Annotated in this window: 50 protein-coding genes (1 of these 50 running past the window's edge); 42 read left to right on the forward strand and 8 right to left on the reverse strand. The window is 68.6% G+C overall.

All coding sequences use genetic code 11. From position 1 onward, the window contains the following. The 7 genes from ACFOYY_RS33290 to hemL all read left to right on the forward strand — a co-directional run. Positions 1-26: the 3' end of a redox-sensing transcriptional repressor Rex gene (locus ACFOYY_RS33290; RefSeq protein WP_352010943.1), read on the forward strand. Its footprint begins 682 nt before the window's first position; 26 of the gene's 708 nt are visible here — the last part of the coding sequence; its start codon lies off the left edge, out of view; it ends in the stop codon at positions 24-26. 70 nt (positions 27-96) lie between these two features. Beyond that, entirely contained in the window at positions 97-1,416 is a 1,320-nt protein-coding gene (locus ACFOYY_RS33295) for a glutamyl-tRNA reductase (RefSeq protein WP_386195056.1), read from the forward strand. After that, the gene (gene hemC, locus ACFOYY_RS33300) at positions 1,413-2,333 is read left to right on the forward strand and encodes a hydroxymethylbilane synthase (protein ID WP_352010941.1); all 921 of its coding nucleotides are present in this window, start codon (positions 1,413-1,415) and stop codon (positions 2,331-2,333) included. The genes ACFOYY_RS33295 and hemC overlap by 4 nt, the downstream gene beginning before the upstream one ends. Beyond that, positions 2,330-3,910 carry a bifunctional uroporphyrinogen-III C-methyltransferase/uroporphyrinogen-III synthase gene (locus tag ACFOYY_RS33305; RefSeq protein ID WP_352010940.1) on the forward strand — a complete coding sequence of 527 codons (1,581 nt, stop codon included), beginning with the start codon at positions 2,330-2,332 and terminating at the stop codon, positions 3,908-3,910. The genes hemC and ACFOYY_RS33305 overlap by 4 nt, the downstream gene beginning before the upstream one ends. 141 nt (positions 3,911-4,051) lie before the next feature. Next, positions 4,052-5,038 carry a porphobilinogen synthase gene (gene hemB, locus ACFOYY_RS33310; RefSeq protein WP_362778029.1) on the forward strand — a complete coding sequence of 329 codons (987 nt, stop codon included), beginning with the start codon at positions 4,052-4,054 and terminating at the stop codon, positions 5,036-5,038. Positions 5,039-5,240: 202 nt separating this feature from the next. Then, positions 5,241-5,879 (forward strand): bifunctional DNA primase/polymerase, encoded by a 639-nt coding sequence (locus tag ACFOYY_RS33315; RefSeq protein ID WP_386195058.1) that lies wholly within the window; start codon positions 5,241-5,243, stop codon positions 5,877-5,879. 613 nt (positions 5,880-6,492) lie between these two features. After that, positions 6,493-7,833 (forward strand): glutamate-1-semialdehyde 2,1-aminomutase, encoded by a 1,341-nt coding sequence (gene hemL / locus ACFOYY_RS33320; protein ID WP_386195059.1) that lies wholly within the window; start codon positions 6,493-6,495, stop codon positions 7,831-7,833. Positions 7,834-8,198: 365 nt separating this feature from the next. Here hemL and ACFOYY_RS33325 read toward each other — a convergent pair whose 3' ends face one another. The 3 genes from ACFOYY_RS33325 to ACFOYY_RS33335 form a co-directional block, all read right to left on the reverse strand. Next, on the reverse strand, positions 8,199-8,792 hold the full coding sequence (locus tag ACFOYY_RS33325) for a Uma2 family endonuclease (RefSeq protein WP_386195061.1): 594 nt from the start codon (positions 8,790-8,792) through the stop codon (positions 8,199-8,201). Between the two features lie 461 nt (positions 8,793-9,253). After that, positions 9,254-10,033: a DsbA family protein gene (locus tag ACFOYY_RS33330; RefSeq protein ID WP_386195062.1), complete on the reverse strand. Its 780-nt coding sequence runs from the start codon at positions 10,031-10,033 to the stop codon at positions 9,254-9,256. Between the two features lie 30 nt (positions 10,034-10,063). Continuing rightward, a complete protein-coding gene (locus ACFOYY_RS33335) occupies positions 10,064-10,546 on the reverse strand; it encodes a vitamin K epoxide reductase family protein (protein WP_352010934.1) in 483 nt (160 codons plus the stop codon). A 518-nt stretch (positions 10,547-11,064) separates the two neighbouring features. Between ACFOYY_RS33335 and ACFOYY_RS33340 the strand changes: the two genes are divergently transcribed. The 7 genes from ACFOYY_RS33340 to ccsB all read left to right on the forward strand — a co-directional run bounded on the left by ACFOYY_RS33340 (position 11,065) and on the right by ccsB (position 17,314). Then, positions 11,065-11,349 (forward strand): hypothetical protein, encoded by a 285-nt coding sequence (locus ACFOYY_RS33340; RefSeq protein WP_362778038.1) that lies wholly within the window; start codon positions 11,065-11,067, stop codon positions 11,347-11,349. A 232-nt stretch (positions 11,350-11,581) separates the two neighbouring features. Next, a complete protein-coding gene (locus ACFOYY_RS33345) occupies positions 11,582-12,526 on the forward strand; it encodes a LysR family transcriptional regulator (RefSeq protein ID WP_352010932.1) in 945 nt (314 codons plus the stop codon). 219 nt (positions 12,527-12,745) lie between these two features. Beyond that, a complete protein-coding gene (locus ACFOYY_RS33350; protein WP_352010931.1) occupies positions 12,746-13,384 on the forward strand; it encodes a histidine phosphatase family protein in 639 nt (212 codons plus the stop codon). Between the two features lie 56 nt (positions 13,385-13,440). Beyond that, the gene (locus ACFOYY_RS33355; protein ID WP_352010930.1) at positions 13,441-14,022 is read left to right on the forward strand and encodes a TlpA family protein disulfide reductase; all 582 of its coding nucleotides are present in this window, start codon (positions 13,441-13,443) and stop codon (positions 14,020-14,022) included. After that, positions 14,012-14,758, forward strand: a complete 747-nt coding sequence (locus ACFOYY_RS33360) for a cytochrome c biogenesis CcdA family protein (RefSeq protein ID WP_352010929.1) — start codon at positions 14,012-14,014, stop codon at positions 14,756-14,758. Before ACFOYY_RS33355 ends, ACFOYY_RS33360 begins: the two co-directional genes overlap by 11 nt. Continuing rightward, the gene (resB, locus tag ACFOYY_RS33365) at positions 14,758-16,356 is read left to right on the forward strand and encodes a cytochrome c biogenesis protein ResB (RefSeq protein WP_352010928.1); all 1,599 of its coding nucleotides are present in this window, start codon (positions 14,758-14,760) and stop codon (positions 16,354-16,356) included. Before ACFOYY_RS33360 ends, resB begins: the two co-directional genes overlap by 1 nt. Next, positions 16,346-17,314: a c-type cytochrome biogenesis protein CcsB gene (ccsB, locus tag ACFOYY_RS33370; RefSeq protein ID WP_386195066.1), complete on the forward strand. Its 969-nt coding sequence runs from the start codon at positions 16,346-16,348 to the stop codon at positions 17,312-17,314. The genes resB and ccsB overlap by 11 nt, the downstream gene beginning before the upstream one ends. A gap of 69 nt (positions 17,315-17,383) precedes the next feature. Here the strand turns inward: ccsB and ACFOYY_RS33375 are convergent, their stop codons facing one another. Continuing rightward, complete coding sequence (locus ACFOYY_RS33375) at positions 17,384-17,686, reverse strand: PLDc N-terminal domain-containing protein (RefSeq protein WP_352010926.1); 303 nt, start codon at positions 17,684-17,686, stop codon at positions 17,384-17,386. Positions 17,687-17,800: 114 nt separating this feature from the next. On the opposite strand from ACFOYY_RS33375, the gene ACFOYY_RS33380 reads away from it, so the two are divergent. Continuing rightward, on the forward strand, positions 17,801-18,637 hold the full coding sequence (locus tag ACFOYY_RS33380) for a hypothetical protein (protein WP_352010925.1): 837 nt from the start codon (positions 17,801-17,803) through the stop codon (positions 18,635-18,637). Positions 18,638-18,647: 10 nt separating this feature from the next. After that, positions 18,648-18,887: a hypothetical protein gene (locus ACFOYY_RS33385; protein WP_352010924.1), complete on the forward strand. Its 240-nt coding sequence runs from the start codon at positions 18,648-18,650 to the stop codon at positions 18,885-18,887. Positions 18,888-19,020: 133 nt separating this feature from the next. Here the strand turns inward: ACFOYY_RS33385 and ACFOYY_RS33390 are convergent, their stop codons facing one another. Then, positions 19,021-19,260: a BldC family transcriptional regulator gene (locus tag ACFOYY_RS33390; RefSeq protein ID WP_184711992.1), complete on the reverse strand. Its 240-nt coding sequence runs from the start codon at positions 19,258-19,260 to the stop codon at positions 19,021-19,023. Between the two features lie 269 nt (positions 19,261-19,529). On the opposite strand from ACFOYY_RS33390, the gene ACFOYY_RS33395 reads away from it, so the two are divergent. Beyond that, positions 19,530-19,727 (forward strand): DUF4229 domain-containing protein, encoded by a 198-nt coding sequence (locus ACFOYY_RS33395; RefSeq protein ID WP_352010923.1) that lies wholly within the window; start codon positions 19,530-19,532, stop codon positions 19,725-19,727. Here the strand turns inward: ACFOYY_RS33395 and ACFOYY_RS33400 are convergent, their stop codons facing one another. Then, a complete protein-coding gene (locus ACFOYY_RS33400; RefSeq protein WP_386195069.1) occupies positions 19,728-21,005 on the reverse strand; it encodes a delta-60 repeat domain-containing protein in 1,278 nt (425 codons plus the stop codon). A 390-nt stretch (positions 21,006-21,395) separates the two neighbouring features. Here ACFOYY_RS33400 and ACFOYY_RS33405 point away from each other — a divergent pair, with 390 nt between their 5' ends. The 17 genes from ACFOYY_RS33405 to ACFOYY_RS33485 all read left to right on the forward strand — a co-directional run bounded on the left by ACFOYY_RS33405 (position 21,396) and on the right by ACFOYY_RS33485 (position 40,262). Then, positions 21,396-22,121, forward strand: coding sequence for a demethylmenaquinone methyltransferase (locus ACFOYY_RS33405; protein WP_352010921.1), 726 nt, complete (start codon positions 21,396-21,398; stop codon positions 22,119-22,121). A 146-nt stretch (positions 22,122-22,267) separates the two neighbouring features. Continuing rightward, a complete protein-coding gene (locus ACFOYY_RS33410) occupies positions 22,268-23,545 on the forward strand; it encodes a geranylgeranyl reductase family protein (protein ID WP_352010920.1) in 1,278 nt (425 codons plus the stop codon). 134 nt (positions 23,546-23,679) lie between these two features. Further along, a complete protein-coding gene (locus ACFOYY_RS33415; RefSeq protein ID WP_352010919.1) occupies positions 23,680-24,039 on the forward strand; it encodes an NADH-quinone oxidoreductase subunit A in 360 nt (119 codons plus the stop codon). A 2-nt stretch (positions 24,040-24,041) separates the two neighbouring features. After that, positions 24,042-24,593, forward strand: a complete 552-nt coding sequence (locus ACFOYY_RS33420) for a NuoB/complex I 20 kDa subunit family protein (RefSeq protein ID WP_352010918.1) — start codon at positions 24,042-24,044, stop codon at positions 24,591-24,593. Positions 24,594-24,646: 53 nt separating this feature from the next. Beyond that, positions 24,647-25,324, forward strand: a complete 678-nt coding sequence (locus ACFOYY_RS33425; RefSeq protein WP_362778057.1) for an NADH-quinone oxidoreductase subunit C — start codon at positions 24,647-24,649, stop codon at positions 25,322-25,324. Between the two features lie 17 nt (positions 25,325-25,341). Further along, positions 25,342-26,655 (forward strand): NADH-quinone oxidoreductase subunit D, encoded by a 1,314-nt coding sequence (locus ACFOYY_RS33430; protein WP_386195092.1) that lies wholly within the window; start codon positions 25,342-25,344, stop codon positions 26,653-26,655. Further along, the gene (gene nuoE / locus ACFOYY_RS33435) at positions 26,652-27,353 is read left to right on the forward strand and encodes an NADH-quinone oxidoreductase subunit NuoE (protein ID WP_352010916.1); all 702 of its coding nucleotides are present in this window, start codon (positions 26,652-26,654) and stop codon (positions 27,351-27,353) included. Before ACFOYY_RS33430 ends, nuoE begins: the two co-directional genes overlap by 4 nt. Beyond that, positions 27,350-28,636 (forward strand): NADH-quinone oxidoreductase subunit NuoF, encoded by a 1,287-nt coding sequence (gene nuoF, locus ACFOYY_RS33440; RefSeq protein ID WP_352010915.1) that lies wholly within the window; start codon positions 27,350-27,352, stop codon positions 28,634-28,636. The genes nuoE and nuoF overlap by 4 nt, the downstream gene beginning before the upstream one ends. Positions 28,637-28,700: 64 nt before the next feature. Then, positions 28,701-31,169, forward strand: coding sequence for an NADH-quinone oxidoreductase subunit G (locus tag ACFOYY_RS33445; RefSeq protein ID WP_386195073.1), 2,469 nt, complete (start codon positions 28,701-28,703; stop codon positions 31,167-31,169). A gap of 7 nt (positions 31,170-31,176) precedes the next feature. Continuing rightward, positions 31,177-32,529: an NADH-quinone oxidoreductase subunit NuoH gene (nuoH, locus tag ACFOYY_RS33450; RefSeq protein WP_352010913.1), complete on the forward strand. Its 1,353-nt coding sequence runs from the start codon at positions 31,177-31,179 to the stop codon at positions 32,527-32,529. After that, a complete protein-coding gene (gene nuoI, locus ACFOYY_RS33455; protein ID WP_271216307.1) occupies positions 32,516-33,031 on the forward strand; it encodes an NADH-quinone oxidoreductase subunit NuoI in 516 nt (171 codons plus the stop codon). The genes nuoH and nuoI overlap by 14 nt, the downstream gene beginning before the upstream one ends. Beyond that, positions 33,024-33,950 (forward strand): NADH-quinone oxidoreductase subunit J, encoded by a 927-nt coding sequence (locus ACFOYY_RS33460; protein ID WP_362778064.1) that lies wholly within the window; start codon positions 33,024-33,026, stop codon positions 33,948-33,950. The genes nuoI and ACFOYY_RS33460 overlap by 8 nt, the downstream gene beginning before the upstream one ends. Next, positions 33,947-34,243 carry an NADH-quinone oxidoreductase subunit NuoK gene (nuoK, locus tag ACFOYY_RS33465; RefSeq protein WP_352010911.1) on the forward strand — a complete coding sequence of 99 codons (297 nt, stop codon included), beginning with the start codon at positions 33,947-33,949 and terminating at the stop codon, positions 34,241-34,243. Before ACFOYY_RS33460 ends, nuoK begins: the two co-directional genes overlap by 4 nt. Before the next feature lie 70 nt (positions 34,244-34,313). Then, the gene (gene nuoL / locus ACFOYY_RS33470) at positions 34,314-36,155 is read left to right on the forward strand and encodes an NADH-quinone oxidoreductase subunit L (RefSeq protein WP_352011278.1); all 1,842 of its coding nucleotides are present in this window, start codon (positions 34,314-34,316) and stop codon (positions 36,153-36,155) included. Further along, the gene (locus ACFOYY_RS33475; protein ID WP_352010910.1) at positions 36,155-37,702 is read left to right on the forward strand and encodes an NADH-quinone oxidoreductase subunit M; all 1,548 of its coding nucleotides are present in this window, start codon (positions 36,155-36,157) and stop codon (positions 37,700-37,702) included. Before nuoL ends, ACFOYY_RS33475 begins: the two co-directional genes overlap by 1 nt. Then, positions 37,699-39,252 (forward strand): NADH-quinone oxidoreductase subunit NuoN, encoded by a 1,554-nt coding sequence (nuoN, locus tag ACFOYY_RS33480; protein WP_352010909.1) that lies wholly within the window; start codon positions 37,699-37,701, stop codon positions 39,250-39,252. Before ACFOYY_RS33475 ends, nuoN begins: the two co-directional genes overlap by 4 nt. Before the next feature lie 14 nt (positions 39,253-39,266). After that, on the forward strand, positions 39,267-40,262 hold the full coding sequence (locus ACFOYY_RS33485) for a polyprenyl synthetase family protein (RefSeq protein ID WP_352010908.1): 996 nt from the start codon (positions 39,267-39,269) through the stop codon (positions 40,260-40,262). A gap of 139 nt (positions 40,263-40,401) precedes the next feature. On the opposite strand, the gene rarD is transcribed toward ACFOYY_RS33485, so the two are convergent. Continuing rightward, positions 40,402-41,334 carry an EamA family transporter RarD gene (gene rarD, locus ACFOYY_RS33490; RefSeq protein WP_362912506.1) on the reverse strand — a complete coding sequence of 311 codons (933 nt, stop codon included), beginning with the start codon at positions 41,332-41,334 and terminating at the stop codon, positions 40,402-40,404. A gap of 138 nt (positions 41,335-41,472) precedes the next feature. Here rarD and msrA point away from each other — a divergent pair, with 138 nt between their 5' ends. The 7 genes from msrA to ACFOYY_RS33525 all read left to right on the forward strand — a co-directional run bounded on the left by msrA (position 41,473) and on the right by ACFOYY_RS33525 (position 45,394). Further along, positions 41,473-42,135 (forward strand): peptide-methionine (S)-S-oxide reductase MsrA, encoded by a 663-nt coding sequence (msrA, locus tag ACFOYY_RS33495; protein ID WP_386195078.1) that lies wholly within the window; start codon positions 41,473-41,475, stop codon positions 42,133-42,135. 102 nt (positions 42,136-42,237) lie between these two features. After that, on the forward strand, positions 42,238-42,444 hold the full coding sequence (locus tag ACFOYY_RS33500) for a hypothetical protein (RefSeq protein ID WP_386195096.1): 207 nt from the start codon (positions 42,238-42,240) through the stop codon (positions 42,442-42,444). Beyond that, positions 42,350-42,856, forward strand: a complete 507-nt coding sequence (locus ACFOYY_RS33505) for a PIN domain-containing protein (RefSeq protein WP_386195094.1) — start codon at positions 42,350-42,352, stop codon at positions 42,854-42,856. Before ACFOYY_RS33500 ends, ACFOYY_RS33505 begins: the two co-directional genes overlap by 95 nt. Positions 42,857-43,223: 367 nt before the next feature. After that, positions 43,224-43,427 carry an Arc family DNA-binding protein gene (locus ACFOYY_RS33510; protein WP_386195080.1) on the forward strand — a complete coding sequence of 68 codons (204 nt, stop codon included), beginning with the start codon at positions 43,224-43,226 and terminating at the stop codon, positions 43,425-43,427. After that, positions 43,424-43,798 carry a type II toxin-antitoxin system death-on-curing family toxin gene (locus tag ACFOYY_RS33515; protein ID WP_386195082.1) on the forward strand — a complete coding sequence of 125 codons (375 nt, stop codon included), beginning with the start codon at positions 43,424-43,426 and terminating at the stop codon, positions 43,796-43,798. The genes ACFOYY_RS33510 and ACFOYY_RS33515 overlap by 4 nt, the downstream gene beginning before the upstream one ends. A gap of 228 nt (positions 43,799-44,026) precedes the next feature. Next, complete coding sequence (locus ACFOYY_RS33520; protein WP_386195084.1) at positions 44,027-44,383, forward strand: hypothetical protein; 357 nt, start codon at positions 44,027-44,029, stop codon at positions 44,381-44,383. 612 nt (positions 44,384-44,995) lie between these two features. After that, complete coding sequence (locus ACFOYY_RS33525) at positions 44,996-45,394, forward strand: DUF3592 domain-containing protein (RefSeq protein ID WP_386195086.1); 399 nt, start codon at positions 44,996-44,998, stop codon at positions 45,392-45,394. 93 nt (positions 45,395-45,487) lie between these two features. Here the strand turns inward: ACFOYY_RS33525 and ACFOYY_RS33530 are convergent, their stop codons facing one another. Continuing rightward, entirely contained in the window at positions 45,488-46,345 is an 858-nt protein-coding gene (locus tag ACFOYY_RS33530; RefSeq protein ID WP_386195088.1) for an alpha/beta fold hydrolase, read from the reverse strand. 66 nt (positions 46,346-46,411) lie between these two features. Between ACFOYY_RS33530 and ACFOYY_RS33535 the strand changes: the two genes are divergently transcribed. After that, positions 46,412-46,903 carry a MarR family winged helix-turn-helix transcriptional regulator gene (locus ACFOYY_RS33535; protein WP_386195090.1) on the forward strand — a complete coding sequence of 164 codons (492 nt, stop codon included), beginning with the start codon at positions 46,412-46,414 and terminating at the stop codon, positions 46,901-46,903. The last annotated feature ends 39 nt before the right edge of the window (positions 46,904-46,942 follow it).

The following is a 46,942-nucleotide window of genomic DNA, read 5'->3' on the forward strand; positions in this document are numbered from 1 at the left end:
AGTGGCCCGAGGCGGTGGACTTGTGAACGACAGAGCCCGAAGGCACGACGTCTCCCGCGGGGAGACCACGGGTTCACCACGACCCGAGGAGGCCCGGTGAGCGTCCTCGTCGTCGGTCTGAGTCACAGGACCGCCCCCGTCGCACTGCTCGAACAGGTCTCCGTCACCGGTGACGCGCTGGTCAAACTGCTGCACGACGTGCAACAGGACGTCCGGGTCGCGGAGGCCATGGTCGTCTCGACCTGCAACCGGGTCGAGGTCTACGTCACCGTCGACCGCTTCCACGCGGCCGTCAACGCGATCTCCGAGCTGCTCGCCGTCCACTCCGGCGTCCCCATGGAGCGGCTGGCCGGCCACCTGTACGTCCACTACGAGGACCGGGCCGTCGAGCACCTGTTCTCCGTCGGCTCGGGACTCGACTCGATGGTCCTCGGCGAGGGGCAGATCCTCGGCCAGATCCGCTCGGCGCTCAGGCTCGCCCAGGAGCAGGGCACCGTGGGCCCGACGCTCAACGAGCTGGTCCAGCAGGCCCTGCGGGTCGGCAAGCGCTCCCACACCGAGACCGGCATCGACCGGGCGGGCGCCTCCCTCGTCGGCGTCGGCCTCACCCTCGCAGAACGCGCCCTCGGCCCCATCCAGGGCAGGCGCGCCCTGGTCGTCGGCGCGGGCTCGATGAGCGCCCTGTCGGCCGCGACCCTCCAGCGGGCCGGTGTCACCGACATCGTGATCGTCAACCGCACCCACGAGCGCGCCGTACGGCTGGCGCAGACGGTCGGCGGCAGGGCCGCGCGGTTCGACGACCTGACGGCCGAACTGGCCGAGGCCGACCTGGTGATCTCGTGCACCGGCGCGACCGACGTGGTCGTCACCGTCGACATGGTCCCCGCCAGGCGGATGTTCGTGCTGGACCTCGCCCTGCCCCACGACGTCGACCCGGCCGTGCGGGGCCTGCCCGGCGTCACCCTCGTCGACCTGGAGTCGATGCAGGACGGCGACATCGCCGAGACCGACGACGGCGGACGGGCCGAGGCGGTCGCCGCCGTACGAGAGATCGTCACCCGCGAGGTCGCCGCCTACCTGTCGGCCGAGCGCGCCGCGCGGGTCACCCCGACCGTGGTCGCGCTGCGCAGCAAGGCGGCCGACGTGGTCGAGGCCGAACTCGGACGGCTCGCCTCCCGGGTGCCCGGCCTCGACGGACGGGTCCGCGACGAGGTCGCGCAGACGGTCAGGCGCGTGGTCGACAAGCTGCTCCACGAGCCCACCGTGCGTGTCAAACAGCTCGCCGAGTCTCCGGCAGGCGATCATTATGCGGAGGCGCTGCGCGAGCTGTTCAATCTTGACCCGAAGGTGCCCGATGCGGTGAGACGGGTCGATTCGGTGGAAACGGAGACGAACAAGAAGGAGGTGGGCAGATGAGCGACACCGCTTCTCCACTGAGGATGGGGACCCGGCGCAGCCTGATGGCGACGACCCAGTCCGGCCTGGTCGCCGCCCGCCTCACCGAGCTGACCGGCCGCGCCGTCGAGCTCGTCGGCGTCACCACCTTCGGCGACGTGACCAAGGCCAACCTCACCCAGCTCGGCGGCACCGGCGTCTTCGTCAGCGCGCTGCGCGACAAGCTCATCGAGGGCGAGATCGACTTCGCGGTCCACTCGCTGAAGGACCTGCCGACCACGCCGGACCCGCGCATCGTCATCGCCGCCATCCCGCCCCGAGACGACCCGAGGGACGCGCTGGTCGGCCCCGCCAAGCTGGCCGACCTGCCGCCGGGCGCCAAGATCGGCACCGGCTCCCCGCGCCGGGTCTCCCAGCTGCGGGTCCTCAGGCCCGACCTGGAGTACGTCCCGATCCGCGGCAACGCGGAGACCCGCATCGGCAAGGTCACCTCCGGTGAGCTGCAGGGCATCGTCCTGGCCGCCGCCGGACTCGGCCGTCTCGGGCGCGAGGCCGAGATCTCCCAGGTCTTCGAGGTCGAGGAGATGCTCCCGGCCCCCGGGCAGGGCGCGCTGGCCGTCGAGTGCCGTGCCGACCGCCCCGACCTCGCCGAGTTCCTGAGCGTGCTCGACGACGCCGCGACACGCGCCGCGGTGACCGCCGAACGCGCGGTGCTCGCCGCACTTGAGGCGGGGTGCTCGGCTCCGGTCGGCGCCTACTCCGCCGAGCGCGGGCACGATCTGTTCCTGACCGCCGCTGTCGTCGCCGTGGACGGCAGCAGAGCGGTACGCAAGTCCGCCGCCGGGACCTCTTCGGCGCCCATGGATCTCGGTCGCGACCTCGCGGCCGAGATGATCGCCGAAGGGGCAGGCACGTTGATAGGGGAGCGAGCACATTGAGCTCCGGAAGTACCACCTTCGAGCGCTCCGCCGGGTTCGTCGCCTTCGTGGGCGCCGGGCCAGGCGATGAGGGCCTGCTCACGCTTCGCGGCGCCGACCTGCTCTCGAAGGCCGACGTCGTCGTGCTCGATCGGGAGCCGTACGGCACGCTGCTGCGCCACTGCCGGGAGAACGTCGAGGTCGTCGACACCGCGAACGAGGAGGCCGTCTCACTACGGGCCGTCAACGCCGCCAAGGCGGGCCGTGACGTCGTGCGCCTGTGCGCGGGCGACCCGATGTTCTTCTCCGCGATCACCGACGAGGTCGCGGCCTGCGCCAAGGCCGAGGTGGACTTCGAGATCGTCCCCGGCGTGCCGGCGGCGACCGCCGTCCTCACCTACGCGGGCATTCCCGCCGCGGTCTCCGTGCCCGAGTTCCGTGTCGTGGACGCCACCCAGGTCGACGACTGGTCGGCGCACGCGACCGGCGCGGGAACCCTGGTGATCTACAACGGGCTCTCCCAGGCCGCCGCGATCGGCAAGGCACTGATCGCCGCGGGCCGTCCCGACTCGACACAGGTCGCGATCAGCGGCTCGGGCACCACCACCGAGCAGTACACCGTGGTGACGACCCTCGGCCGGATCGCGCCCGACCTCAAGCACGCCGGGATGACCGAACCCGCGCTGATCGTGGTCGGCGAGGCCGTCGGCATGCGGGAACGCCTGTCGTGGTTCGAGACCAAGCCGCTGTTCGGCTGGCGGGTACTCGTGCCCAGGACCAAGGAGCAGTCGGCCGGGCTCGTCGAACAGCTGCGCTCCTACGGCGCGGTGCCCGAGGAGGTCCCCACGATCTCCGTCGAGCCGCCCCGGACCCCGCAGCAGATGGACCGGGCGATCAAGGGCCTGGTCACAGGCCGTTACGAGTGGGTGGCCTTCACCAGCGCCAACGCAGTCAAGGCCGTCAGGGAGAAGTTCGAGGAGTACGGCCTCGACGCCAGGGCCTTCGCCGGGCTCAAGGTCGCCGCCGTCGGCGAGGCCACCGCGCGGGCCCTGGTGAGCTTCGGCGTCAAGCCCGACCTGATGCCCTCGGGTGAGCAGTCGTCCGAGGGACTGGTCGCCGAGTGGCCGCCGTACGACTCGATGCTCGACCCGATCAACCGGGTCCTGCTGCCCCGCGCGGACATCGCCACCGAGACCCTGGTCGCCGGGCTGACCGAACTCGGCTGGGAGTGCGACGACGTCACCGCCTATCGGACGGTCAGGGCGGCGCCGCCGCCCGCGCCGACCCGGGAGGCGATCAAGAGCGGCGGCTTCGACGCGGTGATGTTCACCTCGTCGAGCACCGTGCGCAACCTCGTGGGCATCGCGGGCAAGCCGCACAACGTCACGGTCATCGCCGTGATCGGCCCGCAGACCGCCAAGACCGCCGAGGAGTTCGGGCTCAGGGTGGACGTCATGGCCGACAAGCCCTCCGCCTCCGCCCTCGCCTCGGCACTGGCGGAGTACGGCGCCAAGCAGCGCCAGGCGGCCGTCGCCGCGGGAGACGTCCCCCGCAGGCCCTCCCAGACCAGACGAGGGGCCAGGCGCCGCGCCAAGTAGCCTGGAGGACGGTAGACACGGGTGCCGCGCGGCAGGAGGTCGGCGCGTCGGCACCCGGGAAGACGTTGGACAAACCGAATACGTCCCCCGGCTCCTCTCACCCTCCGTGGTGCCCGTGTGCCGGGGGGAGGGGGAGACATCATGACCGCCCAGTTCCCTGTCGCGCGCCCACGCAGGCTCCGCCGTACGGCGGCGATGCGCCGGATGTCAGCGGGCACCCGGCTGCATCCCGCGGAGCTGGTGCTGCCGGTGTTCGTCAAGGAGGGCATCGACGAGCCCAGCCCTGTGACCTCCATGCCCGGCGTCCTGCAGCACACCCGCGACTCCCTGCTCAAGGCCGCCAACGAGGCCGCGCAGGCGGGCGTCGGCGGCCTGATCCTGTTCGGCGTGCCCGAGGTCAAGGACGCCAGGGGCTCGGCCGGCGACGACCCCGAGGGCATCGTCCAGCGCGCGGTCGCCGACGTGGTCGCCGAGGTCGGCGACGCGCTGGTCGTGATGACCGACACCTGCCTGGACGAGTTCACCGACCACGGCCACTGCGGCATCCTGACCCCCGGCGGGGAGGTCGACAACGACGCCACCCTGGAGCGCTACGCCGCCGTCGCGGTCGCCCAGGCCAGGGCCGGATCCCAGGTCATCGCGCCCAGCGGCATGATGGACGGTCAGGTCGCCGCGATCCGCGCCGCGCTGGACGCCGACGGCTTCCAGGAGATCCCCATCCTGGGCTACTCCGTCAAGTACGCCTCGGCGTTCTACGGCCCCTTCAGGGAGGCCGCCGAGTGCGCGCCGCAGTTCGGCGACCGCAACGCCTACCAGCAGGACCCCGCGGGTCCGATCGGTGAGGCGCTGCGCGAGGTGCGCCTCGACCTCCAGGAGGGGGCCGACGCCGTCATGGTCAAGCCCGCCCTCGCCTACCTCGACATCCTGCGCCAGATCCGCGACCTGGTGGACGTCCCGGTGGCCGCCTACCAGGTCAGCGGCGAGTACTCCATGATCGAGGCCGCCGCGGCGAACGGCTGGATCGACCGGGACCGCGCCATCATGGAGTCCCTGATCGCGATCCGCAGGGCCGGGGCGGACATGATCCTCACCTACTGGGCGACCGAGGTGGCCAGGAAGCTCGGCTGACCTGGTGTGACGACAGGCACGTGGTGAGAACCGGGGGTTTGTCATTCGCACATGGGGTCTGTGCGTTAGAGTGCGAGGACCGGTGCGGATGTGTCCCAGGTGGTGTAGACCCTGGCTGTCTGACTTCTTTCGCTGATCGACCGAACACGGGCATGTCATCGCATCCGAAGGCACGCGGGACGCGCGGACGACGGAGGACACGATGGTGGGGGTACCGCTGACTCGTCGGGGCAAACGACGCGCTCATCCGAAGCAGACGGTCGCCTCCGTGCTGGAGTACGCCGCCCTCGGCTGGGCGAGCTGTCCCGGGGCGCGGCCCCTGAACAGCGGTTCCCGCGCCTGCTCGTGCGACCGCATCGGCTGCCCGGACGCCGGTGCCCACCCGCTCTCCCGCGCCTGGCAGATGCAGGCGACCACCGACCTCGCCCTGCTGAGCCACTGGTGGCAACGTGACCCGGAGGCGAACGTGATCCTCCCCACGGGCAGGGTCTTCGACGTCTTCGACGTGCCGCTCGCCGCGGGCCTGACCGCCTTCGCGAACATGGACTCCGCCGGAACCGCCCAGGGCCCGGTCGCCGCCAACGGTGACCGGGTCCTGTTCTATGTGGCCACCCGCAACACCTCCGACGACGAGGACGAGTGGTGGTCCTGCTCCCTCGACTACGGCCCCTCGACCATCGAGGAGATGCCCGGCCTACGGTGGCACTGCCGCGACAGCTACGTCATGGCGCCGCCCTCCCTGCTGCCGACAGGCAAACCCGCCACCTGGCTCCGCCCCCCGGACGGGCGACCGCTTCCTGACCCGCTGGTCGTGCTGGAAAAGCTGGCCGATACCTGCTGATGGCGTAGCGTTTCTTTGCGACGCCTGGCGGCGTCGCGGGCTTGGGCGCTTTCGGGTCGGTGCTGTGTTTCTTTGCGACGCCTGGCGGCGTCGCGGGTTCGGGCGCTTCGGGCCGGTGCTTTCCCTCGTCACTCCGTCGCTTCGCTCCTGCGTTCCTCAGTCCAAGCACCGGCGCGCCCGAACCGGGTTTCTTTGCTCCGCCTGGCGGCGTCGCGGGCTTGGGCGCTTCGGGTCGGTGTCTTCCCTCGTCTCTCCGTCGCTTCGCTCCTGCGTTCCTCAGTCCAGACACCGACGCGCCCAAGCCGACACTCCTCACGCTTGGCGCCGGTGAAGCACAAGATCAAACTCTTCACGCCCGAGGTTGGCGCGCCCGAATCATGCCTCTTTGATCCGCCTGGCGGCGGTAAGGCACAGGCCGGAACTCTTCACGCACCGCGCCGGACGGTCGGGGTGAAGCCCTGCACTTCTGGCATAGGGGCTTTTCGCGCTGGTTGCCGAGGGCAGGGTCTCTGCACGCTGAGTAATTGTGGTGTCCGGAGCGGACCCCTATCCGGCCAGGGACGGTGCTCCTACCGTGGCCTTTCGCAGGTTGAGGCCCGGGGCGGGGGTTGGGATGCCCTGGGGTGGGGGCTGGGCCTGTCGTGGTTACGCTGGGGGCGTGAGCCTTACTGAGAAGTCCGAGGACCTGTTCGCCCGTGCCCGCGAGATCGTCCCTGGAGGGGTGAACTCTCCCGTCCGCGCCTTCGGCGCCGTCGGTGGTACGCCCCGGTTCATGGCCTCGGGGCAGGGGCCGTACATCACCGACGTGGACGGTAACCGCTACGTCGACCTGGTGTGCTCCTGGGGGCCCATGATCCTTGGGCACCGGCACCCGGCCGTGGTCGAGGCCCTGCAGGAGGCGCTCGCGGCCGGGACCTCGTTCGGTACGGCCACGCCCGGCGAGGTCGAACTCGCCGAGGAGATCGTCTCCCTCGTCGAGCCCGTGGAGAAGGTCCGCCTCGTCAGCTCGGGCACCGAGGCCACGATGTCGGCCGTACGGCTGGCGCGGGGGTTCACCGGCCGGGCGAAGATCGTCAAGTTCGCCGGCTGTTACCACGGCCACGTGGACGCGCTGCTCGCCTCCGCCGGGTCGGGACTGGTCACCTTCGGGCTGCCCGACACCCCCGGTGTCACCGGAGCGTCGGCCGCCGACACGGTCGTGCTGCCGTACAACTCGGTCGAGGCCGTCACCGAGGCCTTCCGGGAGTTCGGCGACGAGATCGCGTGCGTGATCACCGAGGCGTGCCCGGCCAACATGGGCGTCGTCCCTCCGCTGGACGGCTTCAACGCCAAGCTGCGTGAGCTGTGCACCGCCCACGGCGCCCTGCTGATCCTCGACGAGGTGCTCACCGGCTTCCGGGTCTCCGAAGCCGGGTGGTACGGCCTCGACCCGGTCGAGGCCGACCTGATGACCTTCGGCAAGGTCATGGGTGGTGGTCTGCCCGCCGCCGCCTTCGGTGGTCGTGCCGACGTGATGGCCAATCTCGCTCCCGAGGGGCCGGTCTACCAGGCGGGCACCCTGTCGGGGAACCCGCTGGCCTGCGCGGCGGGCCTGGCCACCCTGCGTTCCTGCGATGAGGAGGTCTACGACCGGGTCGACGCCGCCGCCCTGATCATCGGCCGTGCCGCCTCCGACGCCCTGGCCGCGGCCGGAGTGCCGCACCGCCTGCAGCGTGCGGGCAGCCTGTTCTCCATCTTCTTCACCGAGGACCAGGTCACCGACTTCGCCGGTGCGCAGACCCAGAACACCGCCGCCTACCGGGCGTTCTTCCACGCCATGCTCGACCAGGGCGTCTATCTGCCTCCCTCGGCGTACGAGGCGTGGTTCCTCTCCTCCGCCCATGACGAGGAGGCCCTCTCCCAGGTGGTCGAAGCCCTCCCCGCAGCCGCCAAAGCCGCAGCCCAGGCCTTCTGAACCGTCGCTCGGACCTGCCGACCCGAAACACCTCGGCCTGGGTGTGCCCCGCACCCAGGCTGAGAGGCACCCTGGGTGCCCCGACGCCATGCCTGAAGAGCTCGCCCCGGACGCCCCGGCATCAGAAGTGAAGAGTTTGGTCTTGTGCTTCACCGGTGCTGTGTGTGAGGGGTTTTCGGTTCGGGCGCGCCGGTGCTTGGACTGAGGAACGCAGGAGCGTAGCGACGGAGTGACGAGGGAAAGCGCCGGCCCGAGGCGCCCGGACCCGCGCCGCCGTCAGGCGGCGCAAAGAGACACGTCGCAAAGAGACACGTCGCAAAGAGACACGTCGCAAAGAGACACGTCGCAAAGAGTCACAGCCGCAACTAGCTGAGATCGATGTCGATGTCGAAAGGGACCGGGACGGTCAGGCGGCCGTGGTGGATGCCGGTGAGGCCGTAGGCGCCGGTGGCGGGGTCGAGTTCGTAGACGTAGACGACGGGCTTGCCGTCGTTGTTCTCCACTCGCCAGAAGTGGGTGATCCCCGCTTCGGCGTAACGGAACGGCTTGGTCTTGCGGTCACGATCCTCTGACTCGGGAGAGACGATCTCGACGACGAGGTGCACTTCGTCGGGCGTGTAGAAAGTCCGTTCGTCGTCATCGGCCGCCACGGTGTCGATGACGACGATGTCGGGGCAGGGGCGTGTGCGGTGTCCGAGTTTGACGTCCATCTGGTTCACCGCTGACAGCGACTCCGGGGTCTGTTCGTCGAGCGCCTCGGTGAGGCGACGGATCATGCGCTGGTGGAAACGCTTCTGGGGGGACATGAAGACGAGGGCTCCATCGATGAGTTCGACGTGCTTGAAGAAGTCGGGCTCGCCGTTGGGTCCCTCTGCCGGAAGGTGGTCGAGGTCGTCGGCCTTCCACCCCCAGGGGGGTGGTGACGGCCAGTATTCGAGCGCGCTACTCACGGTGTTCACCGTGGCGTCATCCTCGTCACCCGGTGTGCTCATCCCAGATCATCTCCGTTGCCCTCCGCCCATTGTCTCCTGCCTCCCCGCCCCGAGGCCATGAACACGACCTGGACGCGAAGAAGACACAGGGAACACAGGGCTCCGCCGCCCACGGCGGAGCCCTCCTGTTCGAGTGCCCCGATGCCAAGCGTGAAAAGGTTCGCCCCGGACGCCCCGGCGCCAGAAGTGAAGAGTTTGGTCTTGTGCTTTACCGGTGCCGTGCGTGAGGGGTTTTCGGTTCGGGCGCGCCGGTGCTTGGACTGAGGAACGCAGGAGCGAAGCGACGGAGTGACGAGGGAAAGCGCCGGCCCGAGGCGCCCGGACCCGCGCCGCCGTCAGGCGGCGCAAAGAGTCACAGTGACGAGGGAAAGCGCCGGCCCGAGGCGCCCGAACCCGCGCCGCCGAAGGCGGCGCAAAGAGACACAACATTATTTCGAGCTCAGGATCTGCTCCAAGCTCTCAGGAGCGGAGAGGAGTTCGTTGACCTGTTCGGCGGTCAGGTCCTTGCCGTTGAGGCGGAGGGTCGGGGTGCTGTTGACCTTCTGCTTCTGGGCGTATTCGGTGGCCTTGTCGACGTCGGCCCCCATCTCCAGGCCGGTGACGCACTTGTCGAACCCGGCGTCGTAGAAACCGAGGTCCCGGGCCCAGTTGAGCAGGTCCTTGTTCTCGAAGCCGTTCTGCCCCTCGACCGGCTGGTTGGCGTACAGCGTCTTGGCGTAGGAGGCCCACTTGTCGGGCGGGGTGCACAGGGCGGCGTTGGCGCCGCGCCGGGAGACCGACGGTACGGGTTCGGGGTGGGCGGGGGCCTGGAAGAGCTGGAACGGCCGGAAGATCACCCGGGCCTTGCCCTCCGCGGCGGCCTTGTAGATCGCGTCGCCGGCGGTGTCCTCAAGCTTCTTGCAGAAGGGGCACTGGAAGTCCTCGAAGATCTCCAGGGTGGGGGCGGTGACGCCCTCCTTGGCCATGAGGATCGAGCCGTCCTCCTGGCGTGTGGTCGGAGCCAGCGGCCCGGTGTAGGCGACGGCCTTCTGGTTGCTCTGACCGGTGTTGTTCTGCGCGACGACGACCGCGACCACGATGACCGCCGCGGCGGCTATGCCACCGAGGACGCCCAGCAGCAGTTTCCGCTGCCTGTCCTTGGCGGCCTGCAGCCTGCGCTCCTCGGCGACGCGCTCCCTGGCCGACTGCCGCCGGGCGTTCTTGCTCATGAGGACTCCTCATCGATATCGCTGCGGCGGTCAGACCGGCTGGCCCGCCCGCCGGTATTCGTCGGTCACGACGCATCCGAAAAGCGCCACGGTTATCACGTGTACGGCCGTGCACCACAGGCAGATCTTGCCGAGGACGAGCAGTTCGGCGCTCACCAGGTAGACCACGAAGAGCACGCCGACGATCACGCTGCCGAGCCGTACCCAGCGGATGAGGGGGGAGGCCGAGCGCCAGGCCCACGGGGTGGTCAGCACCGTGATCGCGGCGAAGAACAGCAGGCCGAGCACGGGTACCGGGATGCCCAGCAGTTCGGAGTAACTGCTCGACGTCACCGAGGCGCAGTCGATCGTGGAGTTCTCCGCGCACACGAGGGGCACCGCGGTGTCGTAGTGGGCGAGGGTCAGGTAGGCCGAGACCGCCAGGCCCATGACGCTCAGCAGGATCGTCGCGACGAGGAACCAGCGCGGCCGTTCCGGTGCTCGACCGGGGTGCGGGTGAACGTCTGTGGCCATGGGGTTTCCTATGGGGGTTCCGGCTTCGCGTCGCCGTGCGGGACAGAGGCGAGGCTAGAACAAAGGGCGTAAGAGGGCGGTAAGGGGCTTGGTAGTGCGTCTTTGGTGCTCATGGGGATCTGTCGGGTCTGAGCGACGATAGCCGGGACAGGCTTTCCCGAAGTAGGGGACAAAGTCCTTGGAAAGACCCGGGGCGGTTTTCCTTTCGTGATTTCTACGGTTCGGTGGGGACTTTTCGGTGTGGGGAGTGGTTGTGTTCCTCCCGGAAGTGGGGGTTGTGAGAAGTCGAGGGTGGCGGCGAGGATCGGGCGGGTAGCCTGACGGAGTCGGTCGTGGGGCCGTGCCGGTGACTCCCCAGGGCGGTGCCCGAGGGGAGACGCGCCGGACGGCCGTGCATGTGCCGGTGTGGTGTCATGGGCGGCCTACCATGATCATCGGAGATACGTGGTAGACGGTCGCCCTCCGGATCGATCATCGTCCCCCGATTGGAAAAGCCTGTGACCGAACGAGGAACGTATGTGCTGGGCATTCCCACCGCCGCGGGCGGCAAGGTGGTGTTGCCTTTCCTGACGGGGGAGCAGGCGGAGCGGGTCAGGGCGTCGTTCGCGGACGTCGCCCAGGCCGCGGCCCAGGTGAAGGAGAGGCCGATGGGAGCGACGCGCCCCTGTGGCAACTGTGAGGGAAACGGCCACTATTACGAGACCCGTGAGACCAAGACCGCCGCGGGCGGGACGGTGGTGACCCAGGTCGAGATCACCTGCCGTCCCTGCAAGGGGAGCGGGCAGGTCAGCGCCAAGGACTGAGGTCTCCGTTCTTCGGTCCCCGTACGGCCTCCGGGGGCGGCGGCCGTACGGGACCTGATGCCGCAAAACCACCCAGGCGTCGCGAAGCTGTACGGGTGGCTTGAAAGGGTATGAACGAAGGCGATGGGCCGGGCTGGGCGAAGGTGTGATGGATTCGGCGACTTTCGTCCCTGTTCGTGCTTTTTCTTTAGCAAAGGGAGCTTTTTCTGCTACGGGCGTTTAGAGTTGCTACATGCTGGATCTCAACCGCCTCAAAGCTCTGCACGCCGTGGCCGTGTACGGATCGGTCGGCGCGGCGGCCGACGCCCTCATGGTGACCCCGTCCGCCGTGTCTCAGCAGCTCGCCAAGCTCGAACGGGAGACCGGCGCGACGTTGCTTGAGCGCAACGGGCGCGGGGTCCGGTTGACGGACGCGGCCGGGTTGCTCGCCGACCACGCCGAGCGCATCCTCGCGCTGGTCGAGACCGCGGAGGCCGACTTCGAGGCGCTGCGGGGAGCGGTCGTCGGCAGGTTGAGCATCGGGGCGTTTCCCACGGCGGCGCGGGGGCTGCTGCCCGCGGCGCTGTCCCACCTGCAGCGGCGCCACCCCGACCTCAGGCTCCAGCTGCACGAGCGGGAGCCGGAGCGCCAGCTCCGTGAGGTGAGCAGGGGTGAGCTCGACCTCGCGGTCGTCCAGGACTGGATGAACCGGCCGCTGGCCGTTCCCGAGGGGCTCTCCAGGGCGATGCTCTTCGACGACGTCGCCGACGCGATCCTGCCCTCGTGCCATCCGCTGGCCGACCGGCAGGAGATCGAGCTCTCCGAGCTGTCCGGCGAGCGATGGATCAGCTCCTCGCCCGGTACGGTCTGCCGCGACTGGCTCGTCTACACGCTGCGTTCGGCCGAGCTCGAACCCGACATCGCCTGCATGGCCGACGAGTATCCGACCCACCTCGCCCTCGTCGCGGCCGGGCAGGGCTGCGCGATCGTCCCCCGTCTCGGCCGCGACTTCGTGCCCGAGGGGGTGCGGATCGTCCCGCTCAGGCCGCGTCCCACCCGGAAGATCTACGCGCTCTGGCGCACCGACGCGGCCCGCCGCCCGGCGATCAGGGCCGCGGTCGAGGCGCTCAGGCTCGCCTCCGAGCCCCACTGTCCGGCGGGTACGGCCGATCCGGTCGGGGAACCCGTCGAAGGCTGAGCGCGCGGGCCGGGCGCCACGGTGACCGGCCCGTGAACAGGTGTCCCATATCGGCCACAGATCGGCCGTAGAACGGTGAGATCATGCACGAAGCACCGGAAAACGCCGCTAAACCCGGAAGTCGACTGTCTTCGGCGCTGGCGTCGTCCGGGCGGCACAGCCACACTGGTCCATCTATGCGCCCTATTCATCCATACCTGTCGGTAGGCTGGCGGCACCATGGCTGAGACGACCGTCGTTCACCTCCTGCGCCACGGTGAGGTGCACAACCCCGCGAACATCCTGTACGGCAGGCTCCCCGGATACCACCTGTCGGAGACGGGAAAGCAGATGGCCGAACTGGTCGCCAAGTCCGTCGCGGGACGAGACGTCACGGCCCTGTTCTCCTCCCCTCTGGAGCGGGCCCAGGAGACCGTCGCTCCGATCGCCTCCTCCTTCGGCCTTGAGGTCACCCTCGACGAACGTCTCATCGAGGCGGAGAACATCTTCGAAGGCGTCTCGGTCGCCGGGGGCAACGGCGTCTTCCGCAGCCCGCGCCACTACCGTCACCTGTGGAACCCGCTGCGTCCCTCCTGGGGAGAGCGCTACACCGACGTCGTCCGGCGGATGAAGAGCGTGATCGACACCGCCAGAGACGCGGCGCGCGGTCACGAGGCGGTGCTGGTCAGCCACCAGCTGCCGATCTGGATCATCCGGCTCGCGGCCGAGGGCAGGCGGCTGCCGCACGACCCCAGACGCAGGCAGTGTTCGCTGGCCAGCCTCACGAGCTTCTCCTTCGAGGGCGACCGGCTGGTCAGTGTCGGATACAGCGAACCCGCGGGCGCGCTCGTCGGGCGCCCTGCCGTACCGGGCGCCTGACCACGCCGGTAGAGTGACTGCTCTACCGGTTGTAGTACAGGAAGACTCAGCCCCTGATGCGCGCAAAACCCTTCGCCGCCGTGCTGCTCGTGGCCGTGTCGATCGTCACCGTGGCCGGATGTGCCGGTAACCAGGGATCGCAGCCGCAGAGCGGGGACACCCGCTTCGTGCCGGGTGACGGCAAGATCACCACGTTCGAGGCCGCCGGCCGCAAACCGGCTCCAGCCGTCGAGGGCGAGACCCTCGACGGCAAGACCGTCTCCCTGGCCTCGTACAAGGGCAAGGTCGTGGTGCTGAACTTCTGGGCCGCCTGGTGCGCGCCCTGCCGCTCTGAGGCGCCGGTGCTCAAGGACATCGCCGCCAAGACCAAGGCGTCGGGCGTGGAGTTCCTCGGCATCGACTTCAAGGACCGCAAGGCCGAGGCCCAGGCCTTCGAACGCAGCCAGCAGCCCGGATACCCCAGCATCTTCGACCAGCCGGGCCGGATCGCGCTGTCCTTCCACGGCACCGTGCCCCCGGCCGCGATCCCCTCGACGCTGGTCATCGACCGCCAGGGCCGGATCGCGGCCCGTGCCCTCGGCGCCGTCAAGTACAACGACCTCCTCGACGTGGTCACCAAGGTCGGCGGTGAGCACTGAGGTGGGAACCGACCTGACCGCGACGGTCGCGAGCGGGTCGCTGCTGCTGGCGTTGCCGATCGCGGTGGCCGCCGGCCTTGTCTCCTTCCTGTCGCCCTGCGTGCTGCCACTGGTGCCCGGCTACCTGTCGTACGTGACGGGGATGAGCGGTGACCCGAGGCGCGGCCGGATGGTCGCGGGCATCGGGCTGTTCGTGCTCGGCTTCGCGCTGGTCTTCGTGGCGGGCGGGGCGATCTTCGGGAGTCTCGGCGAGGCGCTGGCCGACAACGCCGCGATCATCACGCGGGTGCTCGGCGTACTGACGATCGTGCTCGGCCTGGCGTTCATGGGGGTGCTGCCCGGTCTCCAGCGTGACCTGCGCATCCACCGGATTCCAGCCGCAGGGCTGGCCGGGGCGCCGCTGCTCGGCGTGGTCTTCGGCCTCGGCTGGACCCCCTGCATCGGCCCCACCCTGGGTGTCGTGCTCACCCTGGGACTCACCGAGGGCAGCGCGGGGCGGGGAGCCCTGCTGGCCTTCGCCTACGCGCTCGGCCTCGGACTGCCCTTCCTGGTGGCGGGGCTGGCATACCGTAGGGCACTGCACACGTTCAAGGCGGTTCGCCGCCATTCGCAGCTGATCACCCGGATCGGCGGGGCCATGCTGGTCGCCGTCGGCCTGCTGCTCGTCACGGGACTCTGGGGAGAGCTCGTCGCGACCATGCAGGGGTGGATCGGCGGATTCGAGCCGGTGATCTGATGGAGGAAGTCAAGCAGGCCGAGCCTGGCCGTACGGCCGGGCGGCGCGAGCCGGACGGGGACGAGCGGGCCGTACGGCCGGGCTCGTTCGGCGTGGTCGCGTGGGCGCGCTGGTTCTGGCGCACGCTCACCTCGATGCGCACGGCCCTGATCCTGCTGTTCCTGTTCGCCCTCGCCTCGGTCCCGGGGTCGATCTGGCCGCAGCGCGGCGTCTCCGACGCCAAGGTCTCGCAGTACTTCAGCGACAGCCCGGCCCTGGCCGAGTGGCTCGACCGGCTGTGGCTGTTCGACGTGTTCAGGGCGCCGTGGTTCGCCGCGATCTACCTGCTGCTGTTCCTGTCCCTGATCGGCTGCGTGCTTCCACGTGCCGCGACGCACCTGCGTGAGCTGCGGAAGAAGCCCCCGGCACCGCCGCGCAACCTGCTTCGGCTGCCGCAGAACGCCTCCTTCGAGGGTGACCTGACCGTCGAGGAGGCGGCGAAGCGGCTGCGCCGGATGCGCTTCCGGGTGGTCACCGGGCCCGGCTGGGTCTCCGCAGAGAAGGGCTACCTGCGCGAGACGGGCAACCTGATCTTCCACGTCGCGCTGCTCGGCCTGCTCGTCGCGGTCGGCGCGGGCGCCCTGTACGGCTACCGCGGCAACGTGCTGGTCGTCGAGGGGGAGGGCTTCGCCAACACGGTCGCCGCCTACGACCGCTACATGCCCGGCCAGCAGGTCAGCGCCGAGTCGCTCGAACCGTTCTCCTTCACCCTTGACGACTTCCAGGCCACCTACATCGCCCAGGGCGAGCGGCGTGGCCAGCCGCTCGACTTCGAGGCCAGGCTCAAGGTCACCGACGCCCCCGGCGCCGGACAGCGCGACTACACGCTGAAGGTCAACGACCCGCTGGACGTCAACGGCACGCTGACCTACCTCATCGACCACGGCTACGCCCCCACCTTCAAGATCACCGATGGCAGGGGGCAGGTCGCCTTCGACGGTCCCGTGCCGTGCCTGGTCGTCCAGCCCGCGACGTTCACCTCCGAGTGCGTCATCAAGGTGCCCGACGCCCAGCCGGAGCAGCTCGGCCTCCTGATCGGCTTCCTGCCGACCACGGTGCCGATGAACGGTGAGTGGATCTCGGTCTTCCCCGGCGCGGCCAACCCGACCGCCCAGGTGTACGGCGCGTTCGCCGGGGACCTCGGGCTGCGCAACGGCAGGCCGCAGTCGGTCTACGAGCTGGACCCGACGAGCCTGAAGAAGATGAAGCCGCTGGTCATGAAGGCCGACCCGCTGGCCGTCGGCAAGAAGCTCGACCTGCCGAACGGTATGGGGTCGATCGAGTTCACCGGGCTCAGGCAGTGGATCGCACTGCAGATCACCCACGACCCGGGCCGGATGCCCGCGCTCGTCGCCTCCGCGCTCTCGGTGATCGGCCTGGTGCTCTCGCTGACCGTCCGCCGCCGCCGGGTGTGGGTGCGGATCGGCGACCGGCAGGAAAAGGACAGTGGACACGTCGAGATCGGCGGTCTCACGCGCACCGAAGGCAGCGATTTCAGCGAGGAGTTCGCCGGGATCGTCGCCGCTTTGAATCCAGGAGTGAACAACGATGCCCGTTGAGGTCGATGTCGGCCTCGCCACGCTGAGCGACCAGCTCACCCTGGCGACCGTGCTGCTCTACATCGTCGCGATGATCGGCTACGCCCTCGACCTCGGCTTCGGCCGGGTCAGAAGCACCGCGAAGGCCAGGACCGCCGGTGAACCCGCGCTCGTCACGGTCGGCGGGGACGCGGGGGGTGTCTCCCAGGACATCCCCCGGGACGAGGCGCCCGAGGAGAAGGCACCACCCGCCTGGGCGCTGCGGGCGGCCCCGGTCGCGCTCGCGCTGACCTGGCTCGGCTGGGCCGCGAACCTGGCGGCCATCCTGACCAGGGGCTGGGCCATCGGCCGCTGGCCGTGGGGCAACATGTACGAGTTCGTGGTCGCGATGTGCTTCGCGGCGGTTAGCGCGTTCCTGTTCATGCACCTGCGCTACCGGAACCTGTTCCTGGGGGCCTTCGTCACGGTCGCCGCCGCCCTCGGGCTCGGCTTCGCCGTACGGTATCTGTACGTGCAGGCCGGTCCCGTCGTGCCGGCGCTGAACTCCTACTGGGTCGCCATCCACGTGTCGGCGGCGATCATCGCCAGCGGCCTGTTCATCATGGCGGGCGTCGCCGGTGTCCTCTTCCTGGTGAGGAAGGACAGCGCGGTCCGGCTGCCGTCCCGGCAGGACCTGGAGCGGGTCGCGCACCGCGCCATCGTGGTCGGCTTCCCGATCTGGACGTTCGCCGTCATCGCGGGCGCCCTCTGGGCGGACAAGGCGTGGGGACGTTACTGGGGCTGGGACCCCAAGGAGGTCTGGGCGTTCATCACCTGGATCGCCTACGCGGCCTACCTGCACGCCCGCGCGACCGCGGGGTTCAGGGGCAGGGCCGCGATGATCGTGCAACTCATCGCCTTCGCCTGCCTGATGTTCAACCTGGTCGGGGTGAACATCTTCCTCGGCGGTCTGCACTCCTACGCCGAGGTTCCCGGCTGAGACCGGTCCTTCCCGCCCGTCAGGAGGGCGGCCGTGCCGTACCTCCTGGCGGGCTTTCGCATGCGCTGTTCACTCCTCGTCACGCAGCCGCCGCTCCAGGTCCCTGAGGAACTCGGGGTCGTCGTCGGGGCCCCTGGGGGCCTCGCGGCGCACGGGCCTGTGGTCGTCGGGTGGGAGCGTTCCCCTGGCCCCGGAGACGCTCGGCCTGCCGAGCAGGAGCCAGAACACGCCGCCCGCGACGGGCAGCAGCAGCACGATGATCACCCATAGGAGCTTGGGCAGGTTTCTGGCGTCCTCGTCCGGCGTGGTGATCGCGTCGAACAGGCAGTAGAGCCAGAAGGCGAGTATCGCCAGACCGACAAGCAGGGGCATGCCCGAACTGTAAGCCATTCGGCGGCAGGGTGCGGTCGTGGCCCCGATCCGGGTGACTGACGGGGGCCCACGCCGTACGGTGGAGCCTGTTGCCACTTCCTCCTGGGGCGTGTGATGGCGAATTCGGCGGACAAGGGCCGTCATCGGCGGCGCTGGTGGCAGCGGAGCCTGCCACAGCGCACGGAGAGTGTCGCAGGGAGAGCGGTCCGTGACGCGCCGCTCGCGCCGGAGTGGCGGATGGGCGCCGTGACGGCTCCGGTGGTCGACCGCCCGCAGTACACCTGGCGGGACTTCGAGCTCGACGACGAGCGGCCGAGGGCCATGCCGAACCCTCCGGACGCCCCCGGGATGGGCGACGGCCTACGGCACTGCGGGCGGCTCGAACGCATCCTGCACCGCCAGTGGGACGCCGACCAGGGGCCGCCGTCCGCGGACGCCGTACGGGCGGTCGAGAGCCTGGCCAGGCTGCCCGACATCCTCAAGAGGAAACTCGCCGAGGGGCTCGACGGCATCTACGTCGGCGCGGGCGGGGTGCCCGACCTGGACGACATGGGCTATCTGCGGGGCGCGCCGCTGCCCTCGGGCCGGGCGACCTGGGACATCTGCGCGGGAGCGTACGGCGACCGCAAGATCGTCGTGGGGGACCGGCCCTCGCCGACTCCGGACGTGATGATGCACGAGGTCGGGCACGCCCTGGACGACGTGGACGCTCCCCACGGAGACTGGGTCTCCGACTCTCCCGAGTTCGCGGCCCTTTATGAGAGATGCGTCCCTATGCTGGCCTCCGGGTTCCACCTTCAGTCGGGCGATCTGGGGCGTAAGGAGTTTTTCGCTGACGCCTTCGCCGCGATCGTTTCGCGGCAGCGTCCGGCCCTGGTGGACATGCTCGGCGGTAACACGAGGCTGGCGCTCGATGTCATGTTGTTCTTCAACCGGCGTTACGGAATCTAGGTGATCTGGGATGTACGTCATCCGGCTCGCTGACGGAACGCTGCGCGTGCCGCAGACTCTGTCCAGTGATGACGGGCGTCTGATCGGCAACGCGTACGTGGAACTGCTACCGGGAGATCCGGACTACGACCGGTGGCTGGCGGAGGCGTTCACCGAGGAGGAACTCGCCGAGCGCAGACGGCGCTGGCTTGAGGAGAACGACGATCTGGAACGTGAGTTCCTGGCCTTCAAGGCCGAACAGGACGGCTGAGGTCCCTGGGGACACCCCGGGTGGGGGCGGGGTTGCGGCTCGGGGGGTGCGAGCCGTACGACTCCATCGGTGACCCTGCGGCTTTCCGGGTGGGGGCCCCGTAGGACCACCGATGGTGTGACGTCATAAGTCGTCAGACACGCGGTGCGTCGCCTGCCGGCCTTTCGGCCGTCAAGACGTCTTCCCCGCGCAGAAGGGCGTGCACTTCCGACTCGCGGAACCGCCGATGCCCTCCGGGGGTACGGATGCTGCTGATGCGGCCTGCCGCGGCCCAGCGTGTAACCGTCTTTGGGTCGACCCGGAAGAGGGCGGCAACCTCTCCGGGCGTCAGCAGACGCTCGCTGCTACTCTCCACAATCTCTCCCCCTCGCATCCCGCTTCCTGCCAGCGGGCGGACAGGTAACCAGTGTGCCGAGCGAAGTCTGATTTATCCGTGCTTTTCTACAAAGATCACGGGTTGTTATCGACTGACTGCCCGATTGTTATATGATAGAGCCTCTTTGAGAGTCTCGTGGGTGTTTCTTTACGAAACTGATCTGTTGTGCACACTAGCAGCGCTCACGCGCAGTGCGAAGCACCCACTTCGGCACCCCACACCTACCCCTGAGCAGGCCGGGTGTGGGGTGACGTAACCTCAACGCTGTGCATCCCGTCTTCGTTTACACCGTCTCCCGGCTGGGACTCCTGGCCGTGAGCATCGGTGTGCTCTATCTCCTCGGCCTTCGCCAGCCCTTCATCCTGCTGGTCGCCGCATTCCTGGTCAGTGGGGTGGCCAGCTACGTCCTGCTGTCGAAGCAGCGCGACGCGGTGAGTCAGCGATTCACTAAGAATCAGGAGTGATCACGGCAACGGGAACATGCCGACTCGGGCATGGTACTCGTGACCAAGCCGCGTTGTGTCACTACCAACCAGTAACCCTCCGTGATGGGCGAGGAATGCCTTGACGCCGATTCCGCGCTCCCTAGTGGGATTCCACGACAGGGCCTTGCCGGTGCGCGGATCGATCGCCGAGATTCCCGGCCTCGGGACCGCTCCAGGGCCCGCGGAGTCATGGCCGAGCGGGTTGTTCAGCCACCGCTGGTGCCCGCCGACGTACACGGCCGCGCCCGTCACGGCGACCGCGTAGAGCGAGTCGCCCCCGGTGAGGTTCATCCAGGTCGGCCGCACGTTCTCCAGCGAGCCCCGGGGGCGCGTCTCGAAACGCGCCGTGCTGTCGCATGGCTTGTCCGGCCCCTGGGGGCCGCCGGTCGTGACGATCGCGAAGTAGCTCCCGTCCGGGGCGAAGTCCACCCCCCGGACGTAGGAGGGGAAGACGGCCTTGCACCTGGCCGCGTAGGTCGAGGTCCGCCAGTCGGCGACCTTCGCGGGACGGGCGGCGACGTCGACGAGCCCGAGCTGCGGCCGGGAAAGGCCGTTCATGGTGGTGAAGTCGCCCGCGACCACCAGCCGGTCCCCGCTCAACGCCATCGAGGCGATCTTGACCCGGCGCCCCCTCGGATCGCCAAGCCGTACGGCGAAGCCCGCGTCGACCACCCCGCTCACGGCGTCGAGCCTGGCCAGTGCCGTACGGCCGGTCCCGCTGATCCCGACGAAGTCACCGCCGACGTAGAGCCGGGAACCGGACCTGGCCAGGGCGGTGACCCCGCCCCCGTAGGTCTGGGCGCCGAAGTCCGTCATCGGGGCGCCGTCGGACAGTCGCAGCCTGACCAGGCCGTTGGTGTCCGCCCCCGAGGCGGCGGGCCCGACCGCCGACAGGCCTTCGGTCTGGGTGGCCGTGGTCTCGGTGAACTCGCCCCCGGCGTAGACCGTGCCGCCGGGCCCGTCGACCAGCGCCCTGACCTGCCCGTCCAGGATCGGCGCGAAGCCCGCCAGAACACGCCCGGTGACCAGGTCGTAGGCGAAGATGTTGGAGCGCTCCACCGTGGTCCTGCTCCCGGCGTTCCTCACCTGGCTGAAGGAGCCGCCGACCACCACCGTCCTGCCGACGAGCGCGATGGCGTTGACGATCCCGTCGAGCACATGGGGGGTGTTGTTCACCGGGTTGGCGGAGACGACCCGCGTGTGCCGTATCGTGCCCGCCGCCGCGGGCGAGGCCGCCCAGGGCGGCAGAAGAACCATTGCTGCGACCAGCGCCGAAACGCTCCTGGTAAACATTCGGTAATTCCTAGCAGACCCACAGTGACCAAGCCGTCACTTTCCGTGGATACCGGAGTGCCCCCGGCCACGACCGCCCCCGACACCGGGAACGAGGACCAGCCCCCGTGCTTCTCGGCGCCGTGCGCGAGGTTTTTGATCTTGCGCTTTACCGGCGCCAAGTGTGAGGGGTTTCGGTTCGGGCGCGCCGGCGCTTGGACTGAGGAGTGAGGGAGCGAAGCGGACGAACGACGAGGGAAAGCGTTGGCCTGAGGCGCCCGAACCCGCGACGCCGCAGGCGGAGCAAAGAGACACAGCCCGCGACGCCGCCAGGCGTCGCAAAGAGACACAGACGGCGCTAATAGGCTGGGCCCCATGACGCGCGCTTCGCTGGACAAGCAGCCGCATGAGGTCGCCGCGATGTTCGATCGCACGGCCCGGCGGTACGACCTGGTCAATGACGTTATCTCCCTTGGCCAGGTCAGGCTGTGGCGCAAGGCGACCGCGGCGGCGGTCGACGCGGGCCCCGGGGAGCTGGTCCTGGACCTGGGCGCGGGCACCGGCACCTCGACCGACACCTTCACCTCCCTCGGGGCGCGGGCCGTCGCCTCCGACTTCTCGCTGGGCATGCTGAGCACCGGGGTACGGCGGCGCGGCGGTTCCGGCATCTCCGGTGGCGGGGTGCGGGGGGTCAGTTTCATCGCGGGTGACGCGTTGCGACTGCCGTTCGCCGACGACGTGTTCGACGCGGTGACGATCTCGACGGCGTTGCGCAACGTGCAGGACACCGGGCAGGCGCTGCGTGAGATGCTGCGGGTGGCCAAGCCGGGCGGACGCCTGGTGATCCTGGAGTTCTCCCACCCCACGCTGCGTTCTTTCGACCTGATCTACACGCAGTACCTCATGCGGTTCATGCCGAAGGCCGCCAAGGTGTTCGGTTCGAACGACGACTCCTACGAGTATCTGGCCGAGTCGATCAGGGAGTGGCCGGACCAGGCGGGGCTGGCGAAGATCATTCAGGAGGCGGGCTGGAAGCGGGTCGCCTGGCGGAATCTCGCTCTGGGCATCGTGGCCCTTCATCGGGCATATAAGCCCGCGTGAACATTGACAGGCGATAGCAGTACCCGCCTGACACTTCTCGCCGCAAAGGGGTTAGACTTCGGCGCGACAAGTTTGTGAAGGTCTTCACAAAGGAACGAAAGGCCCCACCCCGAGGCCCTCAAAGCGTGTAGGACAGGACAGGTCCCGTGACCGTGCCAGCCGCCGTACAGCGGAATGTCGCTGAGGCTGACGCCGACGTCATCGTCGTCGGCGCCGGGCCCGCCGGTTCGACAACCGCTTTCCATCTCGCACAGGCCGGGCTTGACGTCCTGTTGCTTGAGAAAACCACTTTCCCCCGCGAGAAGGTCTGCGGTGACGGGCTGACGCCCAGAGCGGTCAAGCAGCTCATCGCGATGGGCATTGACATCGACGCCCCCGGTTGGGTCAGGAACAAGGGCCTGCGCGTGGTCGGCGGCGGTAGACGTTTCGAGCTCGACTGGCCCGAACTGGCCAGCTATCCGGACTTCGGGCTTGTCCGCACCCGCCAGGACTTCGACGAGATCCTCGCCTCCAACGCGGTGCGCGGAGGGGTCCGCCTGCTGCAGGGCGTCAACGTCACCGGCCCGATCCTCGACGACCGCAGCGGCCACATCGTGGGCGTGGTCGCCAAGAAGGACGGCGAGGAGGTCACCTACCGGTCCCGCCTCGTGGTCGCCGCCGACGGCAACTCCACCCGCATCTCGCTGGCGATGGGGTTGCACAAGCGCGAGGACCGCCCGATGGGCGTGGCCGTGCGGACCTACTTCACCAGCCCCCGTCACGACGACGACTACCTTGAGATCTGGCTTGAGCTGTGGGACGGCGAGACGCTGCTGCCCGGCTACGGCTGGGTCTTCGGCGTCGGCGACGGCACCTCCAACGTCGGTCTCGGACTGCTGAACACCACCGAGTCCTTCAAGGGCATGGACTACCGCGACCTGCTCAAGCGCTGGGTCAAGGGCATGCCCGAGGAGTGGGGCTTCAGCCAGGAGAACATGACCTCCCCCATCAGGGGGGCGGCGCTGCCGATGGCGTTCAACCGTCAGCCGCACTACACCAGGGGTCTGGTGCTGGTCGGGGACGCGGGCGGGATGATCAACCCGTTCAACGGCGAGGGCATCGCCTACGCGATGGAGAGCGGTCAGGTGGCCGCCGAGACCATCGTCCAGGCGCTCGGCCGTACGACTCCGGCGCAGCGTGAGCGTGTGCTGCGGGCCTACCCGCAGACGCTGAAGGACGCCTACGGTGGCTACTTCACCCTGGGCAGGGGTTTCGTCGAGCTCATCGGGCACCGCGGGGTGATGGACTTCGCCGCCAGGCACGCGCTGCCACATCCCGGACTGATGCGCTTCGCGCTCAAACTCCTTGGTAACCTCACCGACCGACGAGGCGATGCGTCAGACCGCATCATCAACGCTCTGTCGAAGGTCGCGCCGTCGGCATGACCTCAGCAAACGTACGGAACGTGGAAGGCAAGAGCGATGATCGCCCTGCCTAGACTTGCACAACGGCCTGAACAAGGAAACGACCTGATGAGCTGCGCGCCGGCGCGCGTGGAGATGGGAGAGGAGGCGTAGCGATGGAGTTGTACGCACCCATCCTGGTGCTCGCCGTTCTCGCGGCGGGATTCGCGATCTTCTCGGTGACGATCGCGCCCTTCACCGGTCCCAGGCGCTGGAACCGCGCGAAACTTGACGCCTACGAATGCGGGATCGAGCCGACGCCCCAGCCGGTCGGCGGCGGTCGCTTCCCGCTGAAGTACATGATCACCGCGATGCTGTTCATCGTGTTCGACATCGAGATCATCTTCCTCTACCCGTGGGCGGTCGCGTTCGACCAGCTCGGGGTTTTCGGACTGGTCGAGATGGTGCTGTTCATCGTCACCGTGCTCGTGGCCTACACCTACGTGTGGCGCCGCAAGGGTTTGGACTGGGACTAGACATGGGTCTTGAAGAGAAACTTCCGAGCGGGTTCATGCTCAGCACGGTCGAACAGGTCGCGGGCTGGGCGCGGAAGAACTCCGTCTGGCCGGCGACCTTCGGTCTGGCCTGCTGCGCCATCGAGCTGATGTCGACCGGTGGTCCCAAGCACGACCTGGCGCGCTTCGGCATGGAGCGCGCCTCGGCGTCTCCGCGCCAGGCCGACCTGATGATCGTCGCGGGCAGGCTCTCGCAGAAGATGGCGCCGGTGCTGCGCCAGATCTACGACCAGATGGCCGAGCCCAAGTGGGTCATCGCGATGGGCGTGTGCGCCTCCAGCGGCGGCATGTTCAACAACTACGCCATCGTGCAGGGCGTGGACCACGTCGTCCCCGTCGACATCTACCTGCCCGGCTGCCCGCCGCGGCCCGAGATGCTCATCGACGCGATCGTGAAGCTGCACGACAAGATCCAGAACATGAAGTTCGGCGCGCACCGTGCCAAGCAGATCGACGAGCTCGAACTGCAGGCGCTGCGGGCGCTGCCCCTGATCGATCAGGGGACCGCCAAATGAGGTGCCGCGACGACCGGCCCCGCGCGACGGACGAGGAGCGGTGAGGGACCGACATGAGCAGTGACAACCTCCCCGGGGTCCCGGAGGAGCCGATCGCCCGCACGGGCATGTTCGGTGCCAAGGGGACCGGTGACACCTCCGGCTACGGCCGCCTGGTCGTACGGCGCAAGCCCGAGCTGTCCACCCCCCGCCCCTACGGCGGCTACTTCGACACCGTCGCCGACGAGCTTGAGCGCGCCCTGGGCCCCGAGCTGGCCGACGCGGTCGAGCGTGTCGTCGTCGACCGCGGCGAGCTGACCTTCCACGTCAGGCGTGAGCGTCTGGTCGAGGTCGCCAGGACCCTGCGCGACGACCCCGCGCTGCGTTTCGAGCTGTCGCTCGGCGTCTCCGGCGTGCACTACCCCCACCTTGAGGGGGAGGAACTGCACGCGGTGATCCACCTGTGCTCGATCACCCACAACAGGCGCCTGCGCCTTGAGGTCGCGTGCCCCGACGCCGACCCGCACATTCCCTCCACGGTCTCTGTCTACCCGACGCACGACTGGCACGAGCGGGAGACCTGGGACTTCTTCGGGATCGTCTTCGACGGCCACCCGGCGCTGACCCGCATCATGATGCCGGACGACTGGGACGGGCACCCCCAGCGCAAGGACTACCCGCTCGGCGGTATCCCGGTCGAGTACCGCGGCGCCGAAATCCCCGCGCCCGACCAGAGGAGGTCGTACTCGTGAGTGCTCCGTTCGAAGAGATCACGGACGCCACCGAGGGCAAGGTCTACACCGTCTCGGGCAACGACTGGACGGAACTGGTCGAGACCCTCACCGGACAGCAGGACGAGCAGCTCGTCGTCAACATGGGTCCGCAGCACCCCTCGACGCACGGCGTGCTGCGTCTGGTGCTGAACCTGGACGGCGAGACGGTCACCGAGGCCCGCACGGTCATCGGCTACCTGCACACGGGCATCGAGAAGAACATGGAGTTCCGGACGTGGACCCAGGGGACCACGTTCGTGACCCGCATGGACTACCTCGCGCCGATCTTCAACGAGACGGCCTACTGCCTGGGCGTCGAGAAGCTGCTCGGCATCACCGACCGCGTCCCTGAGCGGGCGCAGGCCATCCGCGTGATGATGATGGAGCTGACCCGCATCTCCTCGCACATGGTGGCCATCGGCACCTTCGGCATGGAGCTCGGCGCGACCACGCCGTTCCTCTTCGGGTCCCGCGAGCGCGAGATGGTGCTCGACGTGATGGAGTACATCACCGGCCTGCGGATGAACATGGCCTACGTACGGCCCGGCGGCGTCTCGGTCGACCTGCCCGCAGGCGCGGTCGACAAGGTCGGTGAGCTGCTCAAGATCATGCCGCAGCGCATCAAGGACATGCGCAAGATGCTCGACGCCAACCCGGTCTACCTGGCCAGGACCAAGGACATCGCCTACCTCGACCTCACCGGCTGCATGGCGCTGGGTGTCACCGGGCCGATGCTGCGGGCCGCGGGCCTGCCGTGGGACCTGCGCAAGTCGCAGCCCTACTGCGGTTACGAGACCTACGAGTTCAACGTCCCGACCGAGAAGACCGCCGACGTCTACGGCCGCTATCTCGTCAGGATGGCCGAGATGGAGGAGTCGCTCAAGATCATTGAGCAGGCTCTCGACCGGCTCTCCGGCCCGCTCAAGGGCGACCGGGTCATGGTGGACGACAAGAAGATCGGCTGGCCCGCGCAGCTCGCGCTCGGCCCCGACGGCCTGGGCAACTCGCCCGACCACATCGCGCACATCATGAGCGGTTCGATGGAGGCGCTGATCCACCACTTCAAGCTGGTCACCGAGGGCTTCCGGGTCCCGGCCGGGCAGGCCTTCGCCTCGGTCGAGTCGCCCCGTGGCGAACTCGGCGCCCACGTGGTCAGCGACGGCGGCACCAGGCCCTACCGTGTGCACTTCCGCGACCCGTCCTTCACGAACCTGCAGGCGGTGCCCCCGACCTGCGAGGGTGGCATGGTCGCCGACGTCATCTCGGCCGTGGCCTCGATCGACCCGGTCATGGGAGGGGTCGACCGATGAACGAGGAGAGGAACGAGGAGGGGGGCGCGACCGTGGGCACAGGGTACGCACCAGAGGTCCGTGAGCGCCTTGAGCGCGACGCCAAGGAGATCATCGGCCGGTACCCCCGGCCGAGGTCGGCCCTGCTCCCGCTGCTGCACCTGGTGCAGTCGGTGGACGGCTACGTCTCCGACGCCGGACACGAGTTCTGCGCCGAGATGCTGGGCCTGAGCAAGGCCGAGGTGGTCGGTGTCTCCACCTTCTACACGATGTACAAGCGCAAGCCGATGGGCGACTACCACGTCGGGGTGTGCATCAACACGCTGTGCGCCGTCATGGGCGGCGACCAGATCTGGGACGAGCTGTCCGAGCACGCCGGGGTCGGTCACGACGAGGTGACCCCGGACGGGAAGATCTCGCTGGAGCGGCTTGAGTGCAACGCCGCCTGCGACTTCGCCCCGGTGATGATGGTGAACTGGGAGTTCTTCGACAACCAGACGCCCGAGTCGGCCAAGCAGCTCGTCGAGGACCTCAAGGCGGGCAAGGACGTCTCGCCCACCCGGGGTCCGAAGAAGCTGTGCACCTTCAAGGAGGCCTCGCGCGTGCTGGCGGGCCTGCCCGACGGCCAGGCCGGCGACGGCCCCTCCGCGGCGGGCGCCTCCCTGGAGGGCCTGAAGGTCGCCAAGGCCAACGGATGGAAGGCACCTGAGCCATCATGACGACTCTCACTCCGGTCCTGACGGCCAACTGGGACCGGCCGGACTCCTTCACCCTGGACGGCTACGGCGACTACGCGGCGGCCAGGAAGGCGCTGGGCATGGACCCGGACGCCGTCATCCAGGCCGTCAAGGACTCCGGTCTCCGCGGCCGTGGCGGTGCGGGCTTCCCCACCGGCATGAAGTGGGGGTTCATCCCCCAGGGCGACGGCAAGCCGCACTATCTCGTGGTCAACGCCGACGAGTCCGAGCCGGGAACCTGCAAGGACATCCCGCTGATGATGGCCAACCCGCACGCGCTGGTCGAGGGCGTCATCATCGCCTCCTACGCCATCCGTGCCAACCACGCCTTCATCTACGTGCGCGGCGAGGTGCTGCACGTCATCCGCCGCCTGCAGGCGGCGGTCGCCGAGGCCTACGCCAAGGGCCTGCTCGGCAAGGACCTCTTCGGCACCGGGTTCGACCTGGAGCTGGTGGTCCACAGCGGCGCGGGCGCCTACATCTGCGGCGAGGAGACGGCACTGCTCGACTCGCTTGAGGGACATCGCGGCCAACCTCGGCTCAAGCCCCCCTTCCCGGCCGTGGCGGGCCTGTACGCCTCGCCAACCGTCGTGAACAACGTGGAGTCGATCGCGAGTGTTCCCTCGATCATCGCGAACGGGGCCGACTGGTTCGCGGGGATGGGCACGGAGAAGTCCCAGGGCTTCGGCATCTTCTCGCTGAGCGGCCACGTCACCCGGCCCGGCCAGTACGAGGCGCCGCTGGGCATCACACTGCGCGAGCTGCTCGACATGGCGGGCGGAATCCGGGCGGGGCACCGGCTGAAGTTCTGGACCCCCGGCGGATCGAGCACGCCGATCTTCACCGACGAGCACCTGGACGTCCCGCTCGACTTCGAGTCGGTCGGGGCCAAGGGGTCCATGCTCGGCACCCGGGCCCTGCAGATCTTCGACGAGACGACCTGCGTGGTGCGGGCCGTACTGCGTTGGACCGAGTTCTACGCGCACGAGTCCTGCGGTAAGTGCACCCCCTGCCGGGAGGGCACCTACTGGCTCAAGCAGGTGCTCAAGCGGCTGGAGAAGGGACAGGGCACCGAGGAGGACCTGTCCACGATCACCGACATCGCGGACAACATCCTGGGACGCTCCTTCTGCGCCCTGGGCGACGGCGCGACCAGCCCCATCCACTCGTCGGTCAAGCACTTCAGGGACGAGTACCTCAAGCACTTCGAGATCGGTGGCTGCCCGTTCGACCACGCCCCCTCAAGGCTCTGGGGGAACAAGTGAGCGGACGGCACGCAACCGGCAAGCACAGCACCGTTTCGGTCATGAGGCCGACGGAGGAGGCGCCATGACCGTCGAAGCGACCACCCCGGCGCAGACGCCGGTAGAACTGGTAACCCTCACCATCGACGGTTTCCAGGTGAGCGTCCCGAAGGGCACGCTGATCATCCGGGCGGCCGAGCTGCTCGGCATCCAGATCCCCAGGTTCTGCGACCACCCGCTGCTGGACCCGGCGGCCAACTGCCGCCAGTGTCTGGTCGACATCCCCGACGCGGGCAACGGCAGGGGCTTCCCGAAGCCGCAGCCGTCCTGCGCCATCGAGGTCGCCCCCGGCATGGTCGTGCAGACGCAGCTCACCTCGCCCGTCGCCGAGAAGGCGCAGCGCGGCGTGATGGAGCTGCTGCTGCTGAACCACCCGCTGGACTGCCCGGTCTGCGACAAGGGCGGCGAGTGCCCCCTGCAGAACCAGGCCATGTCCAACGGCCAGGGCGAGAGCCGCTTCCAGGAGAGCAAGCGGACCTTCCCCAAGCCCATCGCGCTGTCCACCGAGGTGCTGCTGGACCGCGAGCGCTGCGTGCAGTGCGCGCGCTGCATCCGCTTCTCCGACGAGATCGCCGGTGACCCGCTCATCGAGTTCTTCGAGCGCGGGGCCAAGGAGCAGGTCAGGACCGCCGACGGCGAGCCGTTCGAGTCCTACTTCTCCGGCAACACGGTGCAGATCTGCCCGGTCGGCGCGCTCACCGGCGCCGCCTACCGCTTCCGGGCCCGGCCGTTCGACCTGGTGTCCACGCCCAGCGCGTGCGAGCACTGCGCGAGCGGCTGCTCGCTGCGCACCGACCACCGCCGCGGCAAGGTCACCCGCCGCCTGGCCGGGGACGACCCCGAGGTCAACGAGGAGTGGAACTGCGACAAGGGTCGCTGGGCCTTCACCTACGCGACCCAGCCCAACCGGCTCAAGACCCCCCTCGTCCGTGACGAGAAGGGTCACCTGGTCCCGGCCTCCTGGCCCGAGGCGCTGGCCGTCGCGGCCCGCGGCCTGGCCGCGGCGCGGGGCAGGGCGGGCGTCCTGGTCGGTGGCCGGGTCACCGTCGAGGAGGCGTACGGCTACGCCAAGTTCGCCAGGATCGCGCTCGGCAGCAACGACGTCGACTTCCGCGCCAGGCCGCACTCCGCCGAGGAGGAGCGCTTCCTGGCGCACGCGGTCGCGGGCAAGGGCATCGAGATCCGCTACCGCGACCTGGAGAGCGCCCCGGTCGTGCTCCTGGTGGGCTTCGAGCCCGAGGAGGAGTCGCCGATCGTCTTCCTGCGTCTGCGCAAGGCGTGGCGCAAGAAGGGCCTGAAGGTCTTCTCGGTCGCGCCGTTCGCCTCCGAGGGCCTGGCCAAGATGGGCGGCACGCTCGTGCGCACCCTGCCGGGCGCGGAGACCGCGGCCGTCGAGGACCTCGTCTCCGGCGTCTCGCCGATCTCCGAGGAGATCAGGCGGGCAGGCGCGATCATCCTCGCCGGTGAGCGGCTGGCCACCGTGCCGGGCGCGCTCTCGGCCCTGGTACGGCTCGCCGACACCAGCGGCGCCAGGCTCGCCTGGGTTCCGAGGCGGGCGGGGGAGCGCGGCGCCGTCGAGGCGGGCGCGCTGCCGAACCTGCTGCCCATCGGCAGGCCGATCGACGACGAGAACGCCCGCACCGAGGTGGCCAGGGCGTGGAACGTCTCCTCGCTGCCCTCGACCCCCGGTCGTGACACCTCCGCCATCCTGACGGCGGCGCTCGGCGGCGAGCTGGGTGCCCTCGTGGTGGCCGGTGTCGACCCCTACGACCTGGCCGACCCGGAGGCCGCCCTGGCGGCCCTGGAGAACACCCCGTTCATCGTGAGCCTCGAACAGCGCCCCAGCGCGGTCACCGACCGCGCCGACGTCGTGCTGCCGGTCGCCTCGGTGAGCGAGAAGGCCGGCACGTTCGTCAACTGGGAGGGACGCGGCCGTACGTTCGAGGCGGCCGTCCCGGTCCCCGGCGTCATGAGCGACCTGCGGGTCGTCTCCTCGATCGCCGACCAGATGGACGTCCACCTCGGCCTGCCCGACCCCGCCGCCGCCCGCCGTGAGCTGGCCGCGATCGGCGCCTGGCGCGGCCCGAGGGCCGAGGCGCCGAGCGTGGGGGCCTCCCGGACCGCCGCCCCGAAGGAGGGCGAGGCGATCCTGGCCACCTGGCACCGGCTGCTCGACGACGGCCGCCTGCAGGACGGCGAGCCGTACCTCGCGGGCACCGAGCGCGCGACCGTCGCACTGGTCTCCGCCGCGACCGCGGCCGAGGCGGGTCTCACGGACGGCGGTGAGATCACCGTCACCGCCGAAGGCGGCGCGGTGAGCCTGCCGGTCCTGGTCGCCGACCTGCCCGACCGGGTCGTGTGGCTGCCCGCGAACTCCGCGGGCCGTTCGGTGACCCGCGACCTGCGCGCCACGGCCGGTGACGTCGTCAGGCTCGGCGCCGCGACCGCCGCCCAGGTCTCGAGCGCCGTCCGCGAAGTGAATGAGGAGCGGTGAGCGACCAATGAATACGCACTTGCTCGCGGTTGCGGGCGATCCGTCCCTTGCGGACTTCGGCCACGACCCGCTCTGGATCAGCATCATCAAGGCCGTCGTCATCTTCGTCGTCCTGATGCTGGGCGTGCTGTTCGGCGTGTGGTTCGAGCGCAAGCTCATCTCCCGTATGCAGAACCGCTACGGCCCCAACAGGGCCGGTAAGTTCGGCCTTCTGCAGTCGGTCGCCGACGGTCTGAAGATGGGTCTCAAGGAAGACCTCATGCCCAGGACCGTGGACAAGGTGATCTACTTCATCGCCCCGGTCGTCCTGGCGGTCCCGGCCTTCCTCGCCTTCTCGGTCATCCCGATGGGGCCGATCGTCTCGATGTTCGGCGTCAAGACCCCGCTGCAGCTCACCGACCTGCCGGTCGCGGTGCTGCTGGTGCTGGCGATGGCCTCCATCGGCGTCTACGGCATCGTCCTGGCCGGTTGGGGCTCGCGCTCGCCGTACACGATCCTGGGTGGCCTGCGGGCCAGTGCCCAGGTGGTCTCCTACGAGATCGCGATGGGCCTGTCGTTCGTCGGCGTCTTCCTGTACGCCGGGACGCTGTCCACCTCCGAGATCGTCGCCTCGCAGGCCGGAGGCAGGGAGGTCACGCTCGGCGGGCTGACCCTGCAGCTGCCCTCGTGGTACATGGTCCTGCTCATCCCCTCCTTCCTCATCTACGTCATCACGATGCTGGGTGAGACCAACCGGGTCCCCTTCGACCTGCCCGAGGGTGAGGGCGAGCTGGTCGGCGGCTTCCAGACCGAGTACTCCAACTCGCTGAAGTTCGCGGTCATCATGCTCGCCGAGTACGTCAACGTCTTCGTGGTCTCCGCGGTGTCGATCACCCTGTTCATGGGCGGGTGGCGGGCGCCGTTCCCGATCTCCATGTGGGAGGGGGCCAACACCGGCTGGTGGCCGCTGCTGTGGTTCTTCCTCAAGATGGTGCTCGTCTTCTCGTTCTTCATCTGGTGCCGCGCCTCGCTGCCGCGAGTCCGCTACGACCAGCTGATGGCCCTCGGATGGAAGGTCCTCATCCCGGTCAACCTCGGCTGGATCCTCCTGGTGGCGACCATGAAGGCCTTCCAGATCCCGGGCGTCAACAGGCAGCTGATCCTGATCCTGGCCGGCCTCGTGCTGGTCGGGTGCTTCGCGCTGTGGTGGCGCTTCGACAACGTGCTGCAGAAGCGCAGAGACGCCAAGGCGGCCCAGGTCGAGGCGGAGTTCGCGCAGCTCGACGCAGAACCGGCCGCGGGTGGCTTCCCAGTGCCGCCGCTCGACCTGCCGCACTACCACGGGGTAGCGCGCAAGGAGGTTCCCAGTGGGAGCAACTGATTGGCTGAACTCCGTCAAGGGGTTCGGCGTGACCTTCCACACGATGTTCAAGAAGGTCGAAACGGTCAACTACCCCGAGGAGAAGCGGCCGACGGCTCCGCGTTTCCACGGCCGTCACCAGCTCAACCGCTGGCCCGACGGCCTGGAGAAGTGCGTCGGGTGCGAGCTGTGCGCCTGGGCCTGTCCGGCCGACGCGATCTTCGTTGAGGGAGCGGACAACACCGACGAGCAGCGCTTCTCGCCGGGCGAGCGCTACGGGCGCACCTACCAGATCAACTATCTGCGGTGCATCCTGTGCGGCCTGTGCATCGAGGCCTGCCCGACCCGGGCGCTGACCATGACCAACGAGTACGAGCTCGCCGATTCGAGCCGCGAGAGCCTCATCTACACCAAGGAGATGCTGCTGGCGCCGCTCGGTCCCGGCATGGAGGCCCCGCCCCACGCCATGCGTCTCGGCGAGACCGAAGAGGACTACTACCGGCTGGGACGAAACAATGGGTGAGACCATCACGTTCTGGGTGCTGGCGGTGGTCTCCGTCGGCGCGGCCCTCGGCCTCGTCTTCAGCCGCAAGGCGGTCTACTCGGCCCTGATGCTGGGCATGGTCATGCTCTCCCTGGCGGTTCTCTACGCCGTCCAGGACGCGCCCTTCCTGGCCGCGGTGCAGATCATCGTCTACACCGGCGCGGTCATGATGCTCTTCCTGTTCGTGCTGATGCTCGTCGGCGTGGACTCGGCGGACTCACTGGTCGAGACGATCAAGGGACAGCGGTTCTGGGCGGCCGTCGCGGGCCTGGGCTTCGCGGCCCTGCTCGCGCTCGCGGTCGGCAACACGCTGATCGGCCCGGCCAAGGGCCTGGAGAACGCGGTCAAGCAGGCGGGCGGCAACGTGCCCAGCCTGGCCCAGCTGATCTTCACCAGGTACGTCTTCGCCTTCGAGGTCACCTCGGCGCTGCTGATCACGGCGGCGCTCGGCGCGATGGTCCTGGCCCACCGCGAGCGCGTACGGCCCAAGGCCACCCAGCGTGACCTGGCCCGCGCCCGCTTCAGCGGCCCGCAGCCCTCGCCGCTGCCCGGCCCCGGCACCTACGCCCTGCACAACGCCATCGACATGCCCGCCCTGCTGCCCGACGGCACGATCGCGACCAAGTCGATCAACCGGGTGCTCGCCAGGCACGAGGAGGAGGACGGCGTCACGCCGACCGACCCCCGGCGGGCGGCGATCGTCAAGCAGATCCTCGTCGAGGAGCGGCTGGCGGAGCAGGACGTGACCCCGGACGACTCCCACGCGGACGCGCGGGCCGTCGTCGAGGACAACGTCGCTCAGGACTCCTCCCAGGCCGGCACCGAGGACGAAACCGTCACGGACGAGACCGCGACGGGCGAGGCCGTACGGGAAGCCCACCAGGAGGACGGCAAGTGACCACCCACTATCTGGTGCTCTCCGCACTGCTGTTCGCGATCGGCGGCATCGGTGTCCTGACACGACGCAACGCGATCGTGGTGTTCATGTGCATCGAGCTCATGCTCAACGCCTGCAACCTCGCGTTCGTCACCTTCGCCAGACAGCACGGCAACCTGGACGGCCAGATCATCGCGTTCTTCGTGATGGTCGTGGCCGCGGCAGAGGTCGTGATCGGTCTGGCCATCATCGTGATGATCTTCCGAACCCGCAGGTCCGCGTCGGTCGACGACGCGAACCTGCTGAAGTACTAAGAGGTGGCAGGTGCAATCTCTCGCTGAGATCGTCCCGCACTCCGGTGGGGTGGTCGGGGTCTCCTGGCTGATGATCGCGCTGCCGCTGATCGGCGCCGCGATCCTGTTGCTCGGCGGCCGCCGTACCGACCGCTGGGGGCACCTGCTCGGCGTCGCCATGTCGCTGGCCGCGTTCGTCGTCGCGGTGCTGTCCTTCGTCGAGCTGCTCGGTCAGCCGGAGGACAAGCGCCGGATGGCGGTCGAGCTCTACCAGTTCATCCCCGGCGTCGCGAACATGGGCCTGCTGATCGACCCGCTGTCGATCAGCTTCGCCCTGCTGATCACCGGTGTGGGTTCGCTGATCCACATCTACTCGATCGGCTACATGTCGCACGACCCCGACCGTCGCAGGTTCTTCTCCTACCTGAACCTGTTCGTCGCGGCCATGCTGCTGCTGGTGCTCTCCGACAACTACGTCGGGCTGTTCATCGGCTGGGAGGGCGTCGGTCTGGCGTCCTACCTGCTGATCGGCTTCTGGCAGTTCAAGCCCTCGGCCGCGGTGGCGGCGAAGAAGGCCTTCATCGTCAACCGGGTCGGTGACTTCGGCCTCCTGATCGCGATCTTCACGATCTGGACCACGTTCGGCTCGGTCACCTTCAAGGAGGCCTTCGGCGCGGCGGGCGGTGCCTCGGAGGGCACGCTCACCGCCATCGGCCTGCTGCTGCTCCTGGGCGCGTGCGGCAAGTCCGCCCAGCTGCCGCTGCAGTCCTGGCTGCTGGACGCGATGGAGGGCCCGACCCCGGTCTCGGCCCTCATCCACGCCGCGACCATGGTCACCGCCGGTGTCTACCTCGTCGTCCGCTCCGGCGCGTTCTTCGAGGCCGCCCCGACCGCGCAGCTCGTCGTGACGATCGTCGGTGTGGCCACGCTGCTCGCCGGTGCGATCATCGGTTGCGCCAAGGACGACATCAAGAAGGGCCTGGCCGGCTCGACGATGTCGCAGATCGGCTACATGATGCTCGGCGCGGGCCTCGGCCCGGTCGGCTACACCTTCGCCATCGCGCACCTGATCACCCACGGCTTCTTCAAGGCCAACATGTTCCTCGGCGCCGGTTCGGTCATGCACGGCATGAACGACGAGGTCAACATGCGCAAGTACGGTGGGCTGTTCTCGGTGATGAAGATCACCGCGATCACCTTCATGATCGGCTACCTGGCGATCATCGGCTTCCCGCTGCTGTCCGGTTACTTCACCAAGGACGGCATCATCGAGACCGCCATGGAGCACAACCAGATCCTCGGCTGGCTCGCCGTCGTCGGCGCGGGCATCACCGGCTTCTACATGTCGCGGATGGTCTTCATGACCTTCTTCGGCAAGCGGCGCTGGGAGGAGGACGCCCACCCGCACGAGTCGCCCGCCGTCATGACGGTTCCGCTGATCATCCTGTCGATCGGGTCGATCTTCCTGGGTGGTTTCCTGGTCCTGGGCAACCGGTTCATGCTCTTCCTCGGCCCGGCCGTCGGCCTGCCGGAGGAGCTGCCCAGCTTCCACCCCTTCAGCGTCCCCGGCCTGGCCACGCTCGCGCTGGTCGCCGTCGGCGCCGCCTTCGCCTGGTTCAGGTACGGCGCCGCCGAGGTGCCCCGGGTCGCCCCGCGCGGCTCGTTCCTCACCACCTTCGCCCGCCGTGACCTGTACGGCGACGCCCTCAACGAGGCGCTGCTCATGCGCCCCGGCCAGTGGCTGACCCGGCTCGCGGTGTTCTTCGACAACCGAGGCATCGACGGCCTGGTCAACGGGCTGGCCGCGGCGATCGGCGGCACCTCCGGGCGGCTGCGCCGCGTGCAGACCGGCTACGTACGGTCGTACGCGCTGTCCATCCTCTTCGGTGCCGCCGTGGTCGTTGGCGCGCTGCTCTACGTAGGGAACATGTGATGCCCTGGCTCTCGACCCTGATAGCCGTGCCCGTCGTGGGCGCGGTGGGTGTCTCCCTTGTCAAGAGTGACAAGCTCGCCAAGCAGGTGGCCCTCGTGGTCTCGCTGGTCGTGCTGGTCCTGACCGCCGTGATGGCGTTCAGGTTCGACCCTGCCCTGGGCGCCGCGAAGGAGACCCGCTTCCAGTTCGCCGAGGTCTACAACTGGATCCCGGCCTTCGGCGTGCACTACGGCGTCGGCGTCGACGGCATCGCCCTGGTGCTGATCGCGCTGTCGGTCATCCTGGTGCCGATCGTGATCCTGGCCTCCTGGCACGACGCGGACGGCACCGGGGCCGCGGCCCCGCCCAAGCGGTCCGTGAAGACCTACTTCGCGCTGCTGCTGGTGCTGGAAGCGATGATGATCGGCGTCTTCGCGGCGACCGACGTCTTCCTCTTCTACGTCTTCTTCGAAGCCATGCTGATCCCGATGTACTTCATGATCGGGTCGTACGGCGGCGCCCAGCGGTCCTACGCGGCCGTGAAGTTCCTGCTCTACTCGCTCTTCGGCGGCCTGCTGATGCTGGTCGCGGTGATCGCGCTCTACGTGATCGCCGAGAAGGGCACCTTCATGTTCCCCGAGCTGGTCGGGGTCATCCAGGACCCGACCACGCAGAAGTGGCTCTTCCTCGGCTTCTTCATCGCCTTCGCGGTCAAGGCGCCGCTGTGGCCCTTCCACACCTGGCTGCCAGACGCCGCCGCGCAGGCCCCGGCCGGCGCGGCCGTACTGCTGGTCGGTGTGCTGGACAAGGTCGGCACCTACGGCATGCTCCGCTTCTGCCTTGAGCTGTTCCCCGACGCGGCCAAGTTCTTCACGCCGCTGGTGATCGCGCTCTCGGTGATCGGCATCATCTACGGCGCGATCGTGGCCATCGGCCAGACCGACATGAAGCGCCTGATCGCCTACACCTCGATCTCGCACTTCGGCTTCATCGCCCTCGGCGTGTTCGCGATGACCACGAACGCGGGCGCCGGCGCCACGCTCTACATGGTCAACCACGGCTTCTCGACCGGTGCGCTGTTCCTGATCACCGGGTTCCTGATCTACCGCCGCGGTTCCAGCCAGATCGCCGACTACGGAGGCGTGCAGAAGGTCGCCCCCGTGCTGGCGGGCACCTTCCTGATCGCCGGGCTCTCCGGCCTTTCGCTGCCGGGTCTGTCGACCTTCGTCAGCGAGTTCATGGTCCTGCTCGGCAGCTACGAGCGCTACGTCGTCCCGACGGTCATCGCGACCACCGGTGTGATCCTGGCCTCGATCTACATCCTGTGGATGTACCAGCGCACGATGAACGGCCCGACGGCGGAGAAGGTCAAGGGCCTGCCCGACCTCGACGCCAGGGAACGGTGGGTGGTCGGCCCGCTGATCGTCATGATCATCGCTCTTGGGTTCTTCCCCAAGCCGGCGCTCGACATGATCAACCCGGCGGTGGACCACACGCTGTCCAACGTCCACATCTCCAACGTCCACATCACTCCGGCCGTCGCTGAGAAGAAGGGGGCCGGGCAGTGAACGGCACCACCATCACCAGCCCGACGATCGAGTACGCGCTGCTGTCCCCGATGCTGATCGTGTTCGGCGCGGCGCTCGTCGGTGTGCTGGTCGAGGCGTTCGCGCCTCGCTACCTGCGCAAGTCGATCCAGATGCCGCTCACGCTGCTGGCGCTGGTCGGCGCGTTCGTCACGACCATCCTGACGGCCCTCAACGGCCTGCCGGAGCGGGCCGCCGCCATGGGCGCGGTCGCGGTCGACGGTCCCGCGCTGTTCATCTGGGGCATCATCCTCATCCTGGCCTTCGTCAGCGCGCTGCTGATCAACGACGACGACCAGTTCGTCGCGCAGGCGGCGGCCGTACCGGGCAGCGTGGACGAGGAGGAGGCGGTCCGCAGCGGATTCGCCCAGACCGAGGTCTACCCGCTGCTGCTGTTCGCGGTCGGCGGCATGCTGCTCTTCCCCGCGGCCAACGACCTGCTGGCCATGTTCGTCGGCCTTGAGGTCATGTCCCTGCCGCTGTACCTGCTGTGCGGCCTGGCCCGCCGTCGCCGCCTGCTCTCGCAGGAGGCCTCGGTCAAGTACTTCCTGCTCGGCGCCTTCTCCTCGGCCTTCTTCCTCTACGGCACGGCCCTGGTGTACGGCTACGCCGGGTCGGTCGACCTGAGGGCCATCAGCGAGTCGCTCGGCAGCGTCTCCGGCCAGCAGACCCTGCTGCTCGTCGGCATCGCGCTGCTCGGCGTCGGCCTGCTGTTCAAGATCGGCGCCGTGCCGTTCCAGGCGTGGAAGCCCGACGTCTACCAGGGCGCGCCGACCGCGGTCACCGCGCTGATGGCCTCGACCGTGCTGGTCGCCGCCTTCGGCGCGCTGCTGCGCGTCTTCTGGGTGGCGCTGGGCAACCTCGACTGGGACTGGCGCCCGGTCATGTGGGGCGTGGCGATCCTGACGATGATCGTCGGTGCGATCCTGGCGATCACCCAGACCGACATCAAGCGCATGCTCGCCTACTCCTCCATCGCGCACGCGGGCTTCATGCTCACCGGCGTGATCGCCACCGGCGCCGCGGAGCAGAACTCCCAGGCGCTGTCGGCGGTCCTGTTCTACATGGCGGCCTACGGCTTCACCACGGTCGGCGCCTTCGCGGTCGTCACCATGGTCCGCGACGCGGGCGGCGAGGCCGGGCACCTGTCCCGGTGGGCGGGCCTGGGCAAGCGGTCCCCGATGCTGGCGGGCATCTTCGCCTTCTTCCTGCTGGCCTTCGCGGGCATCCCGCTGACGAGCGGTTTCTTCGGGAAGTACGCGGTGTTCACCGCGGCGGTCGGTGGCGGGGTGCTGCCGCTGGTCATCGTGGGTGTGGTGAGCTCGGCGATCGCGGCGTTCTTCTACGTGCGCGTGATCGTGCTGATGTTCTTCAACGAGCCCGCGGCGGACGGCCCGAGCATCGCGACGCCCAGCGTCGGCACCTCGGCTGTGGTCGCTCTGGCGGCAGCGGCTACCGTAGTGCTGGGGGTCTTCCCGCAGCCGGTGCTGACTCTGGCGGACCAGGCTGCGTCCGCGTTGTTCATTCGTTAGAGGAGTAGTGCTTCATGGCTGCGCCACCCGTTGTTGATCTCCCGTTCGTCGACGAGCGGTTGGCGCAGGACCTCGCCGACGGACTGGCGGAGGTCGAGAAGCTGCTGCGGTCCTCGGTCGAGAGCCGGGACTCCTTCGTCACGGAGGCGTCCCGGCATCTCATCGAGGCGGGCGGCAAGCGGTTCAGGGCGATGCTCGTGCTGCTGGCGGCCCAGTTCGGCTCGTCCGGGGCTTCGGGGGTGGTTCCCGGAGCCGTGGTCATCGAGCTGACCCATCTGGCCACGCTGTACCACGACGACGTGATGGACGAGGCCCCGGTGCGCAGGGGGTCACCGTCGGCCAACGCCCGCTGGGACAACACCGTGGCCATCCTGACCGGCGACTATCTGTTCGCCCAGGCCTCGGAGATCCTCGCCGATCTCGGCCCCGAGGTCATCCGCATCCAGGCGCAGACGTTCTCCCGGCTGGTGCGCGGGCAGATCCGCGAGACCATCGGCCCCCGTGAGGGCGAAGACCCCATCGCCCACTACATCGAGGTGCTGGCCGACAAGACCGGGTCCCTGATCGCCACCTCCGGCCGGTTCGGCGGCCTGTTGAGCGGCGCCGCGCCGGAGGTCGTCGACCGGCTGACCAGGGCCTGTGAGGCGATCGGAATCGGCTGGCAGCTCGGTGACGACCTGCTGGACGTGGCCTCCGAGTCCGCCGAGTCGGGCAAGACGCCGGGAACCGACCTGCGTGAGGGCGTTCACACCCTGCCGATGCTGTACGTCCTGGCCTCGGAGTCGCCGGAGGACGCGCGCCTGCGTGAGCTGCTGGCCGGGCCGGTGGCCGAGGAGGACGTCGAGGAGGCTCTGCGCCTGCTGCGCGCGCACCCGGCCATGGAGCGGGCCCGCGCGGAACTGGTCTCCTGGATCGATCGGGCACGCAAGGATCTCTCCGGCCTTCCGGACATACCCGCCAGGGCCGCCTATCTCGCCCTGTGTGACTACGTCATCGAGCGCTCGGGCTGATCCGCCCATCGGGGCGTACGGCCCCGCTGCGGGCTTTCCAGCGGCTTTCCGGCCAACCCGACTTTTCTGGATTTTTCGTCTTTTGTGGATGGGTGGGCTGTGCCAGCCGGCCCGGCTCCTCAGTGCTCCTCAGCGCTCCTCAGCGGCTCGTCATCCCCGCGGGCTGAGCCGTGACGCTCTCGCGTACGGCGCGGCGGGAGCGCCGGGCCGTACGGAGACCGTCCCAGGTGAAGACCGACAGGGCCAGCCAGACGATCGCGAACCCGACCCAGCGGCTGGCCGGCATGACCTCGTGCACCACGAGGATGCCGACGAGGAACTGCAGAACCGGGGCGATGTACTGCAGCAGCCCGACCGTGGTGAGCGGCACCCGCAGCGCCGACGCCGTGAAGAGCAGCAGCGGGATGGCGGTGATGACGCCCGCCCCGACGAGCAGCAGGGCGTGCCCCAGGCCCTCGGTCCCGAAGGTGTTCTGCCCCTGCCCCTGCAGGAAGGCCAGGTAGCCGAGCGCGGGAAGCAGCAGCACCAGGGTCTCGACGGCCATGCTCTCGGCGGCCCCCACCTGCGCGATCTTCTTGACCAGGCCGTAGGTGCCGAAGCTGGCCGCCAGCGTCAGCGCGATCCACGGCGGCCTGCCGTAGTCGATGGCGAGCAGCAGGACCGCTACGGCGCCGAGCCCGACGGCTCCCCACTGCCACGGCCGCAGACGCTCCTTGAGCAGCACGACGCCGAACAACACGCTCACCAGCGGGTTGATGAAGTAACCGAGCGCGCTCTCGACCACATGTCCGGCGTTGACCGCGTAGATGTAGACACCCCAGTTGACCGTGATGATCGCGGCGGCGAGGGCGAGAAGGGCGAGCTTCTTCGGGGTGCGCAGCAGTTCGCGGAACCACGACCAGTGGCGCCGCACGGCCAGGATCACGACGACGGCCGCGAGGGACCACACCATGCGGTGGGCGAGGATCTCCAGGGCTCCTGAGGGCTTCAGGAGCGGCCAGTACAGGGGAAACAGCCCCCACATGCCGTAGGCGGCGATGCCGTAGAGGACCCCACGTCGTGATTCAGGCATGTCCCCCATTTTTACTGCTTACGCGATTTAACACAAATTAGTGATACTTGTCCGACGATTAAGGTGCGCTTAAGGGAACACGAGGGCGGCCAGGATGGTTCCTAGCTGGTGAGAACGTGTCAGAAGGAGGTTCGCAGCATGGGCTGGCTGTTCGGCAAGGACAAGACTTCCATGGTCGTCCCGGAGAACGCGCTGCCGGGCCGTACCACCCCGATCGCGGTGCCCGCACGCCACGCGGTCCTCGACGCCCCGCTGGTTCCGCCGTACCCCGAGGGAACCGAGATCGCCGACTTCGGCCTGGGCTGTTTCTGGGGCGCCGAGCGCAAGTTCTGGCAGACCCCGGGCGTGGTCTCCACCTCGGTCGGCTACGAGGGCGGTTACACGCCCAACCCGACCTACGAGGAGGTGTGCACCGGCCAGACCGGCCACACCGAGGTCGTCCGCGTGATCTTCGACCCGTCCCGCGTCTCCTACGAGGAACTGCTGCGCGTCTTCTGGGAGAACCACGACCCGACCCAGGGCATGCGCCAGGGCAACGACGTCGGCACCCAGTACCGCTCGGCGATCTACTACCACTCGCCCGAGCAGGAGAAGTCCGCCCTGGCCTCCCGCGACGCCTACCAGAAGGTGCTCGACGAGGCGGGCTACGGCAGGATCACCACGGAGATAGCCCTCGCGGGCGACTACTACCACGCCGAGGAATATCACCAGCAGTACCTCTACAAGGTCCCCAACGGCTACTGCGGCATCGGCGGCACGGGCGTGGCCTGCCCGGTGGGCCTGGTGCCGACCGAGGAGTAGCTCTCCAAGGAGTACCGGTCTTCGGATGTGGGGCGCTCCGTTGTTCGGTCCGCGTCGCGGTGAGACCACGTGTGTCGGGCACCGCCTGGTTACATTCGACGCATGAGCGTGATGCGTGAGGAACTGCACCACCTGGTGGACTGCCTGCCCGAGGAGAAGGTGGCCCCTCTGCTTCGCCTTGTGCGTGACCAGTTCGATGAGCGGCCCGTCATCCGTGACCTGCCGTTCATCGGGATGCTTGAGGCCGAGCCAGATTTCGCGGAACGCTCTGAAGAGACCTTGCGCTCGGAGGACAATCACTCTTTGTGATCGTCATCGATTCAGGGCATTTGGTCGCAGCAGTCAACATCCGGGACCGGTATCACGACCTCTGCGCCAGGCTTCTGCGGAGCCACTCCGGTCCGCTTCTCGTTCCCACGACGTCGTTACGGAAGTCTGTCAGCTCATAGAGAGACGGCAAGGAAGCAAGGCGGAGGCGGCGTTTCTCAGCTCCTTTCGGGCTGGGTTGGTTCTGGTCCAGGTCACCACCGAGGATCTGGACCGGATGAGCGAGCTTGTGGAGGTGTACGCCAACCTTCCGCTGGGTGCTGTCGACGCCTCCGTGGTCGCAGTAGCTGAGCGGCTTGGCTTGACCGAGGTGGCCGCACTCGATCGCCGTCATTTCACCGTCGTACGCCCCCGGCATGTGGATGCATTCACTCTCCTGCCCGAACGGCTCTAAACACGAGATCGAGGACGCGTCTGGTGTCCTGTACGCGTATCGGTTACTGCGGTTTGGGTGGGACGGGGTGGCCTGCCCGGTGGGCTTGGTGTCGACCGAGGAGTAGCTCCACGGCGCTCCGCCGTATGGCTCGCGCTCAACTTTCTGGACACGGGTCGTCTGCTGTCTGGTCATGGTTGATCTGAGGTCGTCCGTCGTATCGGCTGTTCGAACCTGGGTCGTCGCCGACAACTCGGTGAGGGCGGACAGCGGTGCGGCTCATGATGTCGGCCTTGCCGACCAGTAGCGGTGTCCACTTCTCGGGAACAGGACTTAAGGGTCCTTGTGTCACCGAGAAGTGGTACCAAAAAATGGTACCGTCGGTCGTATGGCTGAGACACGGCTTCGGCTGCCGGATGAGACGTACGAGCAGATCAAGCAGATCGCCGGGGATGACGCGCAGAGCGTCAACTCGGCGATGGTGGTGGCCATCGAGGAATACATCGTCCGACGGAGGCGGGAGCGCTATCAGACGATGGGCCGGAAGATCGCTGAACGAGACCGGGAGTTGCTGGAGCGGCTCGCTCGATGACGCTCTATCCGACGACCTCGGACCTTCTCGCCTTGGCCGAGGTGGTGCTGCCCGAGGTCCTTCTCCGCGACGGCGGCCAACTGCACGCAGCCGTGCTGCGCCCGCAGACCACCGTCTTCGGCGAAGACGCCTATCCGGACCTGTGGGAGAAGGCTGCGGCTCTGATGCAGAGCATTCTGATCGGGCACCCTCTGGTGGACGGTAACAAGCGGCTCGCCTGGGTGGCGTCCGTCGCCTTTCTGGAGGACAACGGGGAGATCCTGGAGTATCAGGACGTGGACGAAGCCGAAAGGCTCGTCATCGCCGTGGCGACGGGCGGGCTGGAGGACATCCCCGATCTGGCGCAGCGACTTCGCAAACTTCGTGAGTGAAGACCGACGCACGATTGGGTTCGCCACCTCACCTCCGACGAGCTGCGCGCCTTCACTCTCGAACTGGTGGAGGCGCTCTCCGACGCTGCGGAACTGGATGTCGACCTCACCACACAGGAGGTCATCGCGGGGCTGGCGGGCGACCGCTCGGATCAAGGCTGATCCCGCCCATTACGCCCAGGCTCGCAAGGCCACAGGCGGTGACTACGGGCCGGTAGAGGTTTCGGCGTGAGCCCGAAACGCGGTGACCGGGTCACGGTCCCGCCTCCGGATGACGAATGGGGCATCCGGTTCGGTGCCAGTGATGCGGTCAAGGGGTGGGAGGAACTGCGCCGCCACGCCCTGGGGAACACACGCCGATGTTTCGAGGCACCGCGCGCCGATCCCCGCTCACGAGCGGATCACGAGCGTCAACATCGCCTACGCGGTGACCTCGCGACTCATCGTCATAATGGCCAGGACCTGGAGCAATGGGAATTCGAGGTCACCAGCGGCGGGCGCGTCCGCTATGCCATCGATGACGCCACTCGCACTGTCTGGATCGTCTATGCCTCACCCCGTCACCCGAAAGACACCGACACCTGAAGCCGGAGGCGGGGAGCCGATCAGGTGATCCTTTGTCCGGACCGCGACAGTTGTCCGGCTCAAGATCGAAAAGAGGGAGAGCCGGTGAGGTGGGAGCAGGGGCGTGCCGCACTTGAGGGCATGCTCGGCCGCGGTGAGATCGAAAGAGTGGCGGCGAGCCGAGCATAGGCGGAGGAACTGCTGGCTCAGGCCCGAAAACACATGGTGACGGTTCGCCTTGCGATGGAATCGGATCCGAGTGGCCGGTGTCGGCCGAGGAGTGGCTCCGCGCCTCTCGCCGTACGGCTCGCCCGGGGACGAGCCGTTCCGCCGCCGCGAACGGTCGTGCGTCCTGCAGCAAGATCCAAGTCGCTTGCAATCGCGGTCCGGAATCCTGCTGCCGTACATCACACCGGGCCGTCACGCAGGAGCGTCATGCGCCGGGGCAGGTTCATGCCGGGGAATCGCAAGGGCCACGAGGCGTCCGGCAAGCTGCCGCGACCCCGTCGCTCCTTCTGCTGACGCGATCACCGGCGGGTGATCGACCGGGTCGGGTTCGGCGGTGCGGGCCCTCGAACGAAATCGCGAACGGCGGCCCTCGAACGAGATGGGGAGGCAGTGGACACAGGCATCATGCCATTGGTCGGGATCGTGTTCGGAGCGGTGTTCATCGGGACCAGCGTCCGCACCATCACCGTTGGACGGTGGTTACGGCGGCACGGGGCGCGGGTGCCGGGCGTCGTCGTGAGACTGCGCCGGTCCGGCGGCCATCACAGGGGTGTGTACTACCCCACCCTGCGGTTCCAGACGGTGCAGGGCTTCGTGGTGGAGACCGAGTCGGATCTGGGCTTCAACCCGTCGCCGGTTCGTCCGGGCCAGCAGGTCATGGTGGTCTACGACCCCGAGCGGCCCCAGCGTGTCCGTGTGGACGGGATGGGCGGCGGTGGCGTGCTTCACGGCGCGCTGTTCCTGATCGTCGGGGTGGTCGTCCTGGTGGTCTCCCTGTTCTTCGCGGTCAGGGCCTGGTTGTGAGGACGACCACTGCGGCATCGGGGGCGCCGACGTCCGGCTGGGGCTCGTCCGGGTCCCACGGTGCGGAGGTACGGTCTCGGGCCGTTCGGGGTCTCACGTCGCTGTCCTGTGGAGGAAGTCGACGACGCGGGTGTTGAGGTCGGCGGCCTCGTGCCACGGCATCGCGTGGTGGGACAGGCCCGGCAGTACCGCGATCTCCGCGTGGGGGAGCAGGCGTGCGGCGGCGGACGCGACGCGGTGCGGGAAGTGCGCCCTGCCGTCGCCGGCGAGGAGGATCAGGGTCGGAGTCGTGAGCGCGCGCAGCGATCCGGGCTTGGGCCGCCTCCCGGTCACGATCCTCGTGTCCGGGAACTCCGCGGCCAGGCCGTAGAGCCGCAGCCAGGCGGGGTCGGCGTGCGCGCCACCGGTCTCCCATGTCAGGAACGCCCGCGCGCGCGAGGCCGTCGGCCGTGTGAGGGACGGCAGCGCGCGTGCCAGGTATCCCGCCCGGAACCCGCCGAAACACTGCGTCGGATCGAGCAGGACGAGCCGCCGGACCCGCTGGGGCGAGTGGAGACCGTACGTCAGGGCGATCCACGCGCCGTAGGAGTGCCCGCACACCGCGGCGTTCTCGACCCCGAGCCCGTCGAGTACCCCGTCCAGCCAGCCGAGCAGGTCACGGACGTCGCGAGGGGGACGTTGGCCTCGGACGCTCCGTCCCGGCTCGCCGATGCGGTCCACGGCGTACACCCGATGGCGGTGCGCGAACGCGGCGACGTTGGCGAACCACATCGCCGCCGTGGTGCCGCCGCCGTGCAACAGGACCAGCGGTGGGCCGTCCACGGGGCCGCACGCGTTCACCCGTGTCGTGCCGTACACCGACGGCAGGTCGATCGACTCGACCCGGACCGGCCAGTGCCCGAGGACCGTGTCGTAGGCGGAGAGGAAGGCCGTGTTCCCGTCGTCGGACATGCCCACCCCGATAAGTGTCTCGCTCGGCAATAATCTCGTTGAGCGAGATAATGCCATACTGGGGCGGTGACGAGGAGTCGGGAGGGCGGCGGGGACGTGTACGAACAGGACGCCGGGATGCGGGTGGTCCATCTGCTGCGCGCCATCACCGTGGAACTCGACCGCATGGGAGAGAGGTTCGCCGCCGGACACGATCTTCATCCGACCGATGTGCGCGCGCTCATCTGCCTGCTGGACGCCGCCCGTACGGGCACGCCCGCCACCCCGGGAACGCTGGGGGCGAGTCTCGGCCTCAACTCCGCGGGTACCACGGCGGTGGTCGACCGGCTGGAAAGACTCGGTCACGTACGCCGGGAACGCGACACCCGGGACCGTCGGCGGGTGCTGCTGAAAGTGGACGAGAGCGCCGTCGCCCTCGGATGGGGCTTCTTCGGCCCGCTCATCCACGAGATCGTCGCCGTCATGGGCCGGTTCGACGCCGCGGAGCAGGCGACCATCGAGCGCTTCCTCGGCGTTGTGCACGAGGCCGTCGCCCTGGGACGAACCACCCAGGACTAGACGAGTAAGTCCTATGTCCGGCTAGTGGTCGTAGGCGAT

Origin of the sequence: Streptosporangium jomthongense (assembly GCF_042650425.1) — a bacterium.
Classification (GTDB): Bacteria; Actinomycetota; Actinomycetes; order Streptosporangiales; family Streptosporangiaceae; genus Streptosporangium.

What these genes read in the sequence shown, in the direction of transcription:
- hemC (WP_352010941.1), top strand. Translation starts at nt 1,413, where the DNA reads ATGAGCGACACCGCTTCTCCACTGAGGATGGGGACCCGGCGCAGCCTG.
- hemB (WP_362778029.1), top strand. Translation starts at nt 4,052, where the DNA reads ATGACCGCCCAGTTCCCTGTCGCGCGCCCACGCAGGCTCCGCCGTACG.
- ACFOYY_RS33315 (WP_386195058.1), top strand. Translation starts at nt 5,241, where the DNA reads ATGGTGGGGGTACCGCTGACTCGTCGGGGCAAACGACGCGCTCATCCG.
- hemL (WP_386195059.1), top strand. Translation starts at nt 6,493, where the DNA reads ATGCCCTGGGGTGGGGGCTGGGCCTGTCGTGGTTACGCTGGGGGCGTG.
- ACFOYY_RS33330 (WP_386195062.1), bottom strand. Translation starts at nt 10,033, where the DNA reads ATGAGCAAGAACGCCCGGCGGCAGTCGGCCAGGGAGCGCGTCGCCGAG.
- ACFOYY_RS33335 (WP_352010934.1), bottom strand. Translation starts at nt 10,546, where the DNA reads ATGGCCACAGACGTTCACCCGCACCCCGGTCGAGCACCGGAACGGCCG.
- ACFOYY_RS33345 (WP_352010932.1), top strand. Translation starts at nt 11,582, where the DNA reads ATGCTGGATCTCAACCGCCTCAAAGCTCTGCACGCCGTGGCCGTGTAC.
- ACFOYY_RS33350 (WP_352010931.1), top strand. Translation starts at nt 12,746, where the DNA reads ATGGCTGAGACGACCGTCGTTCACCTCCTGCGCCACGGTGAGGTGCAC.
- ACFOYY_RS33355 (WP_352010930.1), top strand. Translation starts at nt 13,441, where the DNA reads ATGCGCGCAAAACCCTTCGCCGCCGTGCTGCTCGTGGCCGTGTCGATC.
- resB (WP_352010928.1), top strand. Translation starts at nt 14,758, where the DNA reads ATGGAGGAAGTCAAGCAGGCCGAGCCTGGCCGTACGGCCGGGCGGCGC.
- ccsB (WP_386195066.1), top strand. Translation starts at nt 16,346, where the DNA reads ATGCCCGTTGAGGTCGATGTCGGCCTCGCCACGCTGAGCGACCAGCTC.
- ACFOYY_RS33375 (WP_352010926.1), bottom strand. Translation starts at nt 17,686, where the DNA reads ATGCCCCTGCTTGTCGGTCTGGCGATACTCGCCTTCTGGCTCTACTGC.
- ACFOYY_RS33380 (WP_352010925.1), top strand. Translation starts at nt 17,801, where the DNA reads ATGGCGAATTCGGCGGACAAGGGCCGTCATCGGCGGCGCTGGTGGCAG.
- ACFOYY_RS33385 (WP_352010924.1), top strand. Translation starts at nt 18,648, where the DNA reads ATGTACGTCATCCGGCTCGCTGACGGAACGCTGCGCGTGCCGCAGACT.
- ACFOYY_RS33390 (WP_184711992.1), bottom strand. Translation starts at nt 19,260, where the DNA reads ATGCGAGGGGGAGAGATTGTGGAGAGTAGCAGCGAGCGTCTGCTGACG.
- ACFOYY_RS33400 (WP_386195069.1), bottom strand. Translation starts at nt 21,005, where the DNA reads ATGGTTCTTCTGCCGCCCTGGGCGGCCTCGCCCGCGGCGGCGGGCACG.
- ACFOYY_RS33405 (WP_352010921.1), top strand. Translation starts at nt 21,396, where the DNA reads ATGACGCGCGCTTCGCTGGACAAGCAGCCGCATGAGGTCGCCGCGATG.
- ACFOYY_RS33415 (WP_352010919.1), top strand. Translation starts at nt 23,680, where the DNA reads ATGGAGTTGTACGCACCCATCCTGGTGCTCGCCGTTCTCGCGGCGGGA.
- ACFOYY_RS33420 (WP_352010918.1), top strand. Translation starts at nt 24,042, where the DNA reads ATGGGTCTTGAAGAGAAACTTCCGAGCGGGTTCATGCTCAGCACGGTC.
- ACFOYY_RS33425 (WP_362778057.1), top strand. Translation starts at nt 24,647, where the DNA reads ATGAGCAGTGACAACCTCCCCGGGGTCCCGGAGGAGCCGATCGCCCGC.
- nuoE (WP_352010916.1), top strand. Translation starts at nt 26,652, where the DNA reads ATGAACGAGGAGAGGAACGAGGAGGGGGGCGCGACCGTGGGCACAGGG.
- nuoF (WP_352010915.1), top strand. Translation starts at nt 27,350, where the DNA reads ATGACGACTCTCACTCCGGTCCTGACGGCCAACTGGGACCGGCCGGAC.
- ACFOYY_RS33445 (WP_386195073.1), top strand. Translation starts at nt 28,701, where the DNA reads ATGACCGTCGAAGCGACCACCCCGGCGCAGACGCCGGTAGAACTGGTA.
- nuoH (WP_352010913.1), top strand. Translation starts at nt 31,177, where the DNA reads ATGAATACGCACTTGCTCGCGGTTGCGGGCGATCCGTCCCTTGCGGAC.
- ACFOYY_RS33460 (WP_362778064.1), top strand. Translation starts at nt 33,024, where the DNA reads ATGGGTGAGACCATCACGTTCTGGGTGCTGGCGGTGGTCTCCGTCGGC.
- nuoL (WP_352011278.1), top strand. Translation starts at nt 34,314, where the DNA reads ATGATCGCGCTGCCGCTGATCGGCGCCGCGATCCTGTTGCTCGGCGGC.
- ACFOYY_RS33475 (WP_352010910.1), top strand. Translation starts at nt 36,155, where the DNA reads ATGCCCTGGCTCTCGACCCTGATAGCCGTGCCCGTCGTGGGCGCGGTG.
- ACFOYY_RS33485 (WP_352010908.1), top strand. Translation starts at nt 39,267, where the DNA reads ATGGCTGCGCCACCCGTTGTTGATCTCCCGTTCGTCGACGAGCGGTTG.
- rarD (WP_362912506.1), bottom strand. Translation starts at nt 41,334, where the DNA reads ATGCCTGAATCACGACGTGGGGTCCTCTACGGCATCGCCGCCTACGGC.
- msrA (WP_386195078.1), top strand. Translation starts at nt 41,473, where the DNA reads ATGGGCTGGCTGTTCGGCAAGGACAAGACTTCCATGGTCGTCCCGGAG.
- ACFOYY_RS33500 (WP_386195096.1), top strand. Translation starts at nt 42,238, where the DNA reads ATGAGCGTGATGCGTGAGGAACTGCACCACCTGGTGGACTGCCTGCCC.
- ACFOYY_RS33510 (WP_386195080.1), top strand. Translation starts at nt 43,224, where the DNA reads ATGGCTGAGACACGGCTTCGGCTGCCGGATGAGACGTACGAGCAGATC.
- ACFOYY_RS33515 (WP_386195082.1), top strand. Translation starts at nt 43,424, where the DNA reads ATGACGCTCTATCCGACGACCTCGGACCTTCTCGCCTTGGCCGAGGTG.
- ACFOYY_RS33525 (WP_386195086.1), top strand. Translation starts at nt 44,996, where the DNA reads ATGCCATTGGTCGGGATCGTGTTCGGAGCGGTGTTCATCGGGACCAGC.
- ACFOYY_RS33530 (WP_386195088.1), bottom strand. Translation starts at nt 46,345, where the DNA reads ATGTCCGACGACGGGAACACGGCCTTCCTCTCCGCCTACGACACGGTC.